Genomic DNA, 57,671 nt, shown 5'->3' with positions numbered 1-57,671 from the left:
GACGTCCCGAAGTTACCGGTACCGCTGCTGCCGAAGCCGTGCTTTCGCCTGTGGAACTCTTGGCCTCTGTGGCCGGTACAACTGCGCTCTCTGCCATAAAATCTCTCCTCAACTCCGGGAACCTGTTCCCACTTGCGTTGTGTTAAAAGGGCGTATAAGAACGCCACCTACCATGCTAGCTCATTCCCGCTTCACGCTTCACCCGTATACTGCAACTGCATGTCTGAGCGAATCATTACCGTCCTTGCGAGCTTCATCATTGCTGTCATCTCTGCCGGTGGCTACTTCGGAGTAGCGCTCCTCATGGGGATCGAGTCAGCCTGCATCCCTCTCCCCTCCGAAATCATCATGCCCTTCGCCGGATACCTCGTCCACACCGGCCAACTCAAGCTCTTCTGGGTCGCCACCGCCGGAGCCATCGGCTGCAATCTAGGCTCCATCCCTGCCTACTGGCTCGGTGCTTGGGGCGGACGTCCTGCCATCGAACGCTTCGGCCGCTTCGTCCTTCTCAGCCGCCACGACCTCGACCGCGTTGAGCACTTCTTCCAGCGCTTCGGTGGCATCACCGTCCTCGTCGGACGCCTCCTTCCCGTCGTCCGCACCTTTATCGCCCTTCCTGCCGGCATCGCCCGTATGCCTCAGCTTCGCTTCCACGCTTATACATTCATCGGCTCCTGGCCCTGGTGCCTCGCTCTGGCCTGGGTCGGCATGAAGCTCGGCGACAAATGGGAGACCGATCCTCGCTTCAAAGCCATCTTCCACCGCTTCCACCTCGGCGTCGAAATCGTCCTCCTCGCCGGTATCATCTGGTTCGTCTGGACACACTGGAAGAATCGCATTAGCGCCGACCCGGCATAGTTATCGGTTACGTAAGCCTTTGCGCATCAAGCATTTGCGCCCCCTTGCGCCTGTGAGCAATACTGAAATCTCCGCACGTAACGGAAATTGACTCACAGAAGGGTAACGCCAGGAATGTCGACTCAAGGAGCCGCCTCGCAGGACGCGGCCAGCATCAAGCCTGCAACAGGAAAACTCGGCATCATGATCCCAGGAATGGGAGCCGTAGCCACCACCCTCATCGCCGGCGTGGAAGCCATCCGCCAGGGTCTCGCCAAGCCCATCGGCTCCATCTCCCAGATGGGGACCATCCGCCTCGGCAAGCGCACCGACGGACGCAGCCCTCTCATCAAGGACTTCGCTCCCCTCGCCAGCCTCGACGACCTCGTCTTCACCGGCTGGGACATCTTCGGTGGCAACCTCTACGACGCCGCCAAGACCGCCCAGGTCCTCGACCGCGACCAGCTCGAGCAGATCCGTCCCTTCCTCGAATCCATCGAGCCCCTGCCCGCCGTCTTCGACCAGCACTACGTCAAGCGCCTCACCGGCCAGAAGGTAAAGACCGGCAAGAACAAGTGCGACCTCGCCAACCAGATCCGCAACGACATCGCCGAGTTCAAGACCCGCACCGACCGCCAGGTCATGATCTGGTGCGGCTCCACCGAGATCTACCTCGAGCAGACCGCCGTCCACCAGACCCTCGAAGCCTTCGAGCGCGGCCTCGTCGAAGACGACCCCAACATCGCCCCCTCCATGCTCTACGCCTGGGCCGCCCTCAAGGAAGGCATCCCCTTCATCAACGGCGCACCCAACCTCACCGTCGACATCCCCGCCCTCAATGAGCTCTCCCGCAAGATGAACGCACCCATCTGCGGCAAGGACTACAAGACCGGCCAGACCTTCATCAAGACGGTCCTCGCCCCCGCCTTCAAGACCCGCATGCTCGGCGTCTCCGGCTGGTACTCCACCAACATCCTCGGCAACCGCGACGGCGAAGTCCTCGACGACCCCGACTCCTTCAAGACCAAGGAAGTCTCGAAACTCGGCGTCCTCGAACACATCTTCCAGCCCGAACTCCACCCCGACCTCTACAAGGACCTCTATCACAAGGTCCGCATCAACTACTACCCGCCCCGCGGCGACAACAAGGAAGGTTGGGACAACATCGACATCTTCGGCTGGCTCGGCTACCCGATGCAGCTTAAGGTCGACTTCCTCTGCCGCGACTCCATCCTCGCCGCGCCTCTCGCCCTGGACCTCTGCCTCTTCATGGACCTCGCAGCCCGCACCCCCAGCCTGCGCGATTTGGGCATCCAGGAGTGGCTCAGCTTCTACTTCAAAGACCCCGACACCGCCCCCGGCGTCTACCCCGAGCACGACCTCTTCATCCAGTCCATGAAGCTCAAAAACACCCTCCGCCACATTATGGGCGAAACCCTCATCACCCACCTCGGCCTCGACTACTACACCCACGCCGAATAACAAACAAACAGCAGCCCAAGGAAAGCCACAAAACCGGGTGCCCCACCCTATCCGACAGTCTCATCGTCGGATAGGGTGGGGCACCGTGCGTAAGCACGACCGCCTTCCTCCCCCAGCCCAATCACCCAGTAAAATCAAAGACAGAAAAAGAGGCACCATGCCCAACTCAAACTCCTTCGACCTCTCAGAAAAATTCGAAAAAGTAGTAGAACACTGGCGACCAAAAGTAATCGCCGAACTCAACGGTCAAGAGCTAAAGATCGTAAAGTTCGAAGGAACATTCCCCTGGCACCAGCACGAGCAGGAAGACGAGATGTTCCTGGTCTGGCGAGGAAACTTCAGAGTAGAGTTCCGGGACCGAATCGTAGAACTAGGCCCAGGCCAGGGCATCGTCGTCCCCCGCGGAATTGAGCACAGAACAGCCGCCGACACCGAAGCCGAAGTCCTGGTCTTCGAACCCGCCGCAACGCGAAACACCGGCAATATCGAGGACGAATACTTCACAGCCCCCAACGGCGCTCACGTCTAAAACCTCACAAATCTCCGGGTGACCCATCCCGAGGGTGCCTGATCGTCCGATGGTTAGGGAACCAATACCCTCACCGGGCGAGAACACCTTCCCCAGCCAAAACGGAGCAGCACAAAACCGGGTGCCCCACCCTTTTTGCAGTCTCATCGCAAATAGGGTGGGGTATCGGGCGAAAGCCCGACCGCCTTCCTATCAAAGCCCCAACCGACCGGGTGCCCCATCCTTCGCGCCTTTGTCTCTCGCGAAGGGTGGGCTGTAAACTTTCAACTCAGCCGTACGAGCATTCTCCCGCCGCCACCAACCCTACTCCGTCACAGCCAACAACCTGGCCCAAAGCGCCTTAGTCCCCACATCCGTCTTAGCCGAAACTGCCAGCACCTCATCCACCCCATGCTCCCGCTTCAACGTGGCGATACTCTTCGCCAGCACATTGTTCGACAGCCGATCCCCCTTAGTCCCCACCACCAGATAAGGCCGCTGTGTCTGCTTGAAGTAATCGATCAACTGCTTATCGCTAGGTTGTGGCGGAATATTCGTATCCACCAGGCAGATCGCCAACGCCAGCGTCTCCCGCTCCGACAGATAAGGCTCAATAAACTTTGGCCACTCCGCCGAGATCGACTTCGAGATCTTCGCATACCCATACCCCGGCAAGTCCGCAAAGATCATCGTCGGCCTCTGCTTCATCTTCTCGCCCGCGCCTTCGTGGAGCGCAAAGAAGTTGATCGCCCGCGTCCGCCCCGGCGTCGACGACGTATGCGCTTGCTTGGATCCCAGCAGCGCATTGATCAGCGACGACTTCCCAACGTTGGACCGCCCCAGAAATGCAATCTCCGGCGCGCCAAAAGTCTTCGACTCAGCAGGGAAGTGCGCAACATCGGTGGCCGACAGCAGAAACACAGGACTCAAACGCATCCTTTGAGTCTACCGCTCTTATCTGAAAGCCAAAAAAGCGCCCTACGCAAGATGCGGAGAGCGCTTCTTCAAAAACATGATAGCTTCGAACTACCGCACGGTTAGAGGAGCCGTCAGCGTAAACGGCACCCTCGATTCAGCCGGAATGATAACGTCCTTATTGCCGGTATAAGCCGAAGCAGCAGTACCTGCACCGGCGCCAGCCAGACCGCCGATCAAGGCGCCCTTGCCACCACCCGCCAGACCGCCGATGATCGCGCCTAAGCCGCCGCCACCACCGATCAACCCGGCAGTACGCTTACCCTTGCCAGCCTGGGTCTTCTCATACTCAGTCGTCCGGACACTCTGCCCGCCGATCGAAGTCAACTCGAGTGCAAGGTCGCCCGCCCCCTTGAACCGTCCCCGGCCCTTCGCTGCAGCCACCGTTCCCGAAACCCGCGTCCCTCGCGGAAACACAACGCCACCTCCGGCATTTTGGAGAGACTCAGCCAGCACACCGCTAAAGCTGTCTCCCGCATTGTTCTTGCTCGCGCTGATCGTCTCCGACATGGAGACAACCACCCGAGTCCCGCTGGGCACTCGCCGAACCGTTGGAGCGGGGCGCGGTGCAGGTTGAGGTGCAGATGCGACCGGAGCAGGAGCTGAACTCTGTACCGCTGGCTGGCTCGGCGCGGGCGGCGGAGGAGCTGCGTTCTGTGCAGCGGACGTCCCAGCCGGATAAGTGACTGACCCGTCAGGATTCGTGATCGACCCATCGGAGTTCTTGGTCCCCTGCGCCTGGCGCGCCTGGGCTGTTCCCGCCGGATAGGTAACCGACCCATCGGGATTTGTGACCGAGCCATCGGGGTTCGTCACCGCGGCTGTCCCAGGAGCAGCAGGGGGAGGACTGCTCTTGCATCCGCCCAGAATCATCCCCGCGCCCAACGATAACGCCAATAGCAGTTGAGTCGTTTTCACGTTCATAAATTCGTTCTCCTTAGAAGCATCTCCGCCAACTCTTTGAAAAGTCATAGAGCATCTCAAAACACCAAGCAGCCAAACGGAGTGCGACATACATCCTCTCAGATGGCGTCCTACCTTAAGCCGTTGTTCTGCATCGCTGATTTGATTCCGCAACCAGAAATCGAATCACCAGCAACAACCTGCCCGCCCTCGACGAATCGCAGCTCATCATAACCCTAACGCTGACAGAGATTTACAGATTCTTGGCGACAGTTCCCGGGCAAAACAGGTTGTCAAGCCCTAAGTTGAGCTAACCCTATCATTATCAGGCAGATGAAAGTGGCACTTAAGTTATGCTGCACTCACTAAAATAGAAGTAGGAATCAAATCAAGTCAGAACACTCGCAGGGCACATCCGCTAAGTGCGGAGGTGAAGTAGTTCTTTTTCAATTCGTCATCGGTCGAAGCAATGTCCTGGCTGAAGTGGCATAACCCAAGCACCATCAATGGTTATGCAGGAAACCCTGATGCAGGGCATGGGCCCCATAGTCCTAAGCTAAATGACCTAAAATGAATATTTTGGGTCATTTAGGGGGGGAGGGGGTCTGTGAGCCGTACCCCGGGACACATCCCGCGCCGTCAAACCAATTACGTCAAACCAATTACTATGTCTAGCGTGGAAACCATATCTTCGGAAGCATTTCGTCTCGACGGCAAGATCGCACTCATCACCGGAGGGGCCAGCGGAATCGGTGCCGCAACCTGCCGTGAACTAGCCCGCGCAGGCGCGCAAGTCCTCATCGGCGACCTCAACCTCACAGCAGCCCAGACCCTGGCCACCGAACTCCCCGGCGCAAAGGCCATCCAGATGGACGTCACCAACGCCACCTCGGTCGGCGCCGCCATCGCTCAAATTCCTCAACTCGACATCCTGGTCAACAACGCCGGGATCGCCGGCGTAGGAAATATCACCAACACCACCGAAGACGACTTCGCCCGCGTCATGAACGTCAACGTCCACAGCGTCTTCCTGGTCACGCAAGCCGCCTTCCCGCTCATCCTCGCCTCCCACGGCAGCATCGTCAACCTCGGTTCTGTCGCCGGAATGGTCGGCGTCAAGCAGCGCCTCTCCTACTGCGCCAGCAAGGGAGCGGTCCTCGCCATCACCCGCCAGATCGCCGTCGACTACCCGAAAGAACTCCGCATCAACTGCATCGCCCCCGGCACCGTCCAAAGCCCCTTCGTCGAGGGCTACCTCGACAAGTACCACTCCCACGAGAAGGAAAAGACTCGCGCGGAACTGGTCGCCCGCCAGCCCATCGGCCGCCTGGGAACCCCCGAGGACATCGCCTCCCTGGTCCGCTACCTCTGCTCCCGCGAAGCCGAATTCATCAACGGAGCCGTCATCCCCATCGACGGCGGTTGGACTGCGGCATAATCCCTCCTCTCATCCCGCATCGCATCACTCAACGAAAGGGAAGCTCCGCTCTTGAATGAAATCCTGATCACCGGCGCCCGCGTCATCGACCTCCGCTTTCCCACCTCCCGAGACCACATCGGCTCCGACGCCGTCAACAAAGACCCCGATTACTCCGCTGCCTACTGCATCCTCGAGACCAACTCCGCCCTCGAAGGCCACGGTCTCACCTTCACCCTCGGACGAGGCACAGATCTCGTCGTCCAGGCCCTCGAATACCTCACCCGCTACGTAGTCAACCGCCCCTTGGCAGAGCTCACCAGCGACCTCCGCGCCTTCGGACGCCAGCTCACCGACGACACCCAGTTCCGCTGGCTGGGCCCTGAGAAAGGCGTCATTCACCTCGCCACCGGAGCCCTCATCAACGCAGTCTGGGACCTCTACGCCAAGGCCGAATCCAAGCCTCTCTGGCAGCTCCTGGCCGACATGGAGCCCGAGCAGCTCCTAACCGCCGTAGACTTCCGCTACATCGACGACGCTCTCTCTCCCCAAGAGGCTCTCGATATCCTCAAGCGAGCCAACAACACAGGCAAACCAGCCCGCCTCGCCAAGCTCCAGCAGAGCGGTTATCCGGCCTACACCACCTCGGTAGGCTGGTTTGGCTACTCCGAAGAGAAGATTCGCCGCCTCTGTAAAGAGGCCCTCGCCGAAGGCTGGACTCACTTCAAGCTCAAGGTCGGAGGCGATCAGGAAGAGGACCTTCGCCGCGGCCGCATCGTCCGGGAAGAGATCGGCTGGTCCAACAAGCTGATGGTCGATGCCAACCAGAAATGGGGAGTCGAAGAAGCCATCCGCCGCACCCGCCATCTCGCCCCAATTGACCCTTGGTGGATGGAGGAGCCAACCAGCCCCGACGACATCCTCGGCCATGCCCGCATCCGCCGCGAAGCCGCACCAACCCGCATCGCCACCGGAGAACATGTCCAGAACCGCATCATCTTCAAACAGCTCCTGCAAGCCCAGGCCATCGACGTCCTCCAACTCGATAGCTGCCGCGTCGCCGGAGTCAACGAGAACCTCGCTATCCTCCTCCTGGCCGCGAAGTTCAATATTCCAGTCTGTCCCCATGCCGGCGGCGTTGGCCTCTGCGAGTACGTCCAACACCTCTCCGCCTTCGATTTTCTAAGCGTCTCTGCGTCTCTCGAAGATCGAGTCATCGAGTTCGTCGATCACCTCCACGAACACTTCCTCGATCCCGTCGTCATCCGCAACGGCCACTATCAGCTTCCCACTGCTCCTGGATACAGCATCCAGATCAAGCCCGAATCCCTCACACGCTTCGCCTATCCCAACGGTGAAGCCTGGACAGAACCCTGGAACGAATCCCAGGGCGAATCAAGGAGCAACGCATGAAACTCGTCACCTTCTCCACCCGAGCCGAAGCAGCAGGAACTCAATCCAAGGATCCCGCGACTTCCGTTGCATCTGCCACTCTAGGCATCGACAACCCAACTCCAGGAGTTCTGCTCGACAACGAGGTCGCCGATCTCTCCTCCCTCGGTTATCCAACCCTCCTCAAGCTCATCGAAGCAGGGAAGCCAGCCCTGGAAGAGGTCGCCGCGAAGCTTCCCAAAGCCTCTCGTATCCCCCTCTCCGCTGTGACGCTCCACGCTCCTATTCCCCGTCCGCCCCGTGTCTTTGCCATCGGCCTCAATTACCATAAACACGCCGTCGAATCGAACCTGCCCGTTCAAAAAGTTCCAACTGTCTTCCTCAAGCTCTCAAGCTCCGTCATCGGACCTGATGTCTCCATCATCCTCCCGAAGATCAGCACTGAGCCTGATTATGAAGCCGAGTTCGCCTTTGTCATCGGTAAGCCCGGCTATCAGATTCCGTTAGAGTTCGCCATGGACTACGTGCTCGGATACACTATCGTCAACGATGTCAGCGCCCGCGACATCCAGCTCTCGACCAGCCAGTGGAACCTCGGCAAATCCTTTCCCACCTTCACCCCGATTGGTCCCTCCATCACTACCGCTGACGAGGTCTCCGATCCTCACAACCTTCGCATCTCCCTCACCATCAACGGCGAGACTCTGCAGGACTCCAACACCAGCGATCTCATCTTCAAGATCCCCGCGCTCATCGCCTATATCTCCAGTATTACGCCCCTCGAAGCCGGAGACATCGTCAGCACAGGTACTCCCGAAGGAGTAGGTCTCGGCCGCACGCCAAAACGCTGGCTCAAGCCCAACGAAGAGATCGTTATTACCATTGAGAAACTAGGCAGTCTGCGCAACTCCACGATCGCGGAGCCATGATCTCTCACCTAAACTCGATTATTTAATTCAACTCATTATGGGTCCGCAGAGTATCTCAAGCCCACCTTGTCCCGTCTTCGCCCGCCTCCGGCTGGCGCTCTTTCTGCTGCTTGCCGTCAGAGCCACGTCCCAAACGATTCCCGCAGCTCCACTCATCCTTCCATCCGCCATTGTCTTTGACGCTCAAGGCAATCTTTACCTCGCCGAGACCGCCAATCACGTCATTCGCAAGCTCGCTCCGAACGGCGTCCTCACCGTGATCGCCGGAACTGCCACCCAAGGCTTTTCCGGCGACAACGGCTTTGCCACCGCAGCGCAACTCGACTCCCCGCAAGGTCTAGCGCTAGACGCCAATCAGAATCTCTACATCGCCGACACTCATAATCACCGCATCCGCCGGCTCAATCTCTCCACAGGCATCCTCACCACCATCTCAGGCAGCACTCCAGGCTTCAGCGGCGATGCAGGTTTAGCTTCCGCCGCTCATCTCAATCTCCCCACGGCTCTTGCCTTCGACGTCAACCAAAACCTCTACATCGCCGACTCGGGCAATCACCGCATCCGCCGCATCGACATCACTACCGGTCTGATCACTACCATCGCTGGCAACGGCACTCAGGGCTTTTCCGGAGACTCTGGTCTTGCCGTCACTGCCGCCATCGACTCGCCGCAAGGGCTTGCCGTCGACGTATCCCAGAATCTGTACCTCTCCGACACTCACAACCATCGAATCCGGAAGGTCACCGCTGCAACTGGCTTGATTACTACTATCGCCGGCAACGGAGTTCCCGGTCCTCTGACTCTTCCCCATGGCATCTCCCTTGACTCCAGTGGCAATGTCTACATCGCCGACACCAGCAATCACCGGATTCGCCGCATCGACGCCACAACTGGCTTGATCGCCGTCCTCGCCGGCAACGGCGTGCAGGGCTCTGCCGGCGATTCTGGCCCCGCTCTATCGGCTTCACTCGACAGTCCTACGGCCGTTAGCGTCTCCCCCGCAGGTCTTCTTACGTTCTCCGACGCCCACAATGGTCACATCCGCCAAGTCTCTGCAGACAATACCATCCAGACCGTTGCGGCTCTGGGTTCGTCCATTCCGCCTCCAGTCCAAACTCCAACTGACTTTACTCTCACCACTACTGGCATTGCCTCCCAGACTCTTCTTACAGGAGGAACTGCGAGCTATGCTTTTGCCACACAGACCCAGGGAACGCTCAACAGCGCTATCACTCTCTCCGCGAGCGGCCTTCCTCCGAATACTGTGGCCACATTTAGTCCTACGTATCTTCCTCCAGGACCTGTCTCTAACACCTTCACCCTAACCCTCACTACCCTCAAGGCTGCCGCGACATTGTCTTCCAGATGCAGCGATCCCTGCGCTGCTTTCGAGGCCTTGCTCTTACCGCTTCTATGGGTTCGGGGCTCCCGCCGTCACCGTTCCATTGCTCTGCTGTCGCTGCTTATCGTCGCTATTACAGGCTGCGGGGCTCGCGTAAACTCCGGTAATTCCCAATCTTCGGCCCCACCCAAGATTTACACAGTAACTGTTACGGGAACTGCAACGAGTCCAGCCGGTGCGGTCCTCACCCACTCCGCCACGGTTACCGTAACTCTTCAGTAGTCTTTGGTCGTAATTGCGTTGCTAAACCGGCCCGATCAGACGTAGCAAGAAGAAGATCACCACGCCGGTAAAGAACACCAATGCCATCCGAATTCCGGGTTCGCGGTTTACCTCTGGAACCAGGTCCGTCGCGGCCACGTACAGTGTCACTCCGGCGGCCAGCGGCAAACCCTCCCGTACCCATGTCGGTTGAAGGCTAATTGCCATTGCCCCCAGCACTGTCATCACACCCAGGAAGAGCGCCGAGTTCAAAGCCGCCCTGCGACTCTGTCCTCCGGCGAGCATCACACTGGCTACGGTGAATCCTTCGGGTATCTTGTGCAGGAAAACCGCAAAGAAAAGCACCCATCCCAGCCATCTTGAGACCACAAAGCCCGACCCGATCGCGATTCCATCGAAAAAAGTATGTGTGGCTAGTCCGAGCAGGACCTTATAGCTCGTCCGTCCCGATACATGAGAGTGCTCGTGTGACTCCTCGCCGAAGTGGAAGTGCGGCACTAACGTATGCTCCAGCAGATGGACCCCGCAAAACCCTACCAGCACCAATAAAGGGCCCCAATGTGGATTCACCTCCAGACCTTCCGGCACCATCTCCAGAAGGACTGCCGCGACCATAAAACCTGCGCCCAGCGCCATGATGTACCGCAACGCCCGTCTTGACGGGGCTCGTCGCACCAGCAGCGCGCCACCTACATAATCCGCCAGCCCAGCCCCAAACCCGAGTGCCAGAGTCAGCCAAAACGTACTCCCGAACCTGCTCATTTTCAGTCGCCGCGGCGAGTAGGAAGCTGCAAGCCGACGCCATCCTTCATCAAAATTCGCCCGGCGAGCCAGAACACGATCCATTCATGTGTCATATCTTCTTGATTTTACCCGTCTCGGGCCACTGAGATTCACGCGATAACAGATAGACCACTCCCAGACCGCAGAACAGCACCAGTCCTTCCAGCCGCTCCGACAGGATATGCAGGCGTTCAAAGTCCAATCGAGACGGATTCGAGACGTCTGCGGCATTCACATTTCCGCCCGCATTGATCCGATCAACCTCCATCGCGGGAAGAATCCTGAACTGTGAGTATGCAGTGCCTATCAGCATTACCAGGGTCAGAGCCAGTTGGATCGCGAAACTGACTCGTGCCGGCACCTCGGCCCAGAGCCAAAGGCATGCGGTTGCCAGGCAAAAGACACCACCACCGATGAGGCCGATCCAGTGTAGTACCCGTAACGTTCCTCCTACCACTAACCCGGCATCATGGGAGTTCGTCAGGCTATGGAACGCAACCGGAGCCACGACAAACGCAAAAAAGATCAGTCCTCCGACCCAGGCAACTATCATTAACAGCCGCAAAGCCCGTAGTACAGTCTGTATCAAATGTGTACCCCCAAACAGTGGAATTCAGTCTGAATTGGTAAATGCCGCGAAATACTGCCGGAAGCCATCTCCGTCCGGCCATAGAGAACCTTGCGCCATGTAAGCATATGCGAGGATTGCCATTACAGGCGACCCATGGCATCAGCGTACATCAACGGATTGTGAGATGGCGTTAGACGTTTGAGATGTCACATTCCAGGCGAACCATTTAGCGCATGAAGCGTGATCCGACCCACGCGCATCTCATGGACAAAGGATGGTTAGCATGATCCCCAATCAGCGCGAGATCTTAGAAGATGAAACCTCTTCGAGACCCTTGCGTGACCGCAGTACCGTTGAAACGCTGGTGAGCCGATTCAAAGGCGATGAGGCCCATACCGCAAAGGATGTCCTTGCGGTGGAAGAGCCGCTCGAGATTCAACTCGGGTATGGGCCGGCGGATTCGCGGCGGACCAAGTCCATATCGGTTACCATGCGAACTCCGGGACACGACTTTGAGCTGGTTGCAGGATTCCTTTTGACGGAGGGGGTCGTCAGTGATTATGCGGACATTGGCGAGATCAGCTATGTTGCAGGCCGAGCCTCGGACCTACGGTCCGAAGAACCTTCCCTTTCAGAGGATTTGATCCTGCCCTATCAGCCCGAACGAAATGTAGTGCGAGTCGACCTCGCTCCTGACGTTTCAGTCAGTTTGGCTAACCTGGAGCGCAATTTCTATACGACGTCCAGTTGCGGAATCTGCGGGAAGGCCTCTTTACTCGCTCTCCGCACCGTTTGTCCGCCAAGATATCTCAACCGTTTTCAAGTATCGGCTCATGTTCTGTGCTCACTTCCGGACAAGCTGCGGGCCGCACAGGAGGTCTTCGATAGAACAGGCGGCTTACACGCGTCTGGAATGTTTGATGCTGAGGGGCATCTTCACTCGATTCGCGAGGATGTTGGGCGACACAACGCGGTGGATAAGCTACTGGGTGCAGAGTTTCTTGCGGATCGGACGCCGGTGCACGATCGGCTGCTTTTTTTATCTGGCAGAGCGAGCTTTGAACTATTACAAAAGGCCCTGATGGGAGGAATTCCGATGGTCGTCTCTGTAGGCGCTCCTTCGAGTCTTGCCGTTCAAGTTGCGAAGGAGTTTGATATGACCCTGGTTGGGTTCTTGCGTGGCGATCATTTCAATGTCTATCAGGGCGCAGAACGTATCGTGGGTGATTTTGGAGTAAAGGAAAACTTATGAAGTTGCGTATCAAAGGAAATTCAATTCGGTTGAGGCTCTTGCGTTCAGAGGTCACAAAACTGATCGAAATTGGCCGCATTGAGGAGACGATTCATTTCAGTTCTGATAGTCGGGCCATGTTGACTTACTCGCTTGAGACCGAAGCAGGGCAAGCTGGCGTGCGAATTCGCCACGAGTTTCCTGAAGTATCCATTGTTCTTCCAGTGGATCAAGCTAAGTCCTGGGCGGAGACCAATCAGGTTGGGATCTACGCGACCGTCGATATTGGGGAGCATGGGGAGTTGGAGATCATCGTGGAGAAGGATTTCGCCTGTCTGGACCTGAGTGACGCTGAGAATCACGATACGTTCGCCAATCCAGAGATCGGCGCCGCTTGTTGAGGGTTCCTCGGAAGCCTTGCGCAGACTCGATGAGGCGCTGTAGGACATCTTCCGGGAGTTCTTTTCTACTATTCGTTGACTTTCGTGTTGCCTGTCGTCTCATGCCAGGAACTCTAATCGAGCTGGGGTCTGTCCGTGCCTACCGGGACCTTTCATTGTCCCTAGTGCTCTTGTGTATCTGGCAATGTGCCAAATTGCAAGTTGAGGGACCCTCAGCCGAAGGATCGCTTTTTTATCGCACGCCAGTCCGTCAAAATTCCACATAAGCGCCAAATCTCAATTTCTGTAGAATCATAGAGTTGAGATTTTTGGCGCGTCAACGAAGATGCAACTCCCGGAGAGCTAAATGGCGAATGTACTGGACGTAGTTCGCAGGAACCAAGAGTCCCTGCTTCAAGAATGGTTGGAAGGAATTAAAGGCGGTATTCGAAGACGGGACTTGATTGACGACCGGGAGTTGAAGTCACAAGCTGCGGAAGTTCTCACAATGATCTGTGATGCTCCGGGGGAAGCTGCGCTGGATAATCTGAATTCGCCACCTTGGCAGCCCCTTAAGGATCTGTTGGCAAGCTTGTCTACCACTCGAGCGGTTCAAGGGTTTACTCCATCAGAGACGGCAATGTTCATCTTGTCGCTGAAGGGTCCTATTTTTGGTCTGGCACTGAAGCTGCATAAAAATGATGTCGATTTGCTCTTCTCTGAGATCACTGCAGTGGACGACTTCATCGATAAGCTAGCGTTGCATACTACGGATAGTTATATTCACGGACGAGATCAGGTGATTGTCCGCCAGCAAGAAGAGATGCTTGAGCTCTCAACTCCGGTTGTGACGCTTTGGGACGGTATCGTCGCGCTTCCTTTGATCGGGACGCTCGATAGTGCGCGAACCCAAATTGTGATGGAATCGTTGCTCCAAGCGATTGTGCAGACAAACTCCCGCTTTGCCATCATCGACATCACAGGCGTTCCCACAGTTGATACGCTGGTCGCGCAACACCTTCTGAAGACCATCACTGCTGCACGGCTTATGGGAGCTGAGTGTATTATCAGCGGAATTCGACCCCAGATTGCACAGACCATCGTCCACCTCGGAATTAATCTTGAGGATGTGATTACGAAGGCTAAGCTCTCGGATGCCTTTCGTTTGGCACTGGAGCGCAGCGGTCGCAGCGTGACGCGTAATAGCAAATCTAACGGCCCGGTTCTGTCTGGCGCGCGGGAGCAGTAAATGGAACGAATTCCGATCTTGAGGATGGGCAACTTTCTTTTGGTTACCATTCAGGTGGACATGCATGACAAACTCGCGCTGACGCTTCAAGACGACTTGACGGCGAAGATTGCCGATGTCGGCGCAAAGGGCGTATTGATCGATATCTCGTCTTTGGAGATCGTCGATTCGTTCATCGGACGCACCCTGGCTAACATTGCATCGATGGCGAGGGTCTTGGACGCTCAGACGGTTGTTGTCGGTATGCAGCCGGCGGTGGCCATCACGCTTGTGGAGCTTGGCATGTCGTTGCCGGGCATCCGGACGGCTCTTAACGTTGAGTCTGGGATGGAGTACCTGAAGGAAACGGTTATCGACTATCGGAATGGTGAGGACTATGACGGGGATAGTGAACAAGACTGAAATGCTCCCCATCAAAGATTCCTCCGATGTGGTCTTTGTGAGGCAGCGGGTCCGTGTCTGGACGACACAGCTTAAATTTAGCCTCGTAGAGCAGACGAAGGTGGTGACGGCTGCCAGCGAGTTAGGACGTAACACGCTGGAACACGGTGGCGGGGGAGAACTCGAGATCTCCGAGGTCGTGGATGGCATCCGCAAAGGCCTGAGGCTGAAATTTTCGGACAAAGGGCCAGGAATTCCCGACATTAAGCTCGCTCTCTCGGATGGATATACGAGCAAGCAGGGGATGGGTCTTGGGCTTGGCGGGAGTAAGAGGCTGATGAACGAATTTGAGATTGAGAGCACACCAGGTCAAGGGACGACTATTACTGTGACGCGATGGAAGTAACTCTGCCGATGAGCGTAGTCGTTCCGGTCAGCTCGGCTGATTCCAGCCAGATTGGCCATGCTCGCCGCCAGGCGCTCTCCCTCGCCAATGTCATGGGATTTACTGAATTGCGGCAAGGGCAACTTGGCATTATCGTCTCCGAAGCCGCCGGTAACATCGCGGCACATGCTGTACAAGGAGAGATCGTGCTTCGCCCCTGGCGTTTCCGAGACGACTCAGGAATAGACGTCCTGGCGTTGGACAGTGGAAAAGGCATTGTCGATATCGGCCGATCCTTTGAAGATGGATTCTCAACCGCGGGCACACCTGGTCAGGGTTTGGGTGCGATGTCGCGGCTGTCCTCCGCTTTGCAGGTCTATTCCCTCGAGGGGCAGGGGACCGCTCTATTCGCTCGCGTCGTGCAGGAATCGCCCTCCGCTAATACTTCGGGAAGTGACTATATCTTAGGTGCGGTTTCACTACCGATTACTGGTGAAACCGCTTGTGGCGACGCATGGAGCGCAAATCACACCACGGAACGAAGTCTCTATATCATTGCAGATGGATTGGGCCACGGGCCGTTAGCGGCCGAGGCTTCAAAGGAAGCTATTCGTGTTTTTCATGAGACGTCACATCTCACGCCAACGCGTATTCTCTCTGAAGCGCACGGGGCATTGACGAAGACGCGGGGAGCCGCAGTGTCAATCGCTGAGGTCGTCCATGATAAAGGGGTTGTTAATTTTGCCGGTGTCGGTAATGTCGCCGGAGCGATTTATCACTCTGGCAAGGTTCGCAGCATGGTCTCGATGAATGGGACACTCGGCCACTCGGTAGGACGGATGCAGCATTTTTCCTATCCATGGGAGAAGGGGTCCACACTAGTCATGCATTCGGATGGCATGGCGACCCGTTGGAATCTGGAAAGTTATCCAGGACTGGCATCGCGCCATCCGGCGCTCATCGCTGGGGTTCTCTATAGAGACTTCTGCCGGAAGCGCGATGATGTCACAATACTTATCACACGCATTTAAGCCTATGGACGATATCTACGGATTACCGCTTCTTACGATTCCTTTGAGGCATGACCGGCATGTCGTTCATGCGCGACAACGCGCCCGCGATCTCGCTGCATCACTCGGCTTCGAGCATCAGGATCAAATCCGTTTGGCTACTGCTGCTTCCGAACTGGCCCGCAATGCCTTTCGGTACGCGGAAGGTGGTACGGTTGATTTTTCAGTTAGAAACTCTTCGCCTCAAGTATTCATGATTTCTGTCACCGACAAGGGACGCGGGATTTCCAACCTGAATGAGATTCTGGATGGACGCTATATCTCTAAGACCGGCCTCGGAATGGGATTGATTGGCACGAAGCGGTTAATGGATCATTTTCACATCGCGTCCTCCCCAGAAGGCACGCACGTTGAATTTGGAAAGGTACTTCCACCGACTGCAGCCCGGGTGACCCCATCGAGCATAAAGGCGATCTCAACGAAGCTTGCGGGCGGGAATCCTGCCGATCCCTTTGGGGAGATTGAAAGGCAAAATCAGGAGCTCCTTAGAACGCTTGCCGTGCTTAAGGAAAAGCAGGAACAGCTCGCGGATTTGAATCAGGAGTTGGAAGACACCAATCGGGGTGTTGTGGCTCTTTACGCGGAGTTGGAACAACACGCGGATGATCTGCGTAGAGTTTCGGATCTCAAAACCAGTTTTCTTTCGAATTTGTCGCATGAGTTCAGGACGCCGCTCAACTCGATCTTGTCCCTAAGCCGCTTGTTGCTGGGACGAATGGATGGAGAGCTGACGGTTGAGCAAGAGAAGCAGATTACATTTATTCAGCATTCTGCAGGTGAACTATCGGAACTGGTCAACGATCTATTGGATTTAGCCAAGGTAGAAGCGGGTAAGATCGACGTAAAGCCAAGGTATTTTGAGGTCTCTGATTTTTTTGGCGCACTACGCGGAATGTTGAAGCCCCTACTCGCTGGGAATAGTTTGGATTTAATATTTGAAACAACACCGGATATCCCGACACTTTATACAGATGAAGGGAAGATATCGCAGGTACTTCGCAACCTCATATCAAATGCACTCAAGTTCACTCGCAAGGGACATATCCGGGTTACGGCCGAAACGAAGTCTGGCGGATGGGTAGTCTTTCGAGTCGCCGATACCGGGATCGGCATTAAGGTAGAAGATCAAGGCCGTATTTTCGAAGAGTTCGTTCAGATTGAGGGCGAACTTCAAAACCAGGTGAAGGGAACTGGCCTTGGGCTTCCATTGTCGAGGCGGCTTACAGAGCTTCTGGGTGGCAGCCTCGAGGTGGAGAGTCAACCCGGTCTTGGGTCTACCTTTACAGTCCAAATCCCCGCATATTTTGGAAAGGCTATATCGGAGCCTCCGGCGATCCCTGTGCTGGATGAGAACAACAAGAAAGCGATCGTACTGTTCATCGAGGATAACCGCGAGACCAGCTTCGTGCACCAGTCCGCGCTGAAGAATAGTGATTACCAGGCTCTTTCTGTTGCTAATATTCCGGGTGCAAGAGCAGCCATGAAACAAACCAAGCCGGCTCTCGTGGTACTCGACCGTTTGATAGATCAGAAGGATTCTCTCTTCTTTATCGATGAACTCAGATCTCAGGGTTATTTGGGGCCAGTGCTTGTTGTCAGCGTCATTGACGATCCGAAGGGCGCCATGAGTGCGGGTGCAGCGGGTTTTCTAGCGAAGCCCGTTCCACCGTTCACGCTCCTCAACGTTGTACGTGAGCTGATTGAAGGCAAAGCATCAAAGACAATTTTGCTCGTGGACGACGATGAGGTGACACGCTACCTTGTGGGTGGTGCTCTTGCAAGAGGGGGATATCGTGTCTTGGAAGCGCACGGCGGCCGCGAAGCGATGAGATTGATTCAAGCAGAGTTCCCAGATGCGATTATTCTTGATATCGCCATGCCTGACATGAATGGCTTCGAGGTTCTACGAGAGATTAGAAGTATCGAGTCATCGAAGGCTCTTCCTGTAATTGTTCATTCTTCGAAGCAACTTTCCGTAGTGGAAAGAAAGAGCTTGTCAGATGCTAAAGTCCTTATTTATCCCAAGCAGGCCTTCAGCCGCGAGGGCGGTTCGCATGGACTATTACAGCTCCTTGAAGGGATAGGAACTGGGCTTTGAGAGCTGACAAGGACTTAGTTTTAGTAGTGGATGACAGACCGGCTAATCGCTATGCGGTAGTCCATGCTTTGAAGCGGGCAGGCTATGAGGTGGCGGAGGCGGAGAGTGGAAGAGAAGCACTGGAACTAGCGCAACAGGTTCCGTCGCTCATCTTGCTCGACGTTAAATTGCCGGACATTCTTGGATATGAAGTTTGCAGGAGGCTTAAAGCAAACCCTCGTACTAGCCACATTCCTGTTCTGCAGCTATCGGCTGCCTTCGTCGATAATGAGAGTAGGGTGTATGCGCTTGAAAGCGGGGCGGACGCATATCTTACTCAACCGGTAGAGCCGAACGTCCTCATCGCTACTGTTCGGTCTTTAGTAAAACTCCATGAGGCCGAATCTCTCGCGAAGCTTTCAGCAAAGCAGTGGCAGTCTACTTTCGATTCGTTGAGCGAAGGCGTTGCGATCATCAACAAATCCGGATTGATCGAACGATGTAATCGAGCGATGTCTGCTCTTTTAGAACGATCCCATACAGAGATCGAAGGTCACCCCCTTTTTGACGTACTCAAGACGGCTTTGGATGTTGAACTTTCGAATGAGGACGAGGCAGAGGTTAGTGAGTTGAGTTCTAAGTCTCGCTACTTTCGAGCGCGAATCGAACCAGTATTCCTGGACGCAGTCCGAACCGGTAGCATCTTTGTCCTGGCCGATATTACGCGACAGAAGATTGCAGAGCATGCTGCACTTATGAACGAGCGTCTGGCAGCGACGGGACGTATGGCTCATACGATTGCTCACGAAATCAATAATCCGCTTGAGGCAATTACTAATCTGCTCTATTTGTTAAAAGGAACGACTTTCGATTCGAAGAGCTGGGTGGAATACCTCTCTTCCGCTGAAGACGAGGTAGCTCGTGTCTCTAGAATCACGAGACAGATACTGACTTTTCATCGAGAGTCGGCTCTTCCCGTCGAAGTTGATCTTCAACAATTGCTTGAAGATGTTTTGGCCCTGAATAATAGGTCTATTGTTGAGAAGAAATTGCGAGTCAGGACGGAATGGCGTTCCGCAATTGTCGTTAATGGTTTTCCTGCGCAGTTGCGACAGGTATTTTCAAATATCTTACGCAACGCAATCGACGCGTCCTTCCCGGAAGGTGAGATCCGGATCAAAGTGTCTTCTTCCATGATTTATGGAGCGAACAAGGAACCGGGTGGACGTGTGACCATCGCAGACAATGGAATCGGTATCCCCAAGCAGAATCGGGACAGAGTCTTTGACGCATTTTTTACAACGAAAGAATTGAAGGGAACAGGCGTGGGACTTTGGCTCAGTTCCACAATCGTTCAGCAACATCGCGGTCGTATCCAGGTGCGGAGCACGTCCGAATCCGACCGATCAGGAAGTTGTATATCCGTTATCCTTCCTCTCCGAAACGCTGCATCTGCTTAGATGTGTTCCTAAATTCTTGGCCGATTACTCCTCAAAACTCGCCTGAGCATTTGCGTTCCAAGATACTTTTACTTCCTTGGTCATCCTTAAAACAATACTTTAGGCATAGTGGCAGAGGACCGAGTACGTCGATTCACAGTGAGGCAATACCCAATTTTCTTTTCAGACTTCAACGCCGAAACGGAATTTTCACTGTTAATATCATCTGGAACAAAATTATAGGAGCGTCATGTCTCTCAAACCCAATCGCCGTAATTTCATTATCGGAAGCGGTCTCACAGCCCTTGCTTCGACGAGGGCCTTCGGTGCAAGCAATACTCTGCGCGTAGGCGTAATAGGGGCGGGCGGGAGAATGAGGAATCTGCTCGATGCGGCCGATAATCTGGGTTCTTACGAGATTGTAGCGGTAAGCGATGTGTATGCTCCTCATTGCGAGGCCGTCAAGGTACGGTCCAATGGTCTCGCTACTACGCACGTCGATTATCGAGAGGTCCTTGAGAAGAAAGATATCGATGCAGTCATTATTGCGACGCCTGACCATTGGCATGTTCGCATCGCTACAGACGCCGTTGCCGCAGGTAAGGACGTTTACCTGGAAAAACCGGTTACTCATACCATCGAAGAAGGAACGCCGCTCATTCACGCGGTTCGTTCCAGCAAACAAATTTTTCAATGTGGCATGCAGCAACGTAGCTGGAGTCACTTTCGCAACGCGGTCGACCTTATTCAGGGAGGCAGCCTCGGTAGAGTTCTCCAAGTCAGAACTTACTGGTGGCAAAACTATAATGCCAGCTGGGTTTCAAAACCTATTGACGTAAGTCAACTTGATTGGAAGAGCTGGCTCGGATCTGCTCCAGATCAGCCGTTTAGTCTTGAGAAGTACAGTCATTGGAGGTGGTACTGGAACTTCGGAGGCGGAGCAATGACTGACTTGTTCAGTCATTGGATCGATGTCGTTCAGTGGGCGATGAAGTCCGACCAGCCTGTCAAGGCGCAGTTCCTCGGCGATAAATATGTCTTCGAGCAGTGGGATTGTCCGGATACCATCCAGGCTGGATTTCGTTATCCCGGCTTTGATGTCGTGTATGAAGGCATGATGGCGTCTTCTATCGATGACGGTGGTTTGGAGTTCCGAGGTACAGAAGCGACGTTGAAGCTGACGCGGGCTGGATTCAGCCTGTATCGGGAACGAGTTAAAGCCGATCAGAATCCTGTTCTTTCAGAACATAGCTTCCGGGACGGTACGATCTCTCATATGGAAAACTTCTTCGAATGCATCAAGAGCCGCAAAGAGCCAAACGCGCCTGTTGAAACTGGAGTTGCCGCAGCGCGTGCAGGACACATTGGTAATCTCGCTTATCATCGAGGCGGCCAAGTAGTATGGCCCCTCAAGTCGTAGGCCTTCTGAGGTCAGGTTCTGTGTAGAGCCTCATTTTATGTGCAAGACTGTAGAGAGCTTGATGTCGTTAGAGGCGCTTCCGACCATAAGACGGACTGGCTCTGTCTCGACCTTGAAGGTTCCCTTTGTCTCATCCCAGAACGCTAAGGTGGAGGCTTTGAGAGGCATCTGTATCGTGCGGGTCTGACCCGGCTCGATAGTAATCCGTTGAAAACCTTTAAGTTCTTCCTTTGGCCTTTCGACCTTGGAACCTAAGTGGCTGACGTAGAGTTGGACGACTTCGTCGCCGATTTTTTGTCCTATGTTACTCACGTCGACGCTGACCGTAACTGTTCCATCTTTCGCTAGTTGCGGCGAACCGATTTTCAAGTTGGAGTACCGGAACGTTGTGTAACTCAATCCATAGCCGAACCCGTAGAGCGGTTGGCCTTTGAAGTACATGTAGGTCCGGCCGTTACGAATGTTGTAATCCATCATGGGCGGCAGTTGTTCGATAGACGTAGGCCAAGTCGTGACTAAACGACCGGCGGGGTTGTAGGCTCCAAAGAGTACCTTGGCGATCGCGGTGCCTTCGTCTTGAGAAGAGTGCGCCATGTGTAAAATCGCGGGAATGTGAGCTTGGGTCCAATTGATAGTGAAAGGAAAACTTGAGACCAGGACGACGATGGTCTTCGGATTGACCGCATAGACCTGCTTGATCAATTGTTCCTGATTGAGGGTTAGACTTTCGCGGTCACTCCCTTCTCGACCATCGCTGGGAACGGTGCAGGGAAGAGTCCCGCCTCCGTCGGCTGTGTCGTGCCAGTCCTTAGCCATATCGGGTCCACAGGTAGGATCATTGCCGACGACAACGACTGCGACATCGGAGGAACGCGCCGCGTTTATTGCGGCCTGGTTGGTCTCATCGCTAGCGTAGTTGATCTTTACATTGGGACCGGCTTCTTGCTTGATTCCTTCGAGAGGGGTTACGGCATAGGGTGGAAATCCGCCGTACCAGTCCCAGTGGATGGAATCGGCAAGCGGTCCAATTACTGCGATGGACTTAAGCGAATCTTTCTTGAGTGGAAGAAAAGAGGCTTCGTTCTTGAGAAGAACCAGTGATTCGAGTGCCATCTTTTGCGAAATGGCTTTTTCCTTTTCGGTATTCCAAGGCTCGGGCGAATCTTTAATCTTTGAGTATGGGACCATCTCAGGTGGATCGAGCAGACCCAGACGCGTGGTTATGCGGAACTTCGGTCGGAGCAGGGCATCTATTTCGGCTTCGGTCACTATGCCGTCTTTGAGCGCAGCTCGGGTCTCCTCCTGATACGTATCCAGGAATTGATTAATGCCAGCTTTTAGGCAGGCAACGACCGCTTCTTTCTGGTTGAGAAAGGCCTTGCGGGGATTCACGAGCAGCTTTACAGCACCTCCATCACTGGACAGAACACCCACACCCCATTGCTTTTGGACGATTTCCTTCAACGCGGGGTTGATGACCATCGGTATGCCATTCCAGGCGTTATAAGAGGCCATGACGCCTTCGGCTCCGCCATCGAGAAAGCCCATACGGAACGGTACAGAGTAGTACTCCCAAAAGAGCCGCTGGTCGAAATCAGAGGATGAGCTTGTCCGGTACATTTCGTTGCTGTTGGCCAGGAAGTGTTTGAGTAGTGCGGCTGCCTGCCAATACTTGGGGTCGTCCCCTTGAAGACCTTTGACGAAGGCTGTGACCATTGTTCCATTGAAGAAGGGGTCTTCACCGTAGACCTCCTCGCTGCGTCCCCAACGTGGGTCTCGGGCAAGATCGGCCTGCGGTCCCCAAAGCATGAGAATCTGTCTATTGTATTTTTCAGTTTGTGAGATGAAGCGAGCTTCATAACCTTCCACTGCTGCTGCTTCCCGCACAAGATGGGGATCCCATGACTCCCCCATTCCAGGTGGTTGAGGGAACTGCGTTGTATGAACGATAGGGCCGCCATAATTGCCGCGCTGCACTACTCCGTGAATACCCTCTGAACTGCCGAAACTTTTTACTCCAAGGCGAGGCACGGCAGTCTTCGTGCCGAGACAGGCAATCTTCTCGTCGAGTGTCATACGCGAGAGGAGATCATCGATTCTCTTTTCCATGGGGAGTGATGGGTCGTTGAAAGGTAGGGTGGCCTGTTCGGCTGTTGCGAGAGCACATCCAATGGATCCAAGGATGACTAGGCACGTTACACATATAAGCTTCTTGAGCTTCGACAGTTCTCGATTCATCCTATCCTCGTAGGGATTCGCTCATGCTGCAGGACCAAAATGGTGCATGTAGTTTTGGCTCTCAATATTTCATGCGTTATTTCAAAGGACTAAAACAGTTTTGACAATAGGCCGAACTGTCTGTGAGAAGACTAATTGGCAACCGGCTCTGACTTGATCGTGGCCTGAAGATTTGGAATCGGGGAGGAAAAATTAAAGCGGTCCAATAACCATGCGAGTGCGAGCATTGTCAGGAGACATGCGCTCGGTAAGAAAAGTGCCATGCGCAGCGATGCGACTTGAGAAAGAATGCCCAGGAACAACGGTAGGGCAGAGGCACCGACTCCACAGCATGTCAGGACGAAACCACTCTGTCGCGGAGAGGGATCCATACTTAGCAACGACGAGAAGGCGACTGGAAAGATCGGACCTAGAAAGGTTCCGCAGCAAGCGGCAACGATGGAGAGAGAAAGCATCGTCCCGCTACCTAACAATCCGAGACTGCAAATCAGTGCGCCACCACACAAGATATACATCTCCCATCGCTGATAGAAGCCGCGTAGCAGTATGTTTGCAAGTGCTCGACCACCGGCTACCCCAAACCAAAACGCCGAGGTACAGAGAGGACTGATGGTATTGGGAATGCCCGCGGAACGATGGGCAAAGGTGGTAAGCCATCCGGAGAAACACGTCTCAGCACCCCCATAGAGAAAAAACATTGCTCCAAACAGCAATAGAACTCGAATCGGGAAACTGCTGTGAGGAATATTGGTCGTCGCGTTTACAAGTTCTAGGTTAGAACGCTGTACGACTACGATCTTGGAGAGCAGTGTAAAGCCGAGGAAAGATGCTGCTACAAGAAAGAGAATCGAGTTTAGGGCAACAACGCGTTGCAAGAGCTGTGTAAGCAGCATTGGCGAAAGAATGGCGCCGAGGCTCCAAAGAGCGTTCCCCAGAGATAGGCGGGATACCCGGCCTTCAGCATCTCTGCCCAACGTTAGGTTGATGGATGTCATAACTTGTCCAAGTCCGAATCCGTAGACCAAGAGAGAGGTGATTGCCAATATCACGGGTGGGTTGTGGCCGCTCGTGAGTGCTAACGCAACCGATGCGATGCCAAGACAGGAACTCATCGAGCCTCTGGCGATCATAGTGTGGTAGTGACGAGAGGCGAATAGGGATCCAAGCGAACTGCCAAGAAATTGGGCTGCTAAAAGAGCACCTTCTTGCCAATCGCTCAGGCCCCCAGCATGACTTATATGCGGCAACAACGGACCGAGCAGGACGACACCCATCCCATTCAAGAAAAAGCCGCAATACAGAAGCCAATAAGGATAAGATTCATCCGCGCTCCTTGAATTTATGAGTGTTGTTTTGGCCACGCGAGCAATATCCCGGTTTAGAGTCTGAGTCGCATCCGCCGGATGCAAGTTCAACGAATATATCTGAATGACCCTAAAACTCGCATTGATATTCTTAGCGAATCACGGAGCATCATCAATCGTAAGACGCTACATTGGAAGCGAATCTTTTTGCTCGAGAAGATACTTGTTGTTAGGCATCGAATGAACTCGATACGAGCAGGTTATTCCGGCCGGGTAATCAAACGAATCATTATTCCGGTGCAGACGCCGGCAAACTTAGCAGATATACGCAGGCCACCGCAGATTCAACACAACAACGATGCAACGGTACCTCACGAACTTGAATCTTCATTTGAGAAACATTTTTTTTATTGACGTTCGTTGATTCGGCGATCTATGCTTTCGGCGATGGCCAATGCTAAATCGATTTAGCGTGAGAAATTTCCTCAAGCTTTCCCTTTGCTTCAAAGATGCCGGTTTATGAACATGTCTTAACAATCTCACTCACACGATATATTGAAATCCCTCCCACTCTCGCTTCCTGCCGATACCAAAACCGGTGCCTAGACTCCAAAGGCATGATCTAAACCATCAGAGACGAAGCAGAGACCATTTAGAAAGAGGCCCTTATGAAGTCCATGCACCTCCCCTCGATCTTGCAGAGAAAAACCTTATTGCTGATTTTTCTGGCGATTGTGGGGATCTCGCAGCATGTTCTATCTCAGACCACTGCAAGCCTCTCGGGAAGCGTGCAGGACGACAGCGGAGCAATCATTCCGAATGCACATATCGTGTTGACCAATACTGCTAGCCAGGATAAGCGGGAACTCGACAGCAATGGCTCCGGTTACTTCACCTTTGCCGGCATTATTCCTGGTACCTATGTTATCGAGGTCTCAGCATCGGGTTTCCGGGGCCTTCGCCAAGCAGATATTATGGTTAATCCTGGCGACGTGCGCAAGCTACCCAATCTTGTCCTCGCGGTCGGTGCGGCAACTGAAAGCGTAACGGTGCAGAGCAGCGCCAATGAAATTGCTCCGGAAGACTCTGGTGAGCGTTCAGCCTTGCTGAGCACAAAAGACATCGATCGCCTGCCTATCCAAAGCCGCAATATGTCGGAGTTGCTAAAGATCCTTCCCGGCGTCACTACCACTGCTAGTGGCACTGGCAACGGGGCGGGATTCGACTTCTCAGATGCCGGATCTTCAGGTTCAGCAGTCGGCAATGGTTTGAACGCGAATGGTGCGCCATACCGTGGCGGCACCGCTTACCTTTTGGACGGCGCCAGCATCATCGATCCCGGGTGTGCCTGCTACTCCATCGCGACGGTGAATCCTGATATGACCCAAGAGGTCAAAGTCCAGACCTCCAACTTCGGAGCAGATGCGGCACAAGGGCCGGTTGTCATCAACATCATTAGCCGTTCCGGCACATCGGACTTTCATGGCCAAGGTTATCTCTATGTTCGTAATGGTGTTCTTAACGCCAATACCTGGCAGGACAAGAACAGCACAACCCCAACACCTCGTCCGGAATCTTCCTTCTATTATCCAGGCGGCAGCATTGGCGGTCCCATTCTTATTCCGCATACCAACTTCAATCGAAGTCACAAGTTGATCTTTTGGGCTGGCTTCGAGGCCTTCAGGCAGAACCTTCCCGCTGCTTCGCCATTGACCTCTTACGTGCCAACCCCTGCCATGCGTGCTGGTAATTTTAGTTTGAGCGATCCGGCTAATGCTGCGCTTTGTGCCAAGAGCTCAGGCAATGACTTCTGCCAGTCCCTCACCGGCGGATTTGCTCCCGATGGTACGCCTCTGACGGGAACACAGATTCCGGCGCAGTATTTGGATCCAGGCGCTCTCGCTTTATTGAAACTCTTCCCGGCCTCCAATGTTGATCCTTCGACCAACGCCGCCGGCTACAACTACTTTCTGCAGCCCAGCAACACTCACAATGGCTATATCTACCGCGGTCGTGTTGACTACAATCTCAGCGATCGGAATAAGGTTTTCGTTAGCTACCAGTATGGTAGTGATTCCGAGACCACAGTAGCCCACATCTACTTTAATCCCGCCAACGCAGTAGCATTTCCCGGTGGTCCTCTTATTAGCCCGGTCCACTCTCACGTACTCAGCGGTAGTTTTATCCATGTCTTCTCCTCGGCAGCCACGAATGAGCTTCGCATTGCGGCCGGTTGGCTCGACAATCCCTACTCGGCCGCCAATCTCAAAGCAATGTATGCCTCGACGCTTGGGTATCCCTATGGAAGCGTCTATAGCACGGCGTCGTTGTTAGTGCCTTCCATTAACTCACCCGGCGCCCGTACCCTGCCGGACATCTCGCAGCCCGACATCTTTCAGCAGGATGGAACTTTCAACTCGATCAAGAAGTCGCCTTCCGTCTCAGATGACTTCACGATCGTCTATCGTTCCCACACTTTTAAGATCGGGGGGTACTGGAGCCGCGCCGCGAATAAGCAGGGTACCTATGGATCTGCAAATGGGTCACTCTCCTTTGCGAGTGGTGCGAAGACGGACCAGATCACCGGCTTAACTATTGGCACAGTGAATCCGCTCGCTAATTTTCTAATGGGAATCGCGGGGAACTCGACGACAAACCCGGCCTTTAGCCAAAATAGTGTCAACCCTATCAGCGATATGCACTACACCACGGTGGCTGGCTATATTCTGGACAATTGGAAGGTCGCGCCGCGCCTGACTCTTAATCTCGGCCTGCGTCTCGAGCACCTAGGCCGCTGGCAGGATGGCACGGGTACGGGCCTGGCTGTATGGCGGCCAGAGCGATACGCATCCGATCTGGCTGCAGGTAAGGTCTATCCTGGTGTCTCCTGGCATGCGATTGATAAATCTATTCCAAACGGCGGATCGCCCGTTCAGACTCTATTTCTCGAGCCACGTCTTGGACTAGCCTATGACGTTCGAGGAAATGGTTCCACCATCGTGCGTGGCGGTTGGGCCGCTTACCGCTGGAATGATCAATACAACGATTATGCCGGGCCGCTTCAAACTGCGCTCGGAGTCAAGACGTTCAATACGAACAACAATCAGGCAATCACCCTCAAAGAGATCGGTGCGCTTGGTGCTAATGCAGCCAGCCTCGGAACTCTACCATCGAGTGTTTTCGCCACGGATGAGAGCGATGACAAGACCGGTGTTACCTATGCCTATAATCTGACTATTTCGCAGCGTTTGAGCCACGCGATGCTTCTAGAAGTCGCCTATGTCGGAAATAACACCCAGAACATTCTTATGGGTGGTCAGAGTAACGGCTCCGGTGTGGGTGGCGCGAATTTCGTCAATCAGAACAAGATTCCGCTGGGCGGTCTATTTAAGCCCGATCCAGTCACAGGGGCACCCGCTCCGGTAGATCCAGAGAACGTGCCCAATATCGTCGACTACTTTCCGTTCTCCAAGGGCTATGGGACGAACGCTATCTCGGTGAATTCCCATTTGGGTTATGCCAATTACAACGGTGCGCAGTTCAGCCTCGTCAGGCAGACTGGTCGTATTACCTTCAATGCCAACTATACTTATTCTAAGTCCTTGGGGATCGTGAGCAGCACTCTCGATGCCTTCAACGTTCGAAACAACTACGGAGTTTTGAATATAGATCGTCCGCATGTCGTCAATACTTCCTATGCCTTCGACCTTGGGTCACCAATTCATGGCAATCGCTTAGCGAGTGGTGCAGTGAACGGCTGGACACTTTCCGGTACTACGACCTGGCAGGCCGGGGGCAACCTGCAGGCCAATACCAGCCAGAATCTCAATCTGACCATCCAGAACACCACACTGGGGCACACGATCGGCTCTTCGACTTATTACGGAACTCCGTCCAACAGCGTACTTCCCATCCTTACATGCAATCCTACCGCGAACCTGAAAACCTACCAGCACGTCAATCTTGACTGCTTTACGGCACCACAGATTGGACAGGTCGGCATCCGTCAGGCTCCCTATCTAAGCACGCCGTCGTTCTTCGACTCGGACCTCGGAATTTACAAGACCTTTCACATCACCGAGCATCAGGCTGTGGAGTTACGCGGAACTGCCTTCAACTTCCTCAACCATCCCCTCCCTGGATTCAGTAATGCCGATCTCGTCAGTTTGAAGTTGCAGACCGCGAATAACAGCAGTTTTACCTCGCAAGTGCCCAACACTAACCGGGGCATTACAGACGCGAAGTTTACCCAACGCACCATGTTGCTTGCAGTAAAATTCAAATTCTGACGTGGGATTTAAGTTCGGTTAGTTTTCCTCTTCGGCGAGATTGGAGGAGACGGCTAAGGCATTGATGACTGCAGCCGTCTACTCCTGTTTATGTCGTGAACTGGAGTGTGGCCTATACATGACATCTAAACCCGGAATTACTCTTTGACAGTTTTCTGATATCTGATATATCTAATGCATGCGTTCTTGGTGTTCACATTTCGGCAATCCTTTTGTCGTTCCCGGCGCAGGTAATTTTGCTTGTCGATGTTCCAAGTAATTTCTCTATTCTTTAAATCCCCCAAAGATGATCTAGCCGTCGTCAGTGTGTAGTTCGATTTGTAGCCTCTCTTGAGTAGGTGCTTATCGCTCTGTGCGCGGTTGACGACGGTTGTCACCCAATTTCGTACGGAGTTCGTATATATGCGTTTGAAAAGCTTTACTGCTCTTTCTATGTTGGGAATACTCTGCCTCGCAGCCTCAGCCCAGCACATTACCTCACCTGAAGAGTCCTTTGGTTTCAAGCCCGGCACAGATAGAAAGCTTGCGGATTGGACACAGCTTACTGCTTACTTTGACAAGCTCTCACACGAATCGGATCGTATTCGTTATCAGGAACTGGGCAAGACGACGGAAGGGAGGCCGTTTGTTTCGCTGACGATCTCCTCAGCAGAGAACCTAAAGCACGCCGACGATTATCGCGATATCGTACGTCGACTTGCAGATTCTCGTATAACTTCACCTGATCAAGCTCAGGAGCTTACAAAGCGCGGTAAAGCCGTCCTTGTTGTTACGTGCAATATCCATTCGACTGAGATTGCTAGTTCGCAAAGTGCTGCAGAGTTTGCTTATCGATTGGCGACGGGACGAACCCAGCAGATACAGGAGATTCTCGACAACGTCATTCTGGTTCTCGTTCCGTCGTTGAATCCAGACGGAGAGCAACTGGTCGTCGACTGGTACAAGAAGTATCTCGGTACTCCCTATGAAGGCAGTTTGCCAGTGGTGATGTATCACCACTATGTCGGACATGACGACAACCGTGATTGGTACGGCTTTACGCAGGTAGAGACTCAACTTGCGGTCGACAAGGTTATTAATCCCTGGCATCCGCAGGTTCTTTACGATCTGCACCAGATGGGCGCGCGCGGCCCGCGCATCTACTTGCCGCCTTGGGTGGACCCGATAGATCCAAATATTGACCCGCTACTCGTGAGCACGATGAATGCACTCGGTACGGACACCGCGCTCGAAGTTGCACAGAGTGGAAAGTCCGGTGTGCTGATTCATGGCGTATATGATCTCTGGTCTCCCGCGCGTCACTATATGGCGTATCACGGCACTGCTCGTGTCCTCACCGAGTCAGCCAGTGCAAACATCGCCTCACCTATCGAAATTCCCTTTGACAAACTTGATCGCGGTATTGGCTACGATGCGAAGGTTCGTACCTGGAACTTCCCCGACCCATGGAAGGGTGGGACATGGCGTCTGGGAGACATCGTTGCGTATCAACTCGACGCCTTCTTTTCGATCGCTCACAACGTCGCGTTGAATCGCGAACGCTATCTAACTAACTACTATCAAATTCTGAAGAATGCGACGGAACAGAAGTACGGCGGTCCCTTCGCATATGTAATTCCGTCTGAGCAATCAGATCCAGCTTCGACGGCACGTCTGATCAGTATCCTGCGTCGCGGCGAAGTCGAGATCAAGCAGGCGTCGACGGACTTTGACGCCGGAGATCAACACTTCAGCAAGGGAAGCTATATTGTTCCTCTCGCTCAGCCATATGGAGCATTCGCGAAGACATTACTCGAGGTTCAGAACTATCCGAACATTCGCGAGTACCCCGGAGGCCCTCTCCAACGGCCCTATGATGTCACGGCGCAGACTCTCCCTTTACTTCTTGGGGTAAAGGCTGTTGAAATAGCACATTCCTTCAACGTGGAGGGGGTGCCGGTCGATCATGCGATCATGGCTCCCGGCACTATAGAGTCCGGAAAAGTGAAGTACGGATATCTGTTGGACGACGGTTCTAACGGCTCGCTATTCGCGCTCTTTGGGCTGCTCAAGCATAACGTGCGTGCTTACCGCCTCACGGGTCAGCCTTACTCACCGGGGACCATCTACCTTCCGGTACAGCCGCATTTGCAGGAAGCTCTCACCGCTGCAGCAACACGTTGGCCGGTGCACTTCAAGCTTACGACTGCGCCGGTAGTTGGCTCCAGGCTCGAAGTAAAGCTTCCACGCATCGCTCTCTATCAGAGCTGGGTCGCGTCAATGGATGAGGGCTGGACACGCTGGATCTTCGATCAAAATGAAATTCCCTATACGCGCGTAGTAGATGCCGATATCAAGAAGGGTGACTTATTCAAACGTTTTGATGCAGTGATCCTGCCGGATAACTCTTCGGCCGCAATTACCATAGGTACTGGGGGCCGGGGAGAAGGAGGTGGCGAGCCATCACTTCCCTCGAAATCGACTACTTCAGTAGCCAAGGTCGATTCTTCCACCTCGTCTGACTCCAGGGAATTTCCAGCTACTCCTCCTGAATACAAGGGCGGCCTCGGTGATCAGGGCCTGGCTGCACTCCGCGACTTTGCACAGGACGGCGGCACTATTTTGACGCTCAACCGAGCTTCCACTGTTTACGCTAACAATGACTCTGCCGAAGTAAAAAATGTTCTTGCAGGACTTGCGAACAAGGACTTCTATATTCCCGGATCCATCTTGGAGGTGAAGGTCGATAGATCGAATCCAATCGGGTTCGGCCTTCCGGAGAAGCTTCCGATCTTTTTCGAACTGAGTCCTGCGTTTCAGGTGCAGGGAAGTGGACACTCCATCGCAAGCTACACTAGCGATAACCCACTGTTAAGTGGGTGGATCTTGGGCGGCAAGTACCTCAATAACACGTCTGCACTCGTCGAAGAACCTGTAGGAAAGGGAAGACTTGTCCTCTTCGGATTCAGACCCCAGTATCGTGCGCAATCCGAAGCGACATACCGGCTCTTCTTTAATGCTCTACTTTATGCGAGCTCTATTCCGGCCGTGCCGCTTGAGAGCAAAACCTCGAAGGGTAGTTTCAATGCTGCTGAGCGGGGTGCGCGATGAGAAAGGGATCATACAGATTCAGGATAGTGCTAGGATTTGCGACATTGCTGCTTGTGGAGAACTTTGACCCATTTTTGTATGCACAAGGCGTGCTTGCAGAAGTTCATGGAATAGTGACGCACGCCTCAGGAACTGTTATTCCGGGTGCCACAATTACGGTGATAGATATTTCGAAGGGATGGACCAGAGTGTTGCACTCGAATGGGGATGGGATGTACGCACTACCTCAGTTGGAGCCGGATATGATTTCCATCTCTGTGGAGACCCCAAACTTCAATCGCCAAGAGCAGCTTGAAGAGTAGGGCTTGCGACGAGGAGCGATGTAGTGTGAAATGCCTAGTTACCATTAGGCTAGAAGTCCTAGCTTCCTGCGATTCGCATAGTAGTTTCATGTCTTCAAAAAATAATTTGTCCTGAGAGTCGGTGTACACTCGTCGCATGTTTTCCCTTCTGCGCATCGGCACATGCATAGCTATATTGGTTACCACGATGGCGGGATCTCCACTTGTTGCTCAGTCGAACTTTCCACAAGAAAATCGGGCTGAGCGGTTGGAGTGGTTTCGCGATCAAGGCCTTGGCCTATTTATTCATTGGAGTGTTGACTCACAACTCGGTCTGATCATCAGCCACACGCTCGCAGGCGCAAGCCCCGAGTACGTGGACCGCTTCTATCGCGAACTGCCACAGACCTTCGACCCGGTTCACTTCGATCCTGATAGCCTGGCGCGACTCGCTCGAACCGCGGGCTTTCGTTACATGATGTTCACCACTAAGCATCACAACGGTTTTTGTATGTGGGACACGAAGACGGTCACGTTTAACAGTATGCATACCCCGTATGCCAAGGACATTACTGCTGAGATGTTCTCCGCCTTTCGTAAGCAGGGGATCGCTCCGGGCGTCTACTTTTCTCCGGATGATTTCCTCTGGCTCCATCAGAACGGTAAGCCAATCGAGCGCCTTGTTCCACAGGTGCAACCCGGCGCTAATCCTGGCTTGATGCAGCTCGATAAGGACCAGATCACCGAGTTGATGACACACTATGGCCCGGTGGCTGCTGTCTTCTTCGACGGTGAAGCCAAGGAACTTCGCGACATTGCGTGGAAGCTGCAGCCAGACACGGTCGTTACACGCGGAGCCATCGAGACGCCGGAGCAGAATATTCCTGGAGCGCCCTTACCGGGGGCCTGGGAGAGCAACATGACCATCGGCACGGCGTGGGAATTTCAGCCCTCCGACGAGCACTATAAATCCGTCCACGATCTTCTGCGTATTTTGATTCAGACCCGGTCTAGAGGGGGAAATCTCCTGTTGAACGTCGGGCTAAAAGCTGATGGCTCTCTTCCTTCGGAGCAAGAGGATCGCCTGCGTACCTTCGGGTCATGGATGTTCCTTAACTCGGACGCCATCTATGGCACGCGGCCTTGGGTGGTTACCAATGAGGGAGACATCTGGTTTACGAGATCGAAGGATAAACATACGCTCTACGCAATCCTCGACAGCGACGATGATTCGCCGGTGTGGAAGCGGGGTACCTGGCGTGAAGTTGTCCTAAAGACCGTGCGGACAACTCCTGGTACTACGGTGGGTCTTCTCGGGCAGGATGATCAGACAGTAGAGTATCGACCGGACCTACATCCGTTGAGTACAGCACACCAGGAGGCAGACGGCCTACACATTCGCGTCATGCGGGCACAACGTCTGCGGGATAGCGACAGTTGGCCTTACCCTTCAGTAATCCGTCTGACGAATGTGGAAGAAGCGTTTACGCCACCTATTGTCCATACTTTGCCGGCGCAACTTGGAGATGGCGTGGTGACATTGCGAGGCAGTTGGCAGGACGGAGCGGATGCTCCAGGAGCAAGGTTTGGATTCGAGTACAGGATTATTACAGGAGAGGATACCCGATCGCGGTTACACGGTTGGCAGCATCTTCCACTCGAGCTCGCAGAGCACCCTGGTCAGTTCTCTGCGACTTTTCATCCCGAGCCAGGCCAACTATATGAGTACCGGGCGGTCCTTCAGCATCCTTTACTTACGATCTTCGGGGAAGACCTTCCGGTTCCTAAGCGTTAGTTCGGATGCCCGAGGAACCTTATAAGTGAGTGTTCTACAAAAAGAGCCCCAATCCCGGCCATAAGCGGGACTGGGCTCTTCCTTATGTTGAAGGAAGTTACTCGGTGCTGCCCGCTTTCTTTTCTGCGGGTGGCGCTGGTGTGCCCGCGTCCAGATGAGCCCAGTTCAAGACGTCATTGAAACCTAAGAAGTAGCTTCCTTGCGTCTGCCAACGCCAGAAGGGCCGCAGAGCGAAGAGGACCATGTGCCCTTTGCCTTGCAGTAGATCTACGATGAGAGCAATGGGGTGTAGAAGGCATCCAAAGGAATCGTCGCGGGACAGGTAAAGCTGTTCGAGTGGCCCGCAGGAATCGACATCTGATGACCCGAAGGGAGGATGTGCGGTCCTGAGATGGTGCCTTCATCTACCGCATCTGCGAGCGCCACATCAATGAAGCCGTCGGTTCCAAGCACTCGCACACCGACAATACCGGACTTCAAGGCATAGGCGACAGCTTCCTGCGCGCGGAGCGTCTGGAGACCGTAGGATGCGCTCGATCCATGGGTTCTCGGGCCGCTCCAAAGATGAATGTGCGAATCGATGAATCCTGGGACGACAGTGTATTTCGAGAGATCGAGCTCTGTGGCTCCGGCTGGAACCGCCAGGGACTGGCCAATAGCCGTAATCCTGCCGTTGGTGACAATAATCGAGGTTGGTCCCTTGAGGGGATCTGAGACTGTAGTCATCAGCTTGCCGCAGCGCACGTAGAGAGTCGTGCCTGTAGGTTCCGCGGCGTGCGAGATTGTCGGGAGAAGGGTGATTGCCAAGGCTAAGAGATACGGGCGGGACATCTTCACGGGCTAATTCCTTTCGAGTATTGACACTGGGACGGGAAGCTAGATGGGAAATTGCAGCGTCGGACCGAAAAGGGTGGGGGATCCACTCGAATTAGCTGGTATGTCGAGCGATGAAGTGTCGAGTGCGCAAGAAGACCTCTTCGCCGATGGACTTCGAAAAGAGAAATTTCTCAACTCTCTTGTGCATAACTCAAATTTCAGTGGTGTTGAAAAGAGCATAACGCAGGATCCCGATTTAGGCGAAGCAATTTCCACCGTAATTGCGGAGACGCAGGGCGCACTTGTGGAAGGGAAGTCCTAATGAATGCATTGACAGGAGTTGAGCGACGTATTAGAAACTAGTCAAAGCCTCATCTCAAAAACAGCAGATCGTTCGTTGCCTCGCAACGACTAGTCTCGGTTCTAGCGAAAGCTCCGCTGTGCGCTCTCTGTTTTCCATTGGTATCGGTTTGCCTTTTCCTACGACTGACCGTTTTCTTTTCGTCACAAGTTACGAATTTGAACGATGGGGGAACTATCCGATCAATGAAACGCCGACTCTCTGTTCTTCTGATGGCTCGCAAATGCCTGGCCTATTCCGTCTTCCTTGCTGTTCTTTCTCTGTCACGGCTGCTGCATGCTGGGCGGCAAGCTTCTTCCCCTGGACATCTTGTAATTCCGGCGGCATTCCTCCTCCTGTGCGCTGTTCATCGCGTTGAAGCGAAGGTAGCCGCGACACCCGATACCATCCTTGCCCGGTCTGACGTTCAGGCTGCGATGCAAGCGATCAAGAGCAACGAACCGCACTTTATCGACGAACAAGTGCGGATCTGCGAGATCGCCTCGCCGCCTTTTCATGAAGAGAAGAGGGCAGCAGAGCTTGCGCGCCTTTTCAAGGAGGCCGGCCTGGCAAATGTCCGTATCGATCATGCCGGAAATGTCTTGGGCGATCGCCCGGGTGCGGAGGCTCATCCGCACCTCGTGCTCGCGGCCCATCTAGACACCGTTTTTCCGGCGGAGACGGATGTTCATGTTACCCGCAAAGGCAATATCCTCAAAGGTCCCGGAATCGGCGACGATTGCCGTGGTCTCGCCGCGCTTCTTTCTGTGATTAAGGCAATGAACGACACCCACATCAAGACGCAGGGCTCGCTAACTTTCGTCGCAGATGTGGGAGAAGAAGGTCCTGGAGATCTGAGGGGAATGAAAGAACTCTTCGGGACGACGATGAAGGGTCAAATCGACTACTTCCTCTCAATTGAGCCGGGCGAGGCCAATCGCGTCACGAACGGAGGTGTAGGTAGCTATCGTTACCGAGTCACCTTCACTGGTCCGGGAGGCCATAGCTACGGCGCCTTCGGAATTGCAAATCCGATCCAGGCTGTAGGCCGCGCACTCGCCCATATCGACGATCTTCAAGTTCCCACTGAGCCTAAAACGACCTTCAACGCTGGCCGCGTCGGTGGAGGAACCTCCGTCAACTCTATTCCGTTCGAGGCATGGTTTGAGTTCGATGAGCGCTCTCCCGACACTAAGTCGTTAGATGCTCTGGACGCGAAGTTCAAGGCAGTCGTTCATGCCAGTCTGGACGAGGAAAATGCCCGCTGGAAAGACAAAGGCAAGCTCAGCGTCAAGATCGAAGAGATTGGAACTCGGCCGGCTGGACAGACTGATCCGAACACTGCCATTGTGACCACTGCGATAGCTTCGATCAAATCTCTGGGCCTGCAGGAGGCCACATTCGGATCCGGCTCGAGCGACTCGAATATACCCATGCATCTGGGCATCCCCGCGATCACCATTGGTGGAGGAGGAAAGGATCAGGGGGCGCACTCCTTGAATGAGATCGATGATGTCACAGATTCATGGAAGGGGCCCCAAAACGCTCTGTTGATCGTCCTCACACTGCTCCAGTAAGACGTTTTCGTACTTCAACTCACTTCGTACCTTAACGCATCAAGCACTGTTGCAGGGAGGCAAAATGGATCCGAAGAGGGAAATTGCTGCGGTCAATCGTCGTGAGTTCATCCAGGGGGCAGTGGCCGGGGCGGCCGTACCTTTGTCGAGCTTTTCTATGCGATCGCCTGAACCGTTATATTCTCATTTCGCACCTATTTACTTGAATCAAAAGGATTCTGCCCTATGTGTAAAATGATTGCCCTCTTTACCCTCGCTGCCACTTCTGCGTTCGCAGTCGACGGTGGCCCTGCCACTCCGCTCCGGGGCTATACCTCGGAACACTCTGCCTTAGAGATTCAGTGGGAACAGAAGTTTCGCGCCATGCCAGATACCGCCCGCCTTCGTGAAAACATGCGCCGTCTCTCAGCTCGTCCCCACCACGTCGGGTCGCCCTACGATAAGGACAACGCGGAGTGGCTGCTTGCGCAACTCAAATCTTACGGGCTCGATGCCAAAATCGAGGTCTTCGACACACTCTTTCCTACACCGAAGACTCGAAAGCTAGAGCTCCTCGGTCCTACTAAGTTTGTCGCAAAGCTCGACGAGCCGGCCCTCAAGATCGATCCCACCTCCGATCAGAAGAAAGAGCAACTCCCCACTTACAACGCCTACTCGAGTGACGGTGATGTCACCGCTCCGCTCGTCTACGTCAACTACGGTGCGCCCTCCGACTATGAGCAGTTGGAGGCCATGGGAGTCTCGGTGAAGGGCGCCATTGTGATTGTTCGCTACGGTCAGACCTGGCGCGGCATCAAGCCGAAGCTGGCCGCGCAGCACGGAGCTGTCGGGTGCCTGATCTACTCTGATCCCCGCGATGACGGCTACGCACGCGGCGATATATACCCTGATGGTCCAATGCGACCGTCGGACGGAGCGCAACGCGGCAGCGTTATGGACATGCCCGTCTATCCAGGGGATCCTCAAACCCCCGGAATCGGTGCTGTCCCGGGTGCAAAGCTCATCCCTCTCGCCGAAGTCCAGACCATCACCAAGATTCCTGTAATGCCCATCTCCTACGAAGATGCCAAGCCCCTTCTGCTCTCTCTCGGTGGTGAACTCGTCCCGGAAAATTGGCGCGGCAGTCTGCCCATCACTTACAAGACCGGTCCCAGTATCGCGAAGGCTCATTTGGCACTAGTCTTCAATTGGGATCGCAAGCCTCTCTATGACGTCCTCGCCCGCATTCCTGGCTCTACCTTTCCCGATCAGTGGGTCATCCGAGGAAACCATCACGACGCCTGGGTCAACGGAGCAGGCGACCCTATCTCCGGCGCCAGCCCCGAACTCGAAGAAGCTCGCGGTCTCGGAGAACTTCTGAAGCAGGGATGGCGCCCTCAGCGCACTCTGCTTTATTGCTTCTGGGATGGCGAGGAGCCAGCTCTTCTCGGCTCCACGGAGTGGGTCGAAACCCATGCCGAAGAACTTTCGAAGCACGCCGTTGCTTATTTCAATTCCGACGGCAATGGCCGCGGCTACTTTCGCGCGGAGGGTTCGCATTCGCTTGAAAACTTCATCAACAGTGTCACCAAAGACGTTGAAGACCCTGAGACGAAGATGTCGGTTTGGAAGAGGGAGCGTCTGGTCTCCTTTTCGCATGCTGCAACGGAGGCACAGACCGAACTTCGGTCACGTTCCGATACTCGCATCGGAGCTCTTGGATCTGGTTCGGACTACACCGCTTTCATCGACCACCTCGGAATCGCCAGCGTGAATCTGGGCTTCGGCGGCGAAGATCAGGGCGGAGGGCAGTATCACTCTATCTACGACGACTTCTACTGGTACACCCACTTTCAAGACACTGATTTCGTCTATGGCCGCGCCCTGGCTCAAACCGCAGGCACGATGATGATGCGCATGGCTGATGCTGATGTTATTCCCTTCCAGTTTGGGGACTTTGCGGAGACCATTCATACCTACGTAGTTGAAGTGAAGAAGCTGGCCGACACGATGCGCTCGCAGATCAAGGAGCGCAACACCGAAATTGCCGACGGAGTCTATAAGGCTCTCGAGGATCCAAAGAAGAAAAGGATAGCTCCGCCTGTGGAAGCACTCCCGCCCTACTTCAACTTTGCCCCGCTCGATCAAGCCTCCGACGACCTCACTGCAGCTGCTGCCGACTACGACAAGGCCCTTGCAGCAAATGCCTCGAAGTCCTCTGTGAATCCGGAACTCATCCGGGCCGAACGAGCCCTCCTCGATTCAACTGGTCTCCCCAATCGGCCATGGTTTCAGAACATGATCTATGCACCTGGATTTTTTACTGGCTATGGTGTCAAAACTTTACCCGCGGTGCGCGAGGCCGTCGAGCAGAAGGAGTGGAAGGGCGTCGATGTGGAGATTGCTCGCACGGCAGCGGCGATCGAACGGGAATCTGTTCTTCTCAGGGCAGCAACTCAGACGCTCTCGGCTGGGGGGCAGTAGGCCCCGGAACGACACTTCCGGCCCCAGGGTTTGCTGCGTCATGGCTTGAACTCCAGCGGTAGTTCTACTTCAGAACGGCTGGAGTTGCCGGTCCGTAGAGCAGCCCGTTGAACAGGAATTTGAATGTTGAGTGTGGTTGTCCGCGGAAGGTGATCTCGGGTCCGTAAAGGATCACTTTGCCTTTGCCCGTTTTTGCCTGGGCCACGGCGATGCTGTTGTTCAGATATTGCTGTCCCCATGCCCATCCGCTATCCAGAAGGTCTCCGCCGGCGTACCAAGCTCCCGTCTGCACTCCGTGAAACGACGCATCGGGATCGGCCCGGAACGCTGGACTTCTATCGAAGAATACGTCCACCTTTGCTGGCATGCCATACGCACCGGGCTTTCGGTGTTCACCCGGGTACGCATCAACGATCCCGGGATATAGAACTTCTCAGGAGAGACATTGACCGTCTTGCCTTTAACGATCTCTGTTACTGCATTCACTAACGGCAGGTGGAAGGACTCATAGATGCTAGTCGAGCTACCGATCGCTAGCAGAGTCCCGCCCTCTTCGACAAACTTCTGTAGCTGAGGAATAGTCTTCTCAGTTGTGATAGCGCCGAGCCAAGGGAGGGACTCCGCAGGAATTGTCTCTGGCTTGGGTTGACGCGATGCCAGCGAGGAACCGGCTAGGCTATCCCGACCCTGCGCTGTGATAGCTCCATCGCTGAAGAGAATGTCATCGTATTTCTTCTTCAGATCGCCTACATCTAGCGTCTGTGGGTACACTACGGTAGAGGGAAACTCGAACTGCTCCAGCAGCCAGCGAAACCATCCAGAGGGCATCAAGCCGCCATATTGGTCATAGAGTGCGATTCGCTCCAAATGAAGTTGCAGAGCATCGCCCTCGGGTCTCTTTGCCACAGCAAAGGCATTGATGCCTAGTTGTGTCGTCACTGTTTCGAGGATCTTCCGTCTCAGCAGAGTAGGGAAGCCAGATCGTTCCCGGAGCCATCTCCTTGCCGCCTACATTTGTCTTCGTAGTAAGCCAGTACACCTGTTGATTTGCCTTCAACAGACGATTGGTCAGGGTGAAGGCATCGTTGTAGGAATGGCTGACGATTAAGCCAGCTACCTTCGTAGGTCCACTAATCGTACCCGGCAGTGGTATCGCCAGATCAGTCGTGATCTTTGCGAATGGGTCGGTAAAGGGCTCCAGTTTGCGGTCGAACTGCACGCCCATTTGGAATGCCAACGTCCAACCGGTCGCGTCGTAAGGACGAGTAGGGGGTTCACCAGGGTACGCAAAATCGTTCGGATGATCCTGTGGCTCAAATAGATCGAGCATCTGCGGTCGAAAAGCCCGCGCGGCGATGACGACATATGATCCCTTTGGATAACTTTTGCCTGCAACGGTAAAGTCCGCGGTCGCCTGTTCGCTGTATGGGTAAGTGCCGCCGAAGTATCGTCACGCCACTTTTCATCAACGCGTTGACGAACTTGGTTGCAATCGGAAATCCGGTTGATCGGCCGGGATAATATAGCCACGCGGATCACGCAAGACCTTGTCATATAGATCCGAAGGAACCGTCTTCGCTGTCTCGAACGACGACACGAATGGTTCCGGTTTTCCGCTGGGCTTGGCCTTGGCCGCCGCATCTTCCAGAGCTTCGATGCTATTACACGAAATACGCCATTCAAGATGCGAACGCCGTGAGGTATTCGGACGTTTGATTGAAGAGACTGCGACAGGACGCACGCCGCTAGATCAGCGATCTATGAGAGCGCGGCGAGTGAATTTTAAGGTGCAAGAAACAGGAAAGACTGTTTGCCTAAAACGTCATCCAGAATCAAGTCCAAATCGGTATGAGGCGTGTGAATAAGTTATGAATAACAGTGTTGCAACAAAAAAGACAACGAAAATAATCAGCAGACCTGAGCCGCGAGCAGGAGCGTGATGGCGTGCCGGTGTCATTCCGCTCTGAACGGATGCTCCGCGGTCTGTTGGACCGGCAGACTGCATGTTGCGCAATCAGCGTGGGCAGGGATCTCGATCACATCGTCCTCAGTTTTGTAAGTCTGGTGTTCTAGCACAGCCATAAACTCGCGCTTAAGGGCATCCACCTGATTAGGGCTCAGACACTTCTCATTGCTCACGCAATAGAAGCGCATCTCCCCGTTGAGGGTGTAGGAAACTAGACCGAGTGCCCTAGTCTTAAAAGAATGCAAGTAAAGGCGAAGATCTTTCAGTCGAAACGGCGCGTCACTGTCGTCGATCACAACGTTGCCGAGGTTGGATAACGCGAAGCTGTTACATCTGTTGAATGTTAACGCATCATTCAGACGAAGGATCGATTGTACTTGTCCGCTCGTCAACGGTCGAAGCATCTCAATGAAGTGGAAGCGGCGGGGAATGTTGAGTAATTCCTGAGCGATCTGTCTAGGTATCTCTTCATGGATCGAGCGCGCGCGATCCCAGAACTCCTCCTCCAAAGCTTGCCCAGTGCGTACCTTGAAGCTTCCGCCGCCAAAGAACACTGTGTCACTCTTCAGCGCGGGGAAGCGTCCTCTCCGTGGATCTATCTGATTGCCAATCCACTTTGGCAAGTTATCTTTTCCGAAGGCAGCGAAGAGTGTCCGGTCCAACGCAACTACGAGGGCGGCGTGCACAGAGACGCCCTCAACCTTGCAGCGCTTCCTCAGTGCGTCTGACATTGCCCTATTAGCCTTCCACTCCAGGTAGTGTTCGTTATTTTCCGGGGTTTGAGGTGACTTCGGAACCAATCGCAGGAGGCTATTCAGCAGACTCACCTTCAATCTGGTCTTCCATGGTTGCGGAGGTTGGTAGTTGCCAATAATATCCTGTGTGGTGATCGGCTCATAAGGGATCAGTTCTTCATCGCTATGAAGCGACTTTAATATCTCTCTAACAATAATGAACATACTCATGCCGTCGCATATGCGATGCGAGGTCGTAAGTAATAAATCGCTCTCACCCTCCGACTGTAGCCAGACCACACGTAGCTGGGGTAAGTCATATGCGAAGGCGGTTGCCAGTTCAGTTTGACATTCCCGACGGTAGTCATCTTCAGATAAGCGTGGAACGATCCGTAATGGAATCCCTGGTGCACTATCCTCTTCGTAGTACAGTCCGTCGTATTTCTCACGAATCAGCGTGCGTAGTGCTGGATGCTTGCGCTGTACACGGGCAATAGCTGAGCGAAGCTCATCCAGGTTCAAACTGCCCTCCAACCTGACAAAATACAGAATGTTTCCATCGAGGATGTGCTCAATGTTGGATAGCTTGCGGCTCATCATTCACCTGTTGTCACTGACGACCTTTAATTGATGGAGAGCTGATTGTTTCCGAACTTTGTAGCGGTATCAACCATTACGAACCAATTCAGCGGCCATCATTGGAGCCCCTTTGATATCCCCTGTATTTATAGGACTGAACTCGCGTTGTAGCAGGGCTATGAATTCTAGCTTGAGCGAATCGGCCTCGTTACGGCTCAAACATTTCTCGTCACTAACACAGTAGAAGCGCATCTCTCCGTCGAGAGTATAAGGAATCAGACCAAGCATCCTGACGTTGAAGGAGTGGATGTATAAGCGTAGATCCTTCACTCGAAAAGGAGCGTCACTCTCGTTGATCACAATATTCCCGAGATTGGATAGCCCGAAGCGGTTCCAACTACCGTTGGCGAGTTCGGACAACCCGAAGCGACTCGATATGCGATTGAACTTAAATGCATCACCTAGTCGCACGATCCACTGGATCTGTCTGCTTGTTAGCGGACGAAGCATCTCGATTAGATGGAAGCGGCTAGGAATATTCAGTATTTCGCGTTCGACTTCGTTGCGTATTTTTTCGTTCACTCCTCGCACTCTCGCCCAGAATTCCACGTCCGGTGCTGGCACTGTGCTTATCTTAAAGTTGCCACCACCAAAGAAGACCATGTCACTCTTCAGCGCAGCGAAGCGCCCTCGCCGTAGATCGATGGGATTTATGATCCATTTCGGTAACTTCTCTCTCCCGAATACTGCGAACAAGGCACGCTCCAGCGCAACCATAAGGAAGGCATGAACGGAGACGCCTTCAGCCTTACAGCGCTGTTTCAATGTATCCGAAAGCAACTGATCAGCCTTCCATTCCAGATGGAATTCCTTATTTTCTGGCATTCGGCTAGAGCTTGGAATCAGCCTCAAAAGGCTATTGAACAAACGGGCCGCCAGTTTGCTCTTCCAAGGCCGCTGAGGCTGGTAGTCGCCGATAAGATCTCGTGTGGTGACCGTTTTGTAGGGGATCAGTTCTTCATAGCTATGGAGCGCACGCAATACTTCTTTGACGATAGTGAACATGCTCATGGCATCGCAGATGCGGTGCGAGGTTGAAAGTAACAGATCGTTTTCAAGCTCTGAGCGGAGCCAGACCGCACGCAGTTGGGGCTGGTCCGATGCAAATATGGTATTTAGCTCCGTCTGACACTCGCGTTGGCAATCATCTTCCGACAGGCGAGAGACGATCCGCAGAGGAATCTCCGGCGCACTGTCTACCTCGAAATATGATCCATCCGGTTCATCGCTAATGAGACCCCGCAGCGCAGGATGCTTTCGCTGTACGCGGGAGAGTGCTGACTGAAGCTGGGACAGATTGAAGCTGCCCTCCAGCTTGACAACGTAAATGATATTGACGTCGGCGACCTGCTCAATGGCGAACAGCTTTCGTCTCACGATCTGCCTCCTGCCATCCTTGACTCCAAAGGAAAAATCATTTGGCGACTGCGGTGAGCAAGCTAGAAACTTCAGTTTCACTCTCGTCAGTCTTTATGGCCTGTTTTAGGATCGCCATGAACTCACGCTGAAGCGTATCTGCTTGGCTGTGGCTCAGGCACTTCTCATCGGCTACACAGTAGAAGCGCATCTCGCCATTGAGCGTATAAGTCACCAGGCAGAGCGCTCTAAAGGTGAAGGAATGCATGTAGATACGCAGGTCCTTCACTCGAAACGGGGAACTGCTGTCATTGATCACGATGTTGCCGAGATTGGACAATGCGAACATATTCCAACTACCGTTGAACTTCAACGCATCCCCCAGACGTACGATCGACTGGATTTGTCCACTCGCCAGCGGATGAAGCATCTCCCAGAAACGAAATCGACCCGGAATTTTGAGCGTCTCTTGCTCAACCTGTCTCTGTATCTCGGCATAGATTGTGCGCGCTCTCCCCCAAAACTCAATGTCGGCAGTTTGTTCGATGCGCGTTTTGAAGCTTCCACCTGCAAAGAACACCGTGTCGCTCTTCAGTGCTGGAAAGCGCCCTCGACGTATGTCCATTGGGTTATCAATCCATTTCGGTACTTTATTTCTTTCAAACACAACGAATAGAGCGCGTTCCAGCGTGCACATCAGGGCGGCATGCATTGAGACGACTTCCTCCTTACAGCGCTTCCTTAATACGTCCAATAATGCGCCATCGGTCTTCCACTCCAGATAGCGTTCGTTATTTTCCGGCGCTCGGCGCGAGTTTGGAATGAGTCGTAACACACCATTCAGTAGGCTTACTTTGAGTTTGTTCTTCCACGGTTGCGGAGGCTTGTAGTCCCCGATTATTTCCTGCATCGTAATTGGTTCGTAGGGGACCATTTCTTCGTCACTATACAGAGACCGTAATATCTCCCTGACAAGTATGAAGATACTCATGCCGTCGCAGATCCGGTGCGATGTCGTAAATAGCAGGTCACTCTCCAACTCAGATTGCAACCAGACCACGCGCAGTTGAGGCAGTTCATGCGCGAAGACTGTGGTCAACTCAGTCTGGCACTCGTGCCTGTAACCATCTTCAGACACGCGGGCCACAATTCTCAATGGGATCTCTGGAGCGCTATCCGCCTCGTAGTACAACCTATTCCTCTCTTTACGAAGCAACGAGCGTAAGGCGGGATGCTTGTGCTGCACACGAGTAAGAGCTGAGCGAAGCTGATCAAGACCTAAATGACCTTCCAGTCTGACGAAGTAGACCACATTTCCGTCAAGAATCTGTTCTAGAGCGGATAGTTTCCGTCTCACGATTTACTCCCAGTCGCCATAAGCGACGAACTATCCTCAATGGCGATTCGTTTGCGTCCGGATCTTTTACAGAAGGAGGCTATGTAGGGATGCTGTCGCTCGAATGTGCCAAGTCTGCCCAATACTCCATCAAGGTAGCCGCAAGCAATCGCGGTCACTTTTTCGAGTTTTTTTGAATCGAACCACAATACTAATAACCCCTGCTGGATCGCCATCAGACCGCTAACCCAATGCAATCCAGAATAAGAACGATACAGGTTCAAGCAATGCACCATATTACGCGAGACATAGTAGCGTCTCCATGCTGCATGATGAGTGCTGAATAGCTTGCCGCGCCGTTCGATATTCCCGTTGGACTGCCGCAGCGTGACGGCGGCGTTTACGTACACCGGCACATTCTGGCTTACGGCTCGCAATGAGTATTCGATATCAATGTACTCGATAAAATAGTCCTCCCTGAAGGCTCCAAGCTTGCGGTAAGCTGTGGAGGAGATCGCCGCCCCGGATGAAATGATGCACATGGTGGGAAACAACCCCGTGGTCTGATAATCAATATGAAAGGGTTTGGGAAAGGGCTTGCCCGGCAGGATGACGGGCATGCACTTCTGCAGTTTGATCTCAAAGATCTTTGGGCCCAGCAGAAACGTATCGGTGCCGAGTCCAATAGTAGCTTGCATCATGTCTGCGAAGAACGATGCATCGATATCAGAATCCTGATCCAGCAGGAAGATCACGTCACACGGGCGCGCCAACAGAACTTCGGCACCCTTATTGTAGGCTCCGGCGAGCCCACCCTCGTTGCGATTCGGGAGTACCTGAATGCCTTGTTTCTGGAGGTTCGCGTGTAGGCTCGAATCAATCTCAGGCGAGTTGTCGACAGCAACAACGTTTGCGCAGCCCACACGCGCTTTGGCGAGATTTTCCAGAAAGGCTCCGGAAGGCTCGTAGAGTACAAAGATTAGACCAAAGCTCTTCATATCGTTTTCTCCCGCACCATGGGCAGATTGGAGGCGAGATCAACCTTGTGCTCCCCGGATATCGTTATGCAGGTATGAAGTATTTCCATGGCCCGTTCTTCAATCGCCAGGGCTTGCTCGCGAGGTAGAGACTGTTCGTCGGATACGATCGCGAATTCCATTTCTCCGGCAAAGCTTGAGATGATTACCGTGTTGGCCGGAGTGGGCGATACCATGACCAAGGGGCTGTAGATCTTCTCCAGCCGGAAATTCTGGTACTCCTGTGGTAGATCCAGGCGCCCCATATTAGACAGCGTGACGTGACGCACCACAGGTGCATTGTCGAAATAAGTTACAAATCTCGCATATTGGTCATGCAGGGCTTCCAAGCCGACCAGATACTCATAGAAGCCGATGCCTAGACGGTCAATACGGCGTGTCAGGTCTGCCTTGGTCAGCCGTACCCGTGCCCAGAATCCGTCGTCGACAATATCCCACGGTGGAGGCAAGCCCTTCATTCTCAGCGTCACGCTTGGTGCTAGCCCGAACATCACATCCTTGCGCATCTGCGGTAAGAATCTCCGTGCATCCACCATGCTGTAGGTCTTTCTCAGTGCTTTGATTCCACGGACATCGCGAAACGCTTGCATGAAAGCCACGCTTACTGCGGCAAGTACGGTAACGCCCTCCGCCCTGCAGCGCTCGATCAATACCCGCGTAGTCGCCTCGTCGACATGCCAGCGATGGAAGTACATTTGCTCCACGGATATAGGTATATTTATTCGTTTGCGACTACCGCGCCCCTTTAAGAAAAGAGCTAATCTGAGCAACCCCACCTTTCTCCGCACGCGTCGGCGGAAGCGCCGGCTTTGCAGCACGGCTGCGGGAATAATGTCTTCAATTGCACCAAGCGTCTCATAGGTACCTAGATCCCGTTCCGGCCGATCATAGGCATAGAGGCATTCACGCAGAAGGTTGATGCCAGAGGCACCATCGCAGATGCAATGATGACCGACCAGTATTAGCTCGTTTAAATCTTCTCCACGTACCCACACGAATCGTACTAATGGCGCGCGGCTCGCATCGAACGGCGCCATCCACTCACGACGTATCTCGATTTGCCATGCGCCCTCGCTGTGGCGCTCAACAATGCGTAAAGTGATTGCCTCAGGACGATCCTGAAGTACGAAACGAGGGAAGCCGTCCATATTGTCGATCACGCAACGTAGCAGCGGATGCTTGGCCTGTACGCAAGCCAGGGCTCGACGCAATCGCGTTTCGTCCAGCCTGCCGAGCAGTTTGACAGTAAACACAGAGGTAAACGGTGTATGTCCCTCACGGAACATCGTTCGCTCCGGTAATAGTAGTGGCCGCGATCGCCTGTTGCTCTGAGCGACCGATATCATATTGGCCTTGTCCATACATTCGGCGTGTTCGACTACATTCATCGCTCTCCTCCGTCCCAGATGCGAATAGCACGGTGATTTTCTTGATGTATTTCATGCCATGTTTTTTATTCGAGGCTGAACCACAGCCTCGGACGAAATCTTAGGCAGTAGATTCCACGCATACAGGCAGCGGAGTGCTTCGCCAATGCTGTCCTCGGCGCGTACCGCTTGTCCCAGTGTTGCCGCTGCCTGGAGCATCGAGGCCTGTTGCGTTGTTGTCAGCGCGAAGGCCAATGCATCGGGGGTTAGGTTCTTACGCTCTAGTGCTAGCGGTGCGACGCCTAAACGATTAAGACGATGTGCCCAAAAAGGCTGATCGCCAAAAAACGGCACAATAACCGATGGAATTCCTGCACGCACGGCAGCTGCAGTTGTACCTGCGCCACCGTGATGTACCGCGGCGGACATAAGTGGAAACAGGCCGTCGTGCGGAGCATGGCGCAAAAAGAATATTTGTTCGTCGTGCGGACCCTCGTCACCGTTCAGTGCCCCCCAACCAGTGGCCAGAACGGCGCGCTGTCCACTCTTTTTAAATGCGTCGAGCACGGTTTGCGTAAACGCCGCCGTGTTGCTGCTCACCATGCTGCCGAAGCCGACATAAATTGGCTTCGATCCAGCAGCGAGAAACTGACTTAATGCTTTAGGTGGATCCCATGTAGGCTGATCCAAAAACCAATAGCCGGTGACTTGAGAGCTGTCTGGCCAATCCAACGGCCTTGGCAGTACGTGGCTGCTGAAACCATTGATTATCTTTGCTGTGTGCAACTCACGAAAATAGGGACCATACCACTGGTATAAGGGTAGCCTCAGTTGTGGCCGAACAATCTCATTGATAGCCGGACGCATGACATCCCATAACAATTTAAAAATGAGATAGTGCGCTCCAAGACTCAGTACACCGGGCATCTTGCGTCGTCCACTGCTCAACATTATCGGTGGCAATATTCTAGATAGAGTCAGCGGCTGTAAGCGGGCAATTGCGAACGGAATCCCCAATGCTTCGGACAACGCCTTGGCGAGCATAATACTGTTACTAACTCCAATCAGTAACCCTGCACCCTCGCATGCTGACAGTCCCTCTTCTACCCAGTTGGTTGCCCAAATCGCATAGCGCTCGCGAAAAATTCGGGCCATCGCACGTAGGTTTAATCCTTGGTCTGCGATAGTGACATCGGCTTCCAGCATGGCTTGAAAGTCAGCTGTCAATGGGGAGAACTCCAACCCAGCGGAGCGCACTAACTCAGCAAAGTTACTACTGGTAGCGATGCGAACAAGATACCCTGCGCGATGAAGACCCTGTCCCAAAGCGACGCAAGGGCGGACATCACCTTGTGTTCCGATGGTGAAGATTACGATAAGTTTTGTGTGCGCTTGCTGCGATTCAGGCATAGACCGGGATGATTACTTCCTTTTCTTGTTGAAGAGCTGAAGGCCTCCGCATATGCTGACGGTCCAGAAGAGAGAGCCGCTGCTGCAATATGTTTCCTATCTCGGCCGCAGGAACTGGATCTAGCACATTCTCGTGATGACAAGCGAGTTCATGCACCTGGAACACACCGCCCACAAAGGGGCGCCATGCCGACGGATTACGATCGAGTATTCCATCCAGATCGCCCGTGACTTCCGTAGCACTGAAATAGAGGACATCGACATCTATTTTGCATGGTACATGCTGACGTGCCAGTTTCAGGTTGTTGAACATCACCGCCGCCAGGTGCTTGATGAACTCTGGATGGCTTTTTATAATTTCTTGTGACAGCCTCATGACTCCCTCGAGTTGGGGAATCGAACGTGCATTATCATGGCGCAATAAAAACTCCCCCAACTCTTTCAATGTTGCTGGTATGTTTTCGTGAACAAGATCGATGCCCAGAAAACTCAACGCCATTTTCACCTCGTCTGCTCCAGTAGGTGGACGGTCATTCTCTTCGGAGGCGAACAAATAACTGTCAATCATCGATAATAGCTCTACCTCCGAACCCTGAGCCTGCATCTGCGCGGCGATGGAGTGACCAAGCAAGCCTCCCAGTGAGCGTCCGATCAATCGATACGGTCCCTCAGGCTGGATACGTCGGATCTGAGTCAGATAGTCTGTCGCTATCTCTTCGATACTGCTCGGCAGACTAACACCGCCTCGCAGCCCCCGCGATTGCAATCCGTAGACCGGAATCATAGGATCCAGATGCCGCAGCAAAGCGGAAAAGCCCAGACTGACACCAATCATTGGGTGGATACAGAAGAGTGGTCGATGCGCGACCCGGCGCAGTGGCAGCATGACACTTAGCGGCTCGACAAGGTCGCTGCTAGTGAGGCGATCGATCAACGCTGCCAAAGCGCCAACGGTAGGTGCCTCGAACAGGCTGCCCAAGGCCAGCTCCGTCTCGAACAAGGTGGGAAAAAGTGCCGCCAACTCGGCCGCATTCAGAGAATCACCTCCCAATTCGAAAAAGTTGTCATGCAGACCCACCCGCCCGACCTTCAGAATTTGCTGCCACAATTCCGCAAGTTTCTTCTCGGTTGGAGTTGCTGGCTCAACATAAATATTTCGATTGGCCCACTCCGGTAAAGGCAACGCCTTGCGATCCAACTTTCCATTCGGTGTCAGCGGCAAAGCATCCAGCACGACGAAACTGTCCGGCATCATGTAGCTGGGCAAACGACCAGCCAGGAACACGCGTAGCGAGTCTATATCAATGAACATGCCGTTTGACGCTACCAGATAACTAGCTAGAGAAACTGTGCCACCGTCATGATGCGCAGTGACAGCAGCTTCGGATACAGTCTCGTGCTGTAGTAACAGGCTCTCGATTTCGCCCAACTCTACCCTGTGGCCGTTGACTTTTACCTGGTCGTCCACACGTCCTATGAATTCAAGTAGCCCACCGTCAATCCAACGTACCAGATCGCCAGTACGATACATACGGCCGCCATTATCGCTGAACGGGTTCGCAAGAAAGCGTTCTTCATTAAGTTTTGCCCGGTGTAAATAGCCCTTGGCTACTCCTTCTCCTCCTATGTATAACTCGCCGGTCGAACCGGTCACGACCGGCTGACGGTATTCGTCTAATACATAAACTTGGGTATTAAGTATCGGACGGCCTATTGGCGGTGCTATCGCTCCAATCTCGCCTAGTTCGAAAGCAGTCGACCAGATCGTGGTTTCGGTTGGTCCATAAAATTGGGTAACTCGTGCGGCCATACCTTTGAGCCGCACCGCTAACTCCGCGCCCAAAGCCTCGCCACCGACCAACACATGTACATCCTCGAGTTTTGTATCGGAACTGGCCAACAAGATCCGCCACAAAGAAGGCGTAGCTTGCATGTGGGTCGCACCGCTGCGCCGAATCAACCGTGCTAGCGCCGGTGGGTCATGAACAGCCTCGCTGCCTGCCATTACCACACGAGCTCCGACTGTCAACGGTAGGTACAACTCGAGCCCAGCTATATCGAAGATCACTGTAGTTACTGCTAGAAACCGGTCTCTGGCCGTGGGCATGAGTTCGTATCGCATACCTTCGAGGAAATTCGCCAGATTGCGATGTGTTACCTCCACTCCCTTCGGACGTCCCGTCGATCCGGAGGTATAAAGCACATAGGCAGTTCCATCTGAAGTGCTTAAATCCGGTTCATGTTCCTGGGTACTCAGCGACGGATCTATATATTCCGGCCGCAGCAGCGTCAAGCTTCTGCGAGCGAAGCGTTCATGCATCTGGGGTGGAGCAATCAGCAAAATCGGTGAGGCGTCATCCAACACCAACATCGTCCGCTCGATCGGGCTATCTAGATCGAGTGGCAGATATGCCGCCCCAGTTCGCATAATTGCTAGCAGAACAATCAACAACTGCTCACTACGTGGCAACGCAACGGCAACTATGTCGCCAGACTCCACTCCACTGGCGATCAGTTGACGGGCTTGTCGAACGCTTCGGTTATGCAACTGACGATAACTTACTACGGTGTTTTCATACACGACTGCTGGCGCGTCCGGGGTTACTGCTGCCCAATGCGCAACGAATGCAGGCAGACGGGTATCTTGCAGCTCTGAAGCCGTGGCATTCCAGTCGCAGAGTAAACGCCGACGTTCCTCATCACCTAAAATATCAAGCTGTCTTAACGGCACGTCTGGCTTGGCAAGCACCTGCTCGATAAGGCGTGTCAACCTTCGTCGGTGCTCATCCAACTCATCTAGTTCGTAGAGTGCCGGATTGGCATCCAGGTCGAAGCGTAAGCCTGTGTCCGTGCCTCGGTCATACATGAACACCATTAGGTCCTCGGCTGAACTATTCGACAGATTATGTGAGATGGTCGCGGCGCCATCAAAATTGAGATGGTAGTCGAATGGTTCGATATTCACACCAAGCCATGCAATGTTCTGCTCTTGACCGATGCGGCCAAGGTCGCGGCGCAAATCTTCATAGCGATATTGCTGATGGCGTAACGCTTGCCGCACAGTTCGCGAGACCTGTGAGAACAGTTCAGCGGCGGTTATCTCGGGTGTAAAGTATAGGCGGATCGGCACCGCATTTACCGATGGTGCAAGAGAGCGCCTCAGCGCCGCGTTGATGCGTCCCGAGACCGGCATAAGGAAGACCAAATCAGTGACACAGGTTACTCGTTGGTAGTAGGCGGCAACCAGGCTGATGAGGACCTGAGGGAGGCTAGCCGCAGTGGCCTTGCCAAGCTCCGCGAGTTGCCGGACAGTGTCAGCGGACAAATGGCCAACGCTACGGCGCAGGTCGCTACTTAGACCATGCCGGCGATGGCTACGCGATAGTGTCAACGCTTCAGGGAGTTGGGCCAGTTGTTGATGCCAATACTCCCGATCGCGTTGGAATCGTTCCGAATCTCGATAGGCAGTCTCAGCCGCTATCAACGTCTCCACCGTGCAAAAGGAACTGGCTATCGGCTCGCGGTCCTCGGCAAGTGCGGTATATAGCTCCGCCAAGCGCCGGGCAATCAGACCTCCACCGTAACCATCTACTCCTATGTGATTAGCCCGGTGATACCAGAAATAATGATCATCCGCGGCCTTTAGAAGAGCGGAAACCCACAATGGATTATTGGCTAGATCAATGGGCCGAGCCAATTCGTCCTTCATCCACGCCTCTATCGCGGTGCGCGGATCGTCTTCGCGACTCATATCTATGTACGGGAAATCGCCTTTGTAGAACGGCAGCACCTCCTGCTTGGGCTTTCCATCTTGCTCAGTAATACGCACGCGCAGTTCTTCTGCCTCGGCTACTAATTGACGGAGTGCAACGCGGAATATCTCGGGCTTAATCGGACCGCATATCTCCACCGCTTCGGCAATATTCATGTTGGCGCTAGGCGTAATTTTTTGACTGAAATACAAGCCACGCTGAGCAGTAGTCAATGGGTAAGAATAACGCTCATTCGCTTTCATCGAAGGCCCCCGCACACATCTCATCGGATTTGTTCCAGGACTGGACGAACGTGTTTGTATCGAGTGAAGAATTCCTTTGAATGAAATTTTTATAAAGGTTTTTAGATCGCTTGGTGTGAAAAAAACAAGTCAATTTGTAACTGAATAACTCCAGATAACTCGCATTATTTGTGCTTTTCATAGGAAACAACAAGAGTTTCAGCGGCGCAGACGATGTTTTAGTTGTGGTCTTCGAAAAATATTTTGTAGGTGGGTAAATGACATCGAGCAATGGCGTCTCTATAGAGAGAGATGCTCTTGGATACCAAGCTTTAGAAATGTATGTTTTTACCTTAGTCACTCGATTTAAGACAACACACCGTAAAAACTCCAACGAGTTATTCATCTACGACTCCCCGGCCCAGAAATATATCGCCTACGTAAATTAATGAAGCAAACAATCTAGCTCACGGAAAATTTACGCATGGAATTGCACCACAGGGGAGAGTCATCCAAAAGGCAGAATGAAAGGCACTCAAAAAAAGTACAGTAATAAATAAAGTGGTTATTTTGTCGCACCGAAATATCTCACGAAAGATATTGAGTAGCAACTTAAATATTCAAGAAAATGAGCACCGTTAAGATACTTTCGCTGGGCTATAAAATATAGCGTATTGGTAATGGGTAAAATGACTCATCTCTAATGAGTGGAGTCACCTATTTGTTGCGAGGAATAATACTCATTCATCGTCAGAGAAAGAGATGCTGTTGCAATATGACTGACGACGATCGGGAGATTTTATGCACTCGCGCGCCGGTGAAATTTATATCTTCCGTTTAAGCATGTGGGTTTACCATCTGCAGGAAGCGAAAAGTCGAAAGTAAATTATTGCTGCGATTCAGCTCTTTATAATTGGATCGAGCCATTGTCAATTTGTCCAAGAGGCAAGTCCACCCGATCATTATTGTGTTGGCGAGAAGCCGAGATCGCCGAATTTGTCTCCCCAAAGGCAACGAATTCGAAAGCTGCACAAATAGGGTTCGAATAAGGCGTGATGCGACGAAAGCCTCAATTCGCAACAAGCCTAGAACCCAGGGGATTACAGTGAAAGGGGAACCTGGTATGCACGCTATCGGATTAATGTCAAGGGAGTACGCTCATTGGACGAAGACCTACAATGTAGGCAGTGAAAAGAAACACTGGGTTGAGAGCCTGAACTCGTTGGGCTGACAAGAGGTGTAATAGAGGCCGGAGCACACGAATTTACGATCTTTGTCGTCACCGCAGTATCGGATGCCTAAGCAGTCATCTGCTCTGCACAGATGTTCTCAGTACTGTCCCTTCAGTAAAGTGGGGCAATTGCGTGCAGCGTGAAATCATCGCCCATTCAGATTCGGACCTCGATTTATTGACCGCAGAAAAGGACTCGCCCCTGAGTGGTTTTATCGTCAAGCCTTCGGCGCTGCACTGAAAATTTCTACTAGGCGATCGGCGATGTACTTATCCTCGCCCTCTTTCAGCTGCCACATGGCAAAGCCGAACTTCGTGGGGTCCGGCTGGCGATGGTGGTGTTCGGGCTGATTAGCAGGAGCTTCTGGGTTGCGTCCGCGCATACCGCCAGCGTCGGCATTCAGACTGCCAATGCCAACAGGTTTGGTCTCAGCAAGTTGGTGTAGTACCTCCTGCGACGTGATCCTCAGCTTAGTCTGATCGATTTGCCAGCTATACTGCGGCGTTACATTGCCCAGGGCAGTCGGATTGAACTCGCGCGGCAGGGCCGCCACACCAAACTTCGCAATCGCCTTTGTGATGACCTCGGCGCGAGCATCGTAATTCTTGACGACCTCGTCGTAGTCCTGATTGACGAAGAGTTCCAGAGCCTTGAGCAGAGCGAAGATCGTCTCCTTGCCCACCTTGCTAGAGCGGCCGATGCGATCTTCCTGCGGACTCATATTCATCTGCGCCCAGCGGATCAGCTTCTCTTTGCCGATCAGAATGCCCGAGGCCTGTGGCCCACAAATATCCTTGCCGCCTGAGAAGGCAACGAAGTCCCAGCCTTGCGCCGGGTACTCCCACAGGCGCTCCTTGGGGGGAACGTCGGCCGAGGCATCGTTGAATGTGTAGATATTGTGTGCCTTTGCAATCTCGATCATCTCGGGCCCGCTCACCTTACCGCGGTCCGACTGGATGTTGATGTAATGCATAGCCAGTGTCTTCGGATTGATGGCGTTGATCATCTGTTCCTTCGTCTCAACTTCCACGAGTGTTACGCCCGTCTGGCGAACCTGGTGGTCGAAGTTATTGCGATGGGCTTTCTGAATGATGACCTCGGTCTTTGGAAAGCCCGTCAGATCAGGACAGGCTTTGAGACGTGGCTCAAGGTCCTCGGTCAACATGCCGGCATAACCCACCACAATGCCTGCAGCCACTCCGCCCGTCACCAAGCCGGTATAGCCGGGAGGGGTTTTGCAAAGCTTTTCGATATAGCGGCCAGCGGCCACCTCAAGTTCGTTGATCAGCACAAAGTGCTGGTTGCCCTGGCGCATCAGCTCCATCACCTCGGGCTTCATCACAGAACCGCCGATGACAGTGACCGTCCCGACGATGTTGACAAGCGGTGTTACTCCCAGTTCTTTATAGACATCGCCCGTCGATCCTAAGCCGCTCTTGATGGGAACGATGGGGTGGCCGTCGATGCCATGCTTCTCATCCTTTTCCTTTTTCTCCGCGACAGCCGCATTAGGCGATAACAGGCTACCAGTTGCCGTACCAAGTAGTGACAGAAAAGAACGACGATTCCAACCGGACTTCAAGATCATGTGTAACTCCTATCCATTAATAACTAATAACCAGTTCGCCGAAGGGCTGGACGGATTGACAACTATCGCACTGACAGTGGCTTCAATCGTGAACCAGCCGGAATCCAGTAGACCGCCACGCAGGACCGCGATGGAGCTTTACTGGGGGTGAAGTATGTTCCATATATTTTATCAATACCCGATAGATATCAGTGTCTAGTCATTTGCACAGCGTGGAAGGGAAGAGGCGGGTGTGTCTCTGGGGCTTTGCCGGGAAGGCGTACTGCTTCCATTCGAGGTATCGGGGTGGCCTTAGAAACTGCCGTCGGAGGAGCATAACAGCATAGGCAAATCGAGTGAGAATGTGGTTCAAGCAGTATCCAGAGAGATTTTTCCTCATCGAAGCAAATCGGGATTGAGTACTTGGGCGCTATCTGCGTTCGATTTGCACGAAACTGAATAAGTTCAGAACTCTTTTCAAAGAGTTTGGACGATTGGCCGTCAAGTATAGATGGAAGGGCTAAAATTCGGCGGCCCCCGGTCGGGTAATGGCGGCGCGTATGGCGGAGTCTGGAGCGGCGGGATCGAAGGTAATGGTGTTATTGGTGCTGCGAATGCCGAGTTGGCGCCACAGTTGGGGGAGATCGACAGGCACTGGAGCGGTGGACCAGCGAGCGTACATCTGTTGAAGGACGTGGGTGCCGGTTGCGGTGTCTCCGATAGCAAGCACTTGGGCGATAGGCCACTCCTTGTCGATTGTGCCGCCCGAGCGGAGGATGGCGCGGAGAGCATCTTGCAAGCCGAGTCGGTTGTGGGTCTGACGGCGGATTTCGATGTCGGCGACGAGGCAAAAGAGCGCACCACCCCAGTAGGTACGCCCCCAGGTGTGAGTGTTGTTGAGGCCGTGGTCGCCTCGTTCGGGTTCGCCGTTGATCATGCCTCGGAGCATATCGGCCCAGATACTTTCAGGGGGCATCTCGCCCGCTTGCACGCGGGCGATCGGTTCGACGTAACTGGCTATCCCTTCTTCAAGCCAGTGCTGGTCGTCCGGCAGCGAAGGTAGGGCGGTGTGGACAAGTTCGTGGGTGATGATCCAGTCGGAGGTCAATTCTTCCCGTGTGACCGACTGGCCGATATGGAGGATGAGGAAGGCTGGGAAGCCTTCTCGGTCACCCCAGGTAGTACCGTGCAGGTCGCGGTTGGCAGTGGGGAGAATAAGGATGCGAGCTCTGGAAACAGGGAAACGTCCATAGTAAAGGGAAACGGCGTGGACGGCTTGCTGGATGCGGTCAGTGATGGCAGTGCGGGGGAGATCCAGCAGACCATCGGCGAAATCGACTTGCAACGTAGAGGTGCCGACGGTGAGCGTTCGGGTGAACGCGACGTGCGGCTTACGGTGGACATCTTGCTGGGCGCTCAACATAGATGTAGCAAGTAGAGCGAGTGAGCAGAAAGTTCGGCTGATATTGCATTGCATCGTCTGTATCCCGCATACGTGAACTGCCGATCAACTGTGTCGCTCCTGAGTGCAAGGGTGGCTGCAATCGGATCGTACCGTCGCAAATGTAGCCGGATTTACGTTGCAGCGATATTATCGCGTCAGCGGTAACGCAGTCACCCATTCTGAGGAGAAGGTAGAAGCGGGTAGACCTGCACTGTTGTAAAGCGCAGGTGGAACGACATTTGCCCAGGCATAACGGACGAAACGCCGCCGCGAAACAGAGGGCGCCGACACCACTACGGACTCGCCCTCGATCTTCGCAACGGCAGAAACAAAAACGTGGTCC

General features: G+C 53.7%; 42 protein-coding genes and 1 pseudogene (1 of these 43 running past the window's edge). 23 read left to right on the top strand and 20 right to left on the bottom strand.

The annotated features are described in order from the left end of the window. Positions 1 to 97 carry the beginning of a chlorite dismutase family protein gene (locus HB393_RS18625; protein WP_213806707.1) on the bottom strand. It extends 737 nt beyond the left edge of the window, so only the first 97 of its 834 coding nucleotides appear in the window; the start codon lies at positions 95 to 97; its stop codon lies off the left edge, out of view. 122 nt (positions 98 to 219) lie between these two features. Here HB393_RS18625 and HB393_RS18620 point away from each other — a divergent pair, with 122 nt between their 5' ends. The 3 genes from HB393_RS18620 to HB393_RS18610 all read left to right on the top strand — a co-directional run bounded on the left by HB393_RS18620 (position 220) and on the right by HB393_RS18610 (position 2,848). Then, the gene (locus HB393_RS18620) at positions 220 to 858 is read left to right on the top strand and encodes a DedA family protein (RefSeq protein WP_213806706.1); all 639 of its coding nucleotides are present in this window, start codon (positions 220 to 222) and stop codon (positions 856 to 858) included. 114 nt (positions 859 to 972) lie between these two features. Further along, a complete protein-coding gene (locus HB393_RS18615) occupies positions 973 to 2,319 on the top strand; it encodes an inositol-3-phosphate synthase (RefSeq protein ID WP_213806705.1) in 1,347 nt (448 codons plus the stop codon). Between the two features lie 157 nt (positions 2,320 to 2,476). Next, positions 2,477 to 2,848 (top strand): cupin domain-containing protein, encoded by a 372-nt coding sequence (locus HB393_RS18610; protein WP_213806704.1) that lies wholly within the window; start codon positions 2,477 to 2,479, stop codon positions 2,846 to 2,848. Between the two features lie 303 nt (positions 2,849 to 3,151). Here HB393_RS18610 and yihA read toward each other — a convergent pair whose 3' ends face one another. After that, positions 3,152 to 3,763 carry a ribosome biogenesis GTP-binding protein YihA/YsxC gene (gene yihA / locus HB393_RS18605; RefSeq protein WP_213806703.1) on the bottom strand — a complete coding sequence of 204 codons (612 nt, stop codon included), beginning with the start codon at positions 3,761 to 3,763 and terminating at the stop codon, positions 3,152 to 3,154. Between the two features lie 90 nt (positions 3,764 to 3,853). Continuing rightward, the gene (locus HB393_RS18600) at positions 3,854 to 4,726 is read right to left on the bottom strand and encodes a hypothetical protein (protein WP_213806702.1); all 873 of its coding nucleotides are present in this window, start codon (positions 4,724 to 4,726) and stop codon (positions 3,854 to 3,856) included. A gap of 586 nt (positions 4,727 to 5,312) precedes the next feature. On the opposite strand from HB393_RS18600, the gene HB393_RS18595 reads away from it, so the two are divergent. The 4 genes from HB393_RS18595 to HB393_RS18580 are packed head-to-tail and all read left to right on the top strand — an operon-like array spanning position 5,313 to position 10,067. Beyond that, entirely contained in the window at positions 5,313 to 6,143 is an 831-nt protein-coding gene (locus HB393_RS18595) for an SDR family oxidoreductase (protein WP_345945306.1), read from the top strand. Between the two features lie 51 nt (positions 6,144 to 6,194). After that, positions 6,195 to 7,535, top strand: coding sequence for an enolase C-terminal domain-like protein (locus HB393_RS18590; RefSeq protein WP_213806701.1), 1,341 nt, complete (start codon positions 6,195 to 6,197; stop codon positions 7,533 to 7,535). Next, positions 7,532 to 8,443, top strand: a complete 912-nt coding sequence (locus tag HB393_RS18585; RefSeq protein ID WP_213806700.1) for a fumarylacetoacetate hydrolase family protein — start codon at positions 7,532 to 7,534, stop codon at positions 8,441 to 8,443. Before HB393_RS18590 ends, HB393_RS18585 begins: the two co-directional genes overlap by 4 nt. A 37-nt stretch (positions 8,444 to 8,480) precedes the next feature. Beyond that, the gene (locus tag HB393_RS18580) at positions 8,481 to 10,067 is read left to right on the top strand and encodes an NHL repeat-containing protein (protein ID WP_213806699.1); all 1,587 of its coding nucleotides are present in this window, start codon (positions 8,481 to 8,483) and stop codon (positions 10,065 to 10,067) included. A 21-nt stretch (positions 10,068 to 10,088) separates the two neighbouring features. Here the strand turns inward: HB393_RS18580 and HB393_RS18575 are convergent, their stop codons facing one another. Both HB393_RS18575 and HB393_RS18570 read right to left on the bottom strand, forming a co-directional pair. Next, complete coding sequence (locus tag HB393_RS18575; protein ID WP_213806698.1) at positions 10,089 to 10,829, bottom strand: ZIP family metal transporter; 741 nt, start codon at positions 10,827 to 10,829, stop codon at positions 10,089 to 10,091. Positions 10,830 to 10,920: 91 nt separating this feature from the next. Then, complete coding sequence (locus tag HB393_RS18570) at positions 10,921 to 11,403, bottom strand: DUF4149 domain-containing protein (RefSeq protein ID WP_213806697.1); 483 nt, start codon at positions 11,401 to 11,403, stop codon at positions 10,921 to 10,923. Between the two features lie 301 nt (positions 11,404 to 11,704). Here HB393_RS18570 and fdhD point away from each other — a divergent pair, with 301 nt between their 5' ends. The 9 genes from fdhD to HB393_RS18525 all read left to right on the top strand — a co-directional run bounded on the left by fdhD (position 11,705) and on the right by HB393_RS18525 (position 21,053). Beyond that, positions 11,705 to 12,673: a formate dehydrogenase accessory sulfurtransferase FdhD gene (fdhD, locus tag HB393_RS18565; protein WP_255551341.1), complete on the top strand. Its 969-nt coding sequence runs from the start codon at positions 11,705 to 11,707 to the stop codon at positions 12,671 to 12,673. Next, positions 12,670 to 13,053 carry a hypothetical protein gene (locus HB393_RS18560; protein WP_213806695.1) on the top strand — a complete coding sequence of 128 codons (384 nt, stop codon included), beginning with the start codon at positions 12,670 to 12,672 and terminating at the stop codon, positions 13,051 to 13,053. The genes fdhD and HB393_RS18560 overlap by 4 nt, the downstream gene beginning before the upstream one ends. A gap of 346 nt (positions 13,054 to 13,399) precedes the next feature. Continuing rightward, positions 13,400 to 14,281 (top strand): STAS domain-containing protein, encoded by an 882-nt coding sequence (locus tag HB393_RS18555; protein WP_213806694.1) that lies wholly within the window; start codon positions 13,400 to 13,402, stop codon positions 14,279 to 14,281. Beyond that, entirely contained in the window at positions 14,282 to 14,683 is a 402-nt protein-coding gene (locus HB393_RS18550; RefSeq protein WP_213806693.1) for an STAS domain-containing protein, read from the top strand. After that, positions 14,670 to 15,068, top strand: coding sequence for an anti-sigma regulatory factor (locus HB393_RS18545; RefSeq protein ID WP_345945305.1), 399 nt, complete (start codon positions 14,670 to 14,672; stop codon positions 15,066 to 15,068). Before HB393_RS18550 ends, HB393_RS18545 begins: the two co-directional genes overlap by 14 nt. A gap of 8 nt (positions 15,069 to 15,076) precedes the next feature. Next, positions 15,077 to 16,078, top strand: coding sequence for a SpoIIE family protein phosphatase (locus tag HB393_RS18540; RefSeq protein ID WP_255551340.1), 1,002 nt, complete (start codon positions 15,077 to 15,079; stop codon positions 16,076 to 16,078). Further along, positions 16,047 to 18,215, top strand: coding sequence for an ATP-binding protein (locus tag HB393_RS18535; protein WP_213806690.1), 2,169 nt, complete (start codon positions 16,047 to 16,049; stop codon positions 18,213 to 18,215). Before HB393_RS18540 ends, HB393_RS18535 begins: the two co-directional genes overlap by 32 nt. Then, complete coding sequence (locus HB393_RS18530) at positions 18,212 to 19,654, top strand: ATP-binding protein (RefSeq protein WP_213806689.1); 1,443 nt, start codon at positions 18,212 to 18,214, stop codon at positions 19,652 to 19,654. Before HB393_RS18535 ends, HB393_RS18530 begins: the two co-directional genes overlap by 4 nt. A 229-nt stretch (positions 19,655 to 19,883) precedes the next feature. Then, on the top strand, positions 19,884 to 21,053 hold the full coding sequence (locus HB393_RS18525) for a Gfo/Idh/MocA family oxidoreductase (protein WP_213806688.1): 1,170 nt from the start codon (positions 19,884 to 19,886) through the stop codon (positions 21,051 to 21,053). Between the two features lie 30 nt (positions 21,054 to 21,083). Here HB393_RS18525 and HB393_RS18520 read toward each other — a convergent pair whose 3' ends face one another. Beyond that, complete coding sequence (locus HB393_RS18520) at positions 21,084 to 23,291, bottom strand: glycoside hydrolase family 3 C-terminal domain-containing protein (RefSeq protein ID WP_213806687.1); 2,208 nt, start codon at positions 23,289 to 23,291, stop codon at positions 21,084 to 21,086. A 131-nt stretch (positions 23,292 to 23,422) separates the two neighbouring features. Continuing rightward, positions 23,423 to 24,700, bottom strand: coding sequence for an MFS transporter (locus HB393_RS18515; protein WP_255551361.1), 1,278 nt, complete (start codon positions 24,698 to 24,700; stop codon positions 23,423 to 23,425). 563 nt (positions 24,701 to 25,263) lie between these two features. On the opposite strand from HB393_RS18515, the gene HB393_RS18510 reads away from it, so the two are divergent. From HB393_RS18510 to HB393_RS18495, 4 genes are all read left to right on the top strand, one after another. Then, a complete protein-coding gene (locus HB393_RS18510; RefSeq protein ID WP_213806685.1) occupies positions 25,264 to 28,884 on the top strand; it encodes a TonB-dependent receptor in 3,621 nt (1,206 codons plus the stop codon). A gap of 402 nt (positions 28,885 to 29,286) precedes the next feature. Beyond that, positions 29,287 to 31,974, top strand: coding sequence for a M14 metallopeptidase family protein (locus HB393_RS18505; RefSeq protein WP_213806684.1), 2,688 nt, complete (start codon positions 29,287 to 29,289; stop codon positions 31,972 to 31,974). Next, positions 31,971 to 32,276 (top strand): carboxypeptidase-like regulatory domain-containing protein, encoded by a 306-nt coding sequence (locus tag HB393_RS18500; protein WP_213806683.1) that lies wholly within the window; start codon positions 31,971 to 31,973, stop codon positions 32,274 to 32,276. Before HB393_RS18505 ends, HB393_RS18500 begins: the two co-directional genes overlap by 4 nt. Before the next feature lie 187 nt (positions 32,277 to 32,463). Beyond that, the gene (locus tag HB393_RS18495) at positions 32,464 to 34,050 is read left to right on the top strand and encodes an alpha-L-fucosidase (RefSeq protein ID WP_255551338.1); all 1,587 of its coding nucleotides are present in this window, start codon (positions 32,464 to 32,466) and stop codon (positions 34,048 to 34,050) included. 97 nt (positions 34,051 to 34,147) lie between these two features. Here HB393_RS18495 and HB393_RS18490 read toward each other — a convergent pair whose 3' ends face one another. Together HB393_RS18490 and HB393_RS18485 are read right to left on the bottom strand one after the other, a co-directional pair. Continuing rightward, positions 34,148 to 34,294 carry a hypothetical protein gene (locus tag HB393_RS18490; protein ID WP_213806681.1) on the bottom strand — a complete coding sequence of 49 codons (147 nt, stop codon included), beginning with the start codon at positions 34,292 to 34,294 and terminating at the stop codon, positions 34,148 to 34,150. 23 nt (positions 34,295 to 34,317) lie between these two features. Further along, positions 34,318 to 34,887 carry an amidohydrolase family protein gene (locus HB393_RS18485; protein ID WP_213806680.1) on the bottom strand — a complete coding sequence of 190 codons (570 nt, stop codon included), beginning with the start codon at positions 34,885 to 34,887 and terminating at the stop codon, positions 34,318 to 34,320. Positions 34,888 to 34,930: 43 nt separating this feature from the next. Between HB393_RS18485 and HB393_RS18480 the strand changes: the two genes are divergently transcribed. The 3 genes from HB393_RS18480 to HB393_RS18470 all read left to right on the top strand — a co-directional run bounded on the left by HB393_RS18480 (position 34,931) and on the right by HB393_RS18470 (position 39,246). Then, the gene (locus HB393_RS18480; protein WP_213806679.1) at positions 34,931 to 35,188 is read left to right on the top strand and encodes a hypothetical protein; all 258 of its coding nucleotides are present in this window, start codon (positions 34,931 to 34,933) and stop codon (positions 35,186 to 35,188) included. A gap of 224 nt (positions 35,189 to 35,412) precedes the next feature. Further along, the gene (locus tag HB393_RS18475; protein WP_213806678.1) at positions 35,413 to 36,783 is read left to right on the top strand and encodes a M20/M25/M40 family metallo-hydrolase; all 1,371 of its coding nucleotides are present in this window, start codon (positions 35,413 to 35,415) and stop codon (positions 36,781 to 36,783) included. Between the two features lie 225 nt (positions 36,784 to 37,008). Further along, positions 37,009 to 39,246: a transferrin receptor-like dimerization domain-containing protein gene (locus HB393_RS18470; RefSeq protein ID WP_213806677.1), complete on the top strand. Its 2,238-nt coding sequence runs from the start codon at positions 37,009 to 37,011 to the stop codon at positions 39,244 to 39,246. Between the two features lie 219 nt (positions 39,247 to 39,465). Here HB393_RS18470 and HB393_RS18465 read toward each other — a convergent pair whose 3' ends face one another. The 11 genes and pseudogenes from HB393_RS18465 to HB393_RS18415 all read right to left on the bottom strand — a co-directional run. After that, positions 39,466 to 40,185: a hypothetical protein gene (locus HB393_RS18465; RefSeq protein WP_213806676.1), complete on the bottom strand. Its 720-nt coding sequence runs from the start codon at positions 40,183 to 40,185 to the stop codon at positions 39,466 to 39,468. Between the two features lie 1,014 nt (positions 40,186 to 41,199). Further along, the gene (locus HB393_RS18460) at positions 41,200 to 42,546 is read right to left on the bottom strand and encodes a hypothetical protein (protein ID WP_213806675.1); all 1,347 of its coding nucleotides are present in this window, start codon (positions 42,544 to 42,546) and stop codon (positions 41,200 to 41,202) included. Between the two features lie 66 nt (positions 42,547 to 42,612). Next, positions 42,613 to 43,962 (bottom strand): condensation domain-containing protein, encoded by a 1,350-nt coding sequence (locus HB393_RS18455; RefSeq protein ID WP_213806674.1) that lies wholly within the window; start codon positions 43,960 to 43,962, stop codon positions 42,613 to 42,615. Positions 43,963 to 43,999: 37 nt separating this feature from the next. Further along, on the bottom strand, positions 44,000 to 45,298 hold the full coding sequence (locus HB393_RS18450; protein WP_213806673.1) for a hypothetical protein: 1,299 nt from the start codon (positions 45,296 to 45,298) through the stop codon (positions 44,000 to 44,002). Beyond that, positions 45,295 to 46,275, bottom strand: a complete 981-nt coding sequence (locus tag HB393_RS18445) for a glycosyltransferase (RefSeq protein ID WP_213806672.1) — start codon at positions 46,273 to 46,275, stop codon at positions 45,295 to 45,297. The genes HB393_RS18450 and HB393_RS18445 overlap by 4 nt, the downstream gene beginning before the upstream one ends. Further along, the gene (locus HB393_RS18440; RefSeq protein ID WP_213806671.1) at positions 46,272 to 47,702 is read right to left on the bottom strand and encodes a condensation domain-containing protein; all 1,431 of its coding nucleotides are present in this window, start codon (positions 47,700 to 47,702) and stop codon (positions 46,272 to 46,274) included. Before HB393_RS18440 ends, HB393_RS18445 begins: the two co-directional genes overlap by 4 nt. Positions 47,703 to 47,753: 51 nt before the next feature. Further along, the gene (locus HB393_RS18435) at positions 47,754 to 49,091 is read right to left on the bottom strand and encodes a glycosyltransferase (protein WP_213806670.1); all 1,338 of its coding nucleotides are present in this window, start codon (positions 49,089 to 49,091) and stop codon (positions 47,754 to 47,756) included. Continuing rightward, positions 49,084 to 53,106: a non-ribosomal peptide synthetase gene (locus HB393_RS18430; RefSeq protein WP_213806669.1), complete on the bottom strand. Its 4,023-nt coding sequence runs from the start codon at positions 53,104 to 53,106 to the stop codon at positions 49,084 to 49,086. The genes HB393_RS18435 and HB393_RS18430 overlap by 8 nt, the downstream gene beginning before the upstream one ends. A gap of 1,428 nt (positions 53,107 to 54,534) precedes the next feature. After that, complete coding sequence (locus HB393_RS18425; RefSeq protein ID WP_213806668.1) at positions 54,535 to 55,905, bottom strand: aminotransferase class V-fold PLP-dependent enzyme; 1,371 nt, start codon at positions 55,903 to 55,905, stop codon at positions 54,535 to 54,537. A gap of 499 nt (positions 55,906 to 56,404) precedes the next feature. Then, positions 56,405 to 57,361, bottom strand: coding sequence for a hypothetical protein (locus tag HB393_RS18420; RefSeq protein ID WP_213806667.1), 957 nt, complete (start codon positions 57,359 to 57,361; stop codon positions 56,405 to 56,407). A 114-nt stretch (positions 57,362 to 57,475) separates the two neighbouring features. Further along, positions 57,476 to 57,671, bottom strand: a pseudogene (locus HB393_RS18415) (sialate O-acetylesterase); the annotation flags it as partial.

This window comes from Granulicella sp. dw_53 (genome assembly GCF_018449545.1).
Taxonomy (GTDB): Bacteria; Acidobacteriota; Terriglobia; order Terriglobales; family Acidobacteriaceae; genus Edaphobacter.
The sequence above is the reverse complement of the archived record's forward strand: the minus strand, read 5'-3'. Positions and strand labels throughout refer to the sequence as shown.

Excerpts from the sequence above, each read along its gene's own strand:
- HB393_RS18600 (WP_213806702.1), bottom strand. The coding sequence starts at position 4,726 with ATGAACGTGAAAACGACTCAACTGCTATTGGCGTTATCGTTGGGCGCG.
- HB393_RS18470 (WP_213806677.1), top strand. The coding sequence starts at position 37,009 with ATGTGTAAAATGATTGCCCTCTTTACCCTCGCTGCCACTTCTGCGTTC.
- HB393_RS18440 (WP_213806671.1), bottom strand. The coding sequence starts at position 47,702 with ATGAATGTAGTCGAACACGCCGAATGTATGGACAAGGCCAATATGATA.
- HB393_RS18540 (WP_255551340.1), top strand. The coding sequence starts at position 15,077 with ATGAGCGTAGTCGTTCCGGTCAGCTCGGCTGATTCCAGCCAGATTGGC.
- HB393_RS18460 (WP_213806675.1), bottom strand. The coding sequence starts at position 42,546 with ATGATGAGCCGCAAGCTATCCAACATTGAGCACATCCTCGATGGAAAC.
- HB393_RS18620 (WP_213806706.1), top strand. The coding sequence starts at position 220 with ATGTCTGAGCGAATCATTACCGTCCTTGCGAGCTTCATCATTGCTGTC.
- HB393_RS18535 (WP_213806690.1), top strand. The coding sequence starts at position 16,047 with ATGATGTCACAATACTTATCACACGCATTTAAGCCTATGGACGATATC.
- HB393_RS18435 (WP_213806670.1), bottom strand. The coding sequence starts at position 49,091 with ATGCCTGAATCGCAGCAAGCGCACACAAAACTTATCGTAATCTTCACC.
- HB393_RS18555 (WP_213806694.1), top strand. The coding sequence starts at position 13,400 with ATGGCGAATGTACTGGACGTAGTTCGCAGGAACCAAGAGTCCCTGCTT.
- HB393_RS18610 (WP_213806704.1), top strand. The coding sequence starts at position 2,477 with ATGCCCAACTCAAACTCCTTCGACCTCTCAGAAAAATTCGAAAAAGTA.
- HB393_RS18490 (WP_213806681.1), bottom strand. The coding sequence starts at position 34,294 with ATGGTCCTCTTCGCTCTGCGGCCCTTCTGGCGTTGGCAGACGCAAGGA.
- HB393_RS18495 (WP_255551338.1), top strand. The coding sequence starts at position 32,464 with ATGGCGGGATCTCCACTTGTTGCTCAGTCGAACTTTCCACAAGAAAAT.
- yihA (WP_213806703.1), bottom strand. The coding sequence starts at position 3,763 with ATGCGTTTGAGTCCTGTGTTTCTGCTGTCGGCCACCGATGTTGCGCAC.
- HB393_RS18505 (WP_213806684.1), top strand. The coding sequence starts at position 29,287 with ATGCGTTTGAAAAGCTTTACTGCTCTTTCTATGTTGGGAATACTCTGC.
- HB393_RS18445 (WP_213806672.1), bottom strand. The coding sequence starts at position 46,275 with ATGAAGAGCTTTGGTCTAATCTTTGTACTCTACGAGCCTTCCGGAGCC.
- HB393_RS18425 (WP_213806668.1), bottom strand. The coding sequence starts at position 55,905 with ATGATCTTGAAGTCCGGTTGGAATCGTCGTTCTTTTCTGTCACTACTT.
- HB393_RS18500 (WP_213806683.1), top strand. The coding sequence starts at position 31,971 with ATGAGAAAGGGATCATACAGATTCAGGATAGTGCTAGGATTTGCGACA.
- HB393_RS18560 (WP_213806695.1), top strand. The coding sequence starts at position 12,670 with ATGAAGTTGCGTATCAAAGGAAATTCAATTCGGTTGAGGCTCTTGCGT.
- fdhD (WP_255551341.1), top strand. The coding sequence starts at position 11,705 with ATGATCCCCAATCAGCGCGAGATCTTAGAAGATGAAACCTCTTCGAGA.
- HB393_RS18520 (WP_213806687.1), bottom strand. The coding sequence starts at position 23,291 with ATGAATCGAGAACTGTCGAAGCTCAAGAAGCTTATATGTGTAACGTGC.
- HB393_RS18480 (WP_213806679.1), top strand. The coding sequence starts at position 34,931 with ATGGGAAATTGCAGCGTCGGACCGAAAAGGGTGGGGGATCCACTCGAA.
- HB393_RS18575 (WP_213806698.1), bottom strand. The coding sequence starts at position 10,829 with ATGAGCAGGTTCGGGAGTACGTTTTGGCTGACTCTGGCACTCGGGTTT.
- HB393_RS18510 (WP_213806685.1), top strand. The coding sequence starts at position 25,264 with ATGAAGTCCATGCACCTCCCCTCGATCTTGCAGAGAAAAACCTTATTG.
- HB393_RS18430 (WP_213806669.1), bottom strand. The coding sequence starts at position 53,106 with ATGAAAGCGAATGAGCGTTATTCTTACCCATTGACTACTGCTCAGCGT.
- HB393_RS18580 (WP_213806699.1), top strand. The coding sequence starts at position 8,481 with ATGGGTCCGCAGAGTATCTCAAGCCCACCTTGTCCCGTCTTCGCCCGC.
- HB393_RS18475 (WP_213806678.1), top strand. The coding sequence starts at position 35,413 with ATGAAACGCCGACTCTCTGTTCTTCTGATGGCTCGCAAATGCCTGGCC.
- HB393_RS18420 (WP_213806667.1), bottom strand. The coding sequence starts at position 57,361 with ATGCAATGCAATATCAGCCGAACTTTCTGCTCACTCGCTCTACTTGCT.
- HB393_RS18570 (WP_213806697.1), bottom strand. The coding sequence starts at position 11,403 with ATGATAGTTGCCTGGGTCGGAGGACTGATCTTTTTTGCGTTTGTCGTG.
- HB393_RS18585 (WP_213806700.1), top strand. The coding sequence starts at position 7,532 with ATGAAACTCGTCACCTTCTCCACCCGAGCCGAAGCAGCAGGAACTCAA.
- HB393_RS18550 (WP_213806693.1), top strand. The coding sequence starts at position 14,282 with ATGGAACGAATTCCGATCTTGAGGATGGGCAACTTTCTTTTGGTTACC.
- HB393_RS18525 (WP_213806688.1), top strand. The coding sequence starts at position 19,884 with ATGTCTCTCAAACCCAATCGCCGTAATTTCATTATCGGAAGCGGTCTC.
- HB393_RS18615 (WP_213806705.1), top strand. The coding sequence starts at position 973 with ATGTCGACTCAAGGAGCCGCCTCGCAGGACGCGGCCAGCATCAAGCCT.